Source organism: Sphingomonas pokkalii (assembly GCF_003096275.1).
GTDB lineage: Bacteria > Pseudomonadota > Alphaproteobacteria > Sphingomonadales > Sphingomonadaceae > Sphingomonas > Sphingomonas pokkalii.
Genome location: NZ_QENQ01000001.1, coordinates 1,025,923 through 1,082,650, shown reverse-complemented (window position 1 = coordinate 1,082,650; position 56,728 = coordinate 1,025,923). Strand labels below are relative to the sequence as shown.

Annotated in this window: 52 protein-coding genes (1 of these 52 cut by a window edge); 30 read left to right on the top strand and 22 right to left on the bottom strand. The window is 66.4% G+C overall.

What is annotated here, in order from left to right; all coding sequences use genetic code 11:
* The 3 genes from DD559_RS04945 to DD559_RS04935 form a co-directional block, all read left to right on the top strand.
* Positions 1-155, top strand: the 3' portion of a protein-coding gene (locus tag DD559_RS04945; protein ID WP_116468200.1) for a hypothetical protein. The gene continues 28 nt to the left of window position 1, outside the view; only the last 155 of its 183 coding nucleotides appear in the window; its start codon lies off the left edge, out of view; its stop codon occupies positions 153-155.
* 75 nt (positions 156-230) lie between these two features.
* On the top strand, positions 231-1,616 hold the full coding sequence (locus DD559_RS04940) for a radical SAM/SPASM domain-containing protein (RefSeq protein WP_116468199.1): 1,386 nt from the start codon (positions 231-233) through the stop codon (positions 1,614-1,616).
* A 14-nt stretch (positions 1,617-1,630) separates the two neighbouring features.
* On the top strand, positions 1,631-2,290 hold the full coding sequence (locus tag DD559_RS04935) for a hypothetical protein (RefSeq protein WP_116468198.1): 660 nt from the start codon (positions 1,631-1,633) through the stop codon (positions 2,288-2,290).
* 24 nt (positions 2,291-2,314) lie between these two features.
* Here DD559_RS04935 and DD559_RS04930 read toward each other — a convergent pair whose 3' ends face one another.
* From DD559_RS04930 to DD559_RS04920, 3 genes are read right to left on the bottom strand one after another with little or no spacing between them, the layout of a single operon-like run.
* Positions 2,315-3,925 carry an alpha-L-fucosidase gene (locus DD559_RS04930; protein ID WP_116468197.1) on the bottom strand — a complete coding sequence of 537 codons (1,611 nt, stop codon included), beginning with the start codon at positions 3,923-3,925 and terminating at the stop codon, positions 2,315-2,317.
* Between the two features lie 2 nt (positions 3,926-3,927).
* Positions 3,928-6,798 (bottom strand): TIM-barrel domain-containing protein, encoded by a 2,871-nt coding sequence (locus tag DD559_RS04925; protein ID WP_116468196.1) that lies wholly within the window; start codon positions 6,796-6,798, stop codon positions 3,928-3,930.
* A gap of 33 nt (positions 6,799-6,831) precedes the next feature.
* Positions 6,832-8,463 carry a DUF5597 domain-containing protein gene (locus DD559_RS04920; RefSeq protein ID WP_438270376.1) on the bottom strand — a complete coding sequence of 544 codons (1,632 nt, stop codon included), beginning with the start codon at positions 8,461-8,463 and terminating at the stop codon, positions 6,832-6,834.
* 163 nt (positions 8,464-8,626) lie between these two features.
* Between DD559_RS04920 and DD559_RS04915 the strand changes: the two genes are divergently transcribed.
* Positions 8,627-9,556: an alpha/beta hydrolase gene (locus tag DD559_RS04915; protein WP_438270416.1), complete on the top strand. Its 930-nt coding sequence runs from the start codon at positions 8,627-8,629 to the stop codon at positions 9,554-9,556.
* A 16-nt stretch (positions 9,557-9,572) separates the two neighbouring features.
* On the opposite strand, the gene DD559_RS04910 is transcribed toward DD559_RS04915, so the two are convergent.
* Positions 9,573-10,427: an IclR family transcriptional regulator gene (locus DD559_RS04910; protein ID WP_116468194.1), complete on the bottom strand. Its 855-nt coding sequence runs from the start codon at positions 10,425-10,427 to the stop codon at positions 9,573-9,575.
* A 119-nt stretch (positions 10,428-10,546) separates the two neighbouring features.
* On the opposite strand from DD559_RS04910, the gene DD559_RS04905 reads away from it, so the two are divergent.
* Genes DD559_RS04905 through DD559_RS19580 form a run of 5 tightly spaced genes read left to right on the top strand, consistent with a single transcriptional unit; the run spans position 10,547 to position 15,569 of the window.
* Positions 10,547-11,287, top strand: a complete 741-nt coding sequence (locus DD559_RS04905) for an SDR family oxidoreductase (protein ID WP_116468193.1) — start codon at positions 10,547-10,549, stop codon at positions 11,285-11,287.
* Positions 11,287-12,573: an L-fuconate dehydratase gene (locus tag DD559_RS04900; RefSeq protein WP_116468192.1), complete on the top strand. Its 1,287-nt coding sequence runs from the start codon at positions 11,287-11,289 to the stop codon at positions 12,571-12,573. The genes DD559_RS04905 and DD559_RS04900 overlap by 1 nt, the downstream gene beginning before the upstream one ends.
* Entirely contained in the window at positions 12,570-13,337 is a 768-nt protein-coding gene (locus DD559_RS04895; RefSeq protein ID WP_116468191.1) for an SDR family oxidoreductase, read from the top strand. The genes DD559_RS04900 and DD559_RS04895 overlap by 4 nt, the downstream gene beginning before the upstream one ends.
* A 34-nt stretch (positions 13,338-13,371) precedes the next feature.
* Entirely contained in the window at positions 13,372-14,652 is a 1,281-nt protein-coding gene (gene fucP / locus DD559_RS04890) for an L-fucose:H+ symporter permease (protein ID WP_116468190.1), read from the top strand.
* Between the two features lie 41 nt (positions 14,653-14,693).
* Positions 14,694-15,569, top strand: coding sequence for a hypothetical protein (locus DD559_RS19580; RefSeq protein ID WP_165830976.1), 876 nt, complete (start codon positions 14,694-14,696; stop codon positions 15,567-15,569).
* A gap of 32 nt (positions 15,570-15,601) precedes the next feature.
* Here the strand turns inward: DD559_RS19580 and DD559_RS04885 are convergent, their stop codons facing one another.
* Genes DD559_RS04885 through DD559_RS04870 form a run of 4 tightly spaced genes read right to left on the bottom strand, consistent with a single transcriptional unit; the run spans position 15,602 to position 19,053 of the window.
* A complete protein-coding gene (locus tag DD559_RS04885) occupies positions 15,602-16,219 on the bottom strand; it encodes a LutC/YkgG family protein (protein ID WP_116468189.1) in 618 nt (205 codons plus the stop codon).
* Positions 16,216-17,607, bottom strand: a complete 1,392-nt coding sequence (locus tag DD559_RS04880) for a lactate utilization protein B (RefSeq protein WP_116468188.1) — start codon at positions 17,605-17,607, stop codon at positions 16,216-16,218. Before DD559_RS04880 ends, DD559_RS04885 begins: the two co-directional genes overlap by 4 nt.
* The gene (locus tag DD559_RS04875) at positions 17,604-18,371 is read right to left on the bottom strand and encodes a (Fe-S)-binding protein (protein ID WP_116468187.1); all 768 of its coding nucleotides are present in this window, start codon (positions 18,369-18,371) and stop codon (positions 17,604-17,606) included. The genes DD559_RS04880 and DD559_RS04875 overlap by 4 nt, the downstream gene beginning before the upstream one ends.
* A 49-nt stretch (positions 18,372-18,420) precedes the next feature.
* Positions 18,421-19,053: a TetR/AcrR family transcriptional regulator gene (locus DD559_RS04870; RefSeq protein WP_240610126.1), complete on the bottom strand. Its 633-nt coding sequence runs from the start codon at positions 19,051-19,053 to the stop codon at positions 18,421-18,423.
* A gap of 102 nt (positions 19,054-19,155) precedes the next feature.
* Between DD559_RS04870 and DD559_RS04865 the strand changes: the two genes are divergently transcribed.
* The 7 genes from DD559_RS04865 (at position 19,156) to DD559_RS04835 (ending at position 28,146) form a co-directional block, all read left to right on the top strand.
* Positions 19,156-20,358, top strand: coding sequence for an efflux RND transporter periplasmic adaptor subunit (locus tag DD559_RS04865; RefSeq protein WP_116468186.1), 1,203 nt, complete (start codon positions 19,156-19,158; stop codon positions 20,356-20,358).
* Between the two features lie 6 nt (positions 20,359-20,364).
* A complete protein-coding gene (locus DD559_RS04860; RefSeq protein ID WP_116468185.1) occupies positions 20,365-23,541 on the top strand; it encodes an efflux RND transporter permease subunit in 3,177 nt (1,058 codons plus the stop codon).
* 5 nt (positions 23,542-23,546) lie between these two features.
* Positions 23,547-24,977 (top strand): efflux transporter outer membrane subunit, encoded by a 1,431-nt coding sequence (locus DD559_RS04855; RefSeq protein WP_116468184.1) that lies wholly within the window; start codon positions 23,547-23,549, stop codon positions 24,975-24,977.
* A 60-nt stretch (positions 24,978-25,037) separates the two neighbouring features.
* Positions 25,038-25,325, top strand: a complete 288-nt coding sequence (locus DD559_RS04850; protein ID WP_240610125.1) for a hypothetical protein — start codon at positions 25,038-25,040, stop codon at positions 25,323-25,325.
* Between the two features lie 127 nt (positions 25,326-25,452).
* Entirely contained in the window at positions 25,453-26,304 is an 852-nt protein-coding gene (locus tag DD559_RS04845) for a 2,4-didehydro-3-deoxy-L-rhamnonate hydrolase (protein WP_116468183.1), read from the top strand.
* Positions 26,305-26,539: 235 nt separating this feature from the next.
* The gene (locus DD559_RS04840) at positions 26,540-27,112 is read left to right on the top strand and encodes a pseudouridine synthase (protein ID WP_116468182.1); all 573 of its coding nucleotides are present in this window, start codon (positions 26,540-26,542) and stop codon (positions 27,110-27,112) included.
* A 203-nt stretch (positions 27,113-27,315) separates the two neighbouring features.
* The gene (locus DD559_RS04835) at positions 27,316-28,146 is read left to right on the top strand and encodes a 23S rRNA (adenine(2030)-N(6))-methyltransferase RlmJ (protein ID WP_116468181.1); all 831 of its coding nucleotides are present in this window, start codon (positions 27,316-27,318) and stop codon (positions 28,144-28,146) included.
* A 56-nt stretch (positions 28,147-28,202) separates the two neighbouring features.
* Here DD559_RS04835 and DD559_RS04830 read toward each other — a convergent pair whose 3' ends face one another.
* The 12 genes from DD559_RS04830 to DD559_RS04780 all read right to left on the bottom strand — a co-directional run bounded on the left by DD559_RS04830 (position 28,203) and on the right by DD559_RS04780 (position 37,645).
* Positions 28,203-28,679: a GreA/GreB family elongation factor gene (locus DD559_RS04830; protein ID WP_116468180.1), complete on the bottom strand. Its 477-nt coding sequence runs from the start codon at positions 28,677-28,679 to the stop codon at positions 28,203-28,205.
* Positions 28,676-29,740, bottom strand: a complete 1,065-nt coding sequence (mgrA, locus tag DD559_RS04825; RefSeq protein WP_116468179.1) for an L-glyceraldehyde 3-phosphate reductase — start codon at positions 29,738-29,740, stop codon at positions 28,676-28,678. The genes DD559_RS04830 and mgrA overlap by 4 nt, the downstream gene beginning before the upstream one ends.
* 137 nt (positions 29,741-29,877) lie before the next feature.
* On the bottom strand, positions 29,878-30,237 hold the full coding sequence (locus DD559_RS04820; protein ID WP_116470722.1) for a HesB/IscA family protein: 360 nt from the start codon (positions 30,235-30,237) through the stop codon (positions 29,878-29,880).
* 143 nt (positions 30,238-30,380) lie between these two features.
* On the bottom strand, positions 30,381-30,848 hold the full coding sequence (locus DD559_RS04815; protein ID WP_116468178.1) for an SUF system Fe-S cluster assembly protein: 468 nt from the start codon (positions 30,846-30,848) through the stop codon (positions 30,381-30,383).
* Positions 30,845-32,056, bottom strand: a complete 1,212-nt coding sequence (locus DD559_RS04810) for a cysteine desulfurase (protein ID WP_116468177.1) — start codon at positions 32,054-32,056, stop codon at positions 30,845-30,847. The genes DD559_RS04815 and DD559_RS04810 overlap by 4 nt, the downstream gene beginning before the upstream one ends.
* The gene (locus DD559_RS04805) at positions 32,053-33,135 is read right to left on the bottom strand and encodes a SufD family Fe-S cluster assembly protein (protein ID WP_116468176.1); all 1,083 of its coding nucleotides are present in this window, start codon (positions 33,133-33,135) and stop codon (positions 32,053-32,055) included. The genes DD559_RS04810 and DD559_RS04805 overlap by 4 nt, the downstream gene beginning before the upstream one ends.
* On the bottom strand, positions 33,132-33,368 hold the full coding sequence (locus tag DD559_RS19575) for a hypothetical protein (RefSeq protein WP_133243775.1): 237 nt from the start codon (positions 33,366-33,368) through the stop codon (positions 33,132-33,134). Before DD559_RS19575 ends, DD559_RS04805 begins: the two co-directional genes overlap by 4 nt.
* Positions 33,365-34,108 (bottom strand): Fe-S cluster assembly ATPase SufC, encoded by a 744-nt coding sequence (gene sufC / locus DD559_RS04800; RefSeq protein ID WP_116468175.1) that lies wholly within the window; start codon positions 34,106-34,108, stop codon positions 33,365-33,367. The genes DD559_RS19575 and sufC overlap by 4 nt, the downstream gene beginning before the upstream one ends.
* 5 nt (positions 34,109-34,113) lie before the next feature.
* Positions 34,114-34,533: a hypothetical protein gene (locus tag DD559_RS04795; protein ID WP_116468174.1), complete on the bottom strand. Its 420-nt coding sequence runs from the start codon at positions 34,531-34,533 to the stop codon at positions 34,114-34,116.
* Between the two features lie 214 nt (positions 34,534-34,747).
* Complete coding sequence (gene sufB / locus DD559_RS04790) at positions 34,748-36,211, bottom strand: Fe-S cluster assembly protein SufB (RefSeq protein WP_116468173.1); 1,464 nt, start codon at positions 36,209-36,211, stop codon at positions 34,748-34,750.
* The gene (locus tag DD559_RS04785; RefSeq protein WP_116468172.1) at positions 36,211-36,726 is read right to left on the bottom strand and encodes an SUF system Fe-S cluster assembly regulator; all 516 of its coding nucleotides are present in this window, start codon (positions 36,724-36,726) and stop codon (positions 36,211-36,213) included. Before DD559_RS04785 ends, sufB begins: the two co-directional genes overlap by 1 nt.
* Before the next feature lie 43 nt (positions 36,727-36,769).
* Positions 36,770-37,645: an AraC family transcriptional regulator gene (locus DD559_RS04780; protein ID WP_240610124.1), complete on the bottom strand. Its 876-nt coding sequence runs from the start codon at positions 37,643-37,645 to the stop codon at positions 36,770-36,772.
* Between the two features lie 301 nt (positions 37,646-37,946).
* On the opposite strand from DD559_RS04780, the gene DD559_RS04775 reads away from it, so the two are divergent.
* From DD559_RS04775 to DD559_RS04765, 3 genes are all read left to right on the top strand, one after another.
* The gene (locus DD559_RS04775; protein ID WP_240610123.1) at positions 37,947-38,930 is read left to right on the top strand and encodes a quinone-dependent dihydroorotate dehydrogenase; all 984 of its coding nucleotides are present in this window, start codon (positions 37,947-37,949) and stop codon (positions 38,928-38,930) included.
* A gap of 267 nt (positions 38,931-39,197) precedes the next feature.
* The gene (ggt, locus tag DD559_RS04770; protein WP_206364444.1) at positions 39,198-40,916 is read left to right on the top strand and encodes a gamma-glutamyltransferase; all 1,719 of its coding nucleotides are present in this window, start codon (positions 39,198-39,200) and stop codon (positions 40,914-40,916) included.
* Between the two features lie 47 nt (positions 40,917-40,963).
* Positions 40,964-42,748: an AMP-dependent synthetase/ligase gene (locus DD559_RS04765; protein WP_116468169.1), complete on the top strand. Its 1,785-nt coding sequence runs from the start codon at positions 40,964-40,966 to the stop codon at positions 42,746-42,748.
* Positions 42,749-42,782: 34 nt separating this feature from the next.
* Here DD559_RS04765 and DD559_RS04760 read toward each other — a convergent pair whose 3' ends face one another.
* Positions 42,783-45,650: a M16 family metallopeptidase gene (locus tag DD559_RS04760; protein ID WP_116468168.1), complete on the bottom strand. Its 2,868-nt coding sequence runs from the start codon at positions 45,648-45,650 to the stop codon at positions 42,783-42,785.
* A 184-nt stretch (positions 45,651-45,834) separates the two neighbouring features.
* Between DD559_RS04760 and DD559_RS04755 the strand changes: the two genes are divergently transcribed.
* The 3 genes from DD559_RS04755 to DD559_RS04745 are packed head-to-tail and all read left to right on the top strand — an operon-like array spanning position 45,835 to position 47,398.
* Positions 45,835-46,632, top strand: coding sequence for an aspartyl/asparaginyl beta-hydroxylase domain-containing protein (locus DD559_RS04755; RefSeq protein ID WP_116468167.1), 798 nt, complete (start codon positions 45,835-45,837; stop codon positions 46,630-46,632).
* Positions 46,633-46,679: 47 nt separating this feature from the next.
* Positions 46,680-47,096, top strand: coding sequence for a VOC family protein (locus tag DD559_RS04750; RefSeq protein WP_116468166.1), 417 nt, complete (start codon positions 46,680-46,682; stop codon positions 47,094-47,096).
* On the top strand, positions 47,096-47,398 hold the full coding sequence (locus DD559_RS04745) for a polyhydroxyalkanoic acid system family protein (RefSeq protein WP_116470720.1): 303 nt from the start codon (positions 47,096-47,098) through the stop codon (positions 47,396-47,398). Before DD559_RS04750 ends, DD559_RS04745 begins: the two co-directional genes overlap by 1 nt.
* Before the next feature lie 18 nt (positions 47,399-47,416).
* Here DD559_RS04745 and DD559_RS04740 read toward each other — a convergent pair whose 3' ends face one another.
* Complete coding sequence (locus tag DD559_RS04740) at positions 47,417-48,802, bottom strand: PQQ-dependent sugar dehydrogenase (RefSeq protein ID WP_116468165.1); 1,386 nt, start codon at positions 48,800-48,802, stop codon at positions 47,417-47,419.
* A gap of 114 nt (positions 48,803-48,916) precedes the next feature.
* Between DD559_RS04740 and DD559_RS04735 the strand changes: the two genes are divergently transcribed.
* From DD559_RS04735 to DD559_RS04700, 8 genes are all read left to right on the top strand, one after another.
* Positions 48,917-49,900 (top strand): C13 family peptidase, encoded by a 984-nt coding sequence (locus DD559_RS04735; protein WP_116468164.1) that lies wholly within the window; start codon positions 48,917-48,919, stop codon positions 49,898-49,900.
* A gap of 36 nt (positions 49,901-49,936) precedes the next feature.
* Entirely contained in the window at positions 49,937-50,512 is a 576-nt protein-coding gene (locus tag DD559_RS04730) for an ATP-dependent Clp protease proteolytic subunit (protein WP_116468163.1), read from the top strand.
* A 96-nt stretch (positions 50,513-50,608) separates the two neighbouring features.
* Entirely contained in the window at positions 50,609-51,391 is a 783-nt protein-coding gene (locus tag DD559_RS04725) for a succinate dehydrogenase iron-sulfur subunit (protein WP_064310384.1), read from the top strand.
* A gap of 92 nt (positions 51,392-51,483) precedes the next feature.
* Entirely contained in the window at positions 51,484-52,596 is a 1,113-nt protein-coding gene (gene zapE / locus DD559_RS04720) for a cell division protein ZapE (RefSeq protein ID WP_116468162.1), read from the top strand.
* Between the two features lie 153 nt (positions 52,597-52,749).
* The gene (locus tag DD559_RS04715; RefSeq protein ID WP_240610122.1) at positions 52,750-54,537 is read left to right on the top strand and encodes a glycoside hydrolase family 2 protein; all 1,788 of its coding nucleotides are present in this window, start codon (positions 52,750-52,752) and stop codon (positions 54,535-54,537) included.
* A 244-nt stretch (positions 54,538-54,781) separates the two neighbouring features.
* A complete protein-coding gene (gene mdh, locus DD559_RS04710; RefSeq protein WP_116468160.1) occupies positions 54,782-55,744 on the top strand; it encodes a malate dehydrogenase in 963 nt (320 codons plus the stop codon).
* Complete coding sequence (locus DD559_RS04705; RefSeq protein ID WP_116468159.1) at positions 55,714-56,310, top strand: hypothetical protein; 597 nt, start codon at positions 55,714-55,716, stop codon at positions 56,308-56,310. The genes mdh and DD559_RS04705 overlap by 31 nt, the downstream gene beginning before the upstream one ends.
* Positions 56,311-56,728, top strand: a 418-nt coding sequence (locus DD559_RS04700; RefSeq protein WP_438270373.1) for a succinate--CoA ligase subunit alpha, incomplete at its 3' end; no start/stop codon positions are given.

Below are 56,728 nucleotides of genomic sequence, written 5' to 3'. Positions count from 1 at the left end.
CTGCGTATCTTGAAGGTCTCGCCACCCAGCTTCGCGCCGAAGCCGACCGTGCCGAGGCGCGCGCGAAGCGCCTGAAAACCGGCGAGGAGTTGGCCGGCTGCGAACCGGGCTGCTGGAACATCCTGTCTACCTGCATTCAGATCCAGCCGCTCTGACTACCGCCGCGCGGGCCGCGGCGAAGCCGCGACCCGCTACCGGTGCGAACATTCACCAAGGGAGGAGTTTTCGCCATGGGGGCAGAGCCCAGCGCCATCATGCCTACGCTGAAACCGGCGGTACGGCTCAAGCCGATGCGCGGCTACGCGCTGGCCCACGCGCATCATCCCTCGTTGATCCGGATGATCGATCCGTCGCACGCCTTTTTCCTGTCACTGTGCAGCGGCGGGCTGAACTTGCGGGAAATCGCCTATCTATATGGCGAGACGTTCGGTTTGGCCGAACCCGAGCGCGTGGAGCAGGCAGGGCAGTTGCTGGAACTGTACCGCATGTTCCTGGACTTCCACCAGCAGCGGGGCCAAGCCACGCCGCGCTTCGCACCCGAACGCTTCCTCTATCCCGGCGACGACGCGGTGATCGCCGCCGCGGCGCACGGCAAGTGGCCGGTGCCCGCAGGCATCAACGTCACCCTCACCTTCAAGTGCAACTTCAACTGCTCCTATTGCTATCAGGACCTGCTCCAAGCCGGCGACCAGCGCTGGGATCTCGCCAAATGCACCGATCTGGTGGACGAGGCGGCCGATTGGGGCGTGGTGTTCCTCGGGCTGACCGGCGGCGAGCCGACCATCTTCCGCGGATGGCTGGAACTGATCGAGCGCGGCCTTTCGCGCGGCATGATCCCAACCATGACCAGCAACGGCACCGTGATCGGCACCAGCGCTGAATTCGCCCAGCGGCTGGCGGCCGCCGGCATGGAGGAGATCACGATCAGCTTCGATGCCCCCACCGCAGACCTGCACGACGCCGTGACCCAGTCGCGTGGTCATTTCCCCAAGGTGGTGGCGGCGATCCGCTACCTCGTCGATGCCGGCCTGCGGGTGGTGATCAAGAGCGTGCTGACGCCCGCCACCCAGCATGCGATCGAGCCGATGATCGAGATGCTGGTGGACCTGGGTGTCCATGAAATCGGAATTTCCTACATGGAAAGCGGCGCGATAAAGTCTGGCGCCAATTCGGCCCCGAACGTGACGATCGACGAACTGGGCGCGGTCCGGGCGCGGGTGCAGGCGCTGCGCGAACGCCATGCCGGCCGGTGCGACATCCATCCGCCCAAGGACGCGACCCGCAAATGGAAGGACGACGACTGGTACCCGTGCGGCGGCATCAACATGGGCATGTCGATCTTCCCCAGCGGCGACGTCTCGGTCTGCGACAAGATGCACAAGGTGAGCGACTTCACCTATGGCAACGTGTTCGAGGCGGGGCTGGAGGCGATCTGGAACGGTGACGCCTTTGCCGCACTTCGCGCCCGCACCGTTGATCCCGACCATATCGACCCGGACTGCGCAAAGTGCAGCAAGCTCTATTCCTGCCGCACATCCTGCTTCGTCGATTCGTTCAACGCCACCGGCAAGTATCTGGCGAAGGACCCGCATTGCGGCGGCCCGTTCTTCAATTGAGGGGGGAAGCGCGCATGACACCGCGATTTGCGATCGGCTATCACGCCGAACTCACCGAAGCGGCCAATGATGGCGTGTTCGACCAGCAACAGCTGGGCTATGTCGTCGCGGCGAACATCGCGCAGGACCTGCTGCAAACGCAGAGTGTCGTCCATTTCGACAACTGCGCCTTTGCCGGCGGCATCGAGCATATCGCCGCCGAATGGGCCGTGATCGAACAGTCCGGGCACACGCACGGCGACGTCGCACTCGCGGCCTTCGGGGCATTGCTGCATACCACGCAGGATTTCTATGCCCATTCCAACTGGATCGAACTCCATGTCGATCAGGCACCGATTCCGGTCTGGAACCAGCGGCTGGACAGCCTGCCCGCGGCGATCGTCAGCGGCACCTGGTGGATGGGTTCCCCGAAGCTGTGCGGGCCGGGTGCGCCGAGCCACGACCAGCTCAACAAGGACAGCCCGACGTCGAACGAGGGCAAGAAAGTGGTCGCCACCGGCCCCAATGCGGGGAAATCCCTGTTCGACCTCGCTTATGCCACGGCGCTCGCGGCGACGCGGGAGCAATATGCCCGGATCGCCGGGATCGGCGTTCCGGATGCCCCCGCCGCCGCTGGCATGGATGCCGTGGGCTGGATCATCGCGGCGCATCGCGAGTTGCGCGGCTGCCACTAAGGCGGCCGCGCCCTCCCTCCGGGGTCACCCCCGCCGCAGGCCGTCGATCCGTACCACCGGCACCGTGCCGAGCCCCTTGGGCAGCGTAACCGTCAGCCCGGCCTGTGCCTGGCGGAACGGCACGTCGCCGCCGCCCAGCAGTCGCGCGCGCGCCACCCGGCCGGCCTTTAGCCCGAGCGCCTTGACCGTCACCGGTGCGCTCGGCGCCTTGAGGAAGAACAGGTACAGCGTGTCGCCCTTGGTGGTGAAGCGCACATCCTGTTCGGTGAAGCCCTTGAAGCCGTTCTCGTTCTGCATGCCCGCGGCGAGCTGGGTTGGCCCCTCGCCATAGACGCGCCACGGCCGGGTGCCGAACACCGCCTCGCTGTTCACCGCCATCCAGGCGCCGAGATCATCGAGGATGCGCTCTTCCTCCGAGTCGATCGATCCGTCGCCGCGCTGCGGCACCGAGAGCAGCAGGTTGCCGTTCTTCGAGATCACGTCGGCCAGGCGCTGGAGCACGTCGTTCGCCGACTTGTAGCGCTTCTCGGTGTAGAGGCTTCGCTTGTAGAACCAGTCGCCCAGGCAGGTGTCGGTCTGCCAGGGCTCGTCCCACAGCCGGTCGGCGAAGCCGCGCTCGACATCCTGCACCAGCCCGAAGCGTGCATAGGGCTTCAACTGCTTGGCGTTGAGCACCACGTCGATCTTGCCGCTCTTGGCGATCGAGCGGTTGTAGTAATCGGCTGCCGCCGCCAGCCCGATGGGGCCGAAGGGCAGTTCGTAATCGTCGAAATAGCAGAGATCGGGCTGGTATTTGGTCACCAGATCGACCTGACGCTGCAGCCAGCGCGTCGCATAGCCGGCATCGCCGGCCGGCCCATGCTCCACCCACTGGCCGTCATGGTCGTCGTGCCACTCGCCCATGGCCTTCATGGTATCGAGACCCTCGGGCGCAACGATGTGCTTGCCGGTATAGAGCAGCTGTGGATCGAGCCCTTCCCACCATTTGCCCGCACCATCAGCCTTGGTCAGGCGGAAAGCGTCGTAGCGTTCGCCCTTGCGCGGGCCTTCGGGATCATAGCCATAGGCGGTCTGGAACCAGTGCCAGGCATGCGCGGCATGGTTGGACACGCCGAAACGCAGGCCGTGCGCGCGCGCAGCCTTGGCCCAGGTACCGACAATGTCGCGCCTCGGCCCGACGCGCAGGCTGTTCCACGGATGATGCGCGCTATCGTAGCAATCCAGATTGTCATGATGGCAGGCGAGCGACACGAAGTATTTCGCACCCGCCTTCACATAGCGCTGCATCAACGCCTCCGGGTCCCAGTTCGCCGCGGTCCAGCGGTTCTGGACCTCCATCATGCCGACATCGGCAGGATGGCCATAGGCCTTGCGGTGAAACTCGGCCTGAGGGTGCCCCTGCTGATAGAGGTTGCGACCGTACCAGTCGCCCTGCTCCGGCACCGATTGCGGCCCCCAATGCGACCAGATGCCGAACTTCGCATCACGAAACCAGTCCGGGTAGCGATAGTTGGAGACGAGTGAGGGCCAGTTGGCCTGGACCGGCCCCCGCGCCGTTACTTGCGCCCGCGCCACCGCTGGCAGGGCGGCAAGCCCCGCCAATACCCCGCGACGCCGCCACCCTGATCCGATCATTATTACCTCCGCTGAACCACGACAGTACCACCTTGATACCGAACTTCAGCGTCAAAGCCATTGTCATCGGTCACCGGCTTGCTGGCGCTGACCCATTTTACCCGGAAGCTGCGGGCGGCAGGCATCCCGGCCCAGCCCTTCCCCTCGCGTGCGCCGATCGTCAGCGTGCCCGCCTTCTCGTCATACGTTAGCGGAATGCGGCTATACGCGCCCGCCTTGTACTGCTCGCTGCGGCCATCATCCTCGTAAAGCGAGAACTGACCGTTCGCGCCGGTATAGACGGTGATGGTCAAAGGCGCGTCCCGCTGCTGGTCGACATATTGCGTCACCGGCCCCATCGGCACGATCGCACCGGCGCGGACGAACAGCGGCATCCGTTCGGCAGGCGCGGCGATCCCGGCGATGGTGCCACCGCGATAGGTCTTCGCCGTGGCGAAGTCGTACCAGGTGCCGGTGCCGGGGAAATAGACGGTGCGACTGCGCGCCTTATACTCGGTCACAGGTGCAACGAGGAAGGCGTCGCCGAACAGATACTGGTCGTCGATCTTCCGCGCCTTGGCGTCGGCGGGATAATCCATCACCATGCCCCGCATGATGCTGCCGTCCTTCCAATAGGCGTCGGCGCCCAGCGTGTAGATATAGGGCATCAGCCGATAGCGAAGCTGATCATACCATATCATCGCCGCGCGCATCGGCGAGCCTTCGGGCGAAATCTCGTAAATTTCACGGAACGGCGCCTCGCCGTGGCTGCGGAACAGCGGGCTGAACGCACCGAACTGGAACCAGCGCAGATTGAGCTCGCGCCATTCTGCCAGATCTTCCGGCGTCGGGTTCTTCGCCTCATAGCGCGGCTCCACGGCGAAGCCACCGATGTCGTGCGTCCAATTGGGCAGGCCGGACATCGCCGTGTTCACCCCCGCCGAAATCTGCGCACGCAGATCGTACCAGCGGGTCGCCACGTCGCCCGACCATACCGCCGCGCCGTAACGCTGGAGCCCGCCGAAACCCGAACGGGTGAGCAGGAACGGCCGCACATCGGGCTTGAAGCTCCGCCAGCCTTCGAAAAAGGCCCGCGCGTTCATCAGCGGGTAGCTGTTGAAATACTGCGCCGCCGGGCCGACCGCGGTCGGCCCCATGGTATCCATGCGCTCTTCGATCGAGAGGTTCGAATGCATGTCTGGTTCGCTGGCATCGGCCCACCAGGCATCGGTGCCGAGCACGCCCAGCTTTGCCTCCACCTGTTTCCAGAAAATCCGCCGTCCCTCGGCCGAATAGGGATCGTAGAAGGTATTGGCATAGCCGGGGCCGACCCAATCCTTATTCCCCTGGCGCAGATTGCCCTGATAAGCCGCGCCCGCGGCGTTCAGTTCCTTGTAGTTCTCGGTCGTCGGATAGAATTTCGGCCAGACCGAAATCATGAACTGCGCGTGGTTCGCATGCACCTTGTCGATCATCGCCTTGGGATCGCGGAAACGCGTCGGATCAAAGGCATGGCTGCCCCAATCGTCATCGCGCCAATAGCGCCAGTCGAGCACGATATTGTCGAGCGGGATGTTCAGTTGGCGATAGCGATCGACCACGCCGGTCACTTCGTCGGCGGTATTGTAGCGCTGGCGCGACTGCCAGAAGCCATACACCCATTTCGGCATCATCTCGGCCTTGCCGGTCAACTGGCGATAGCCGGCGATGGCGCCGTCCATATTCTCGGCAGGTATGAACCAATAGTTCTTGGCCTGCCCCACTTCGCTGGTGAACCATAGCGAATGGCGATCCGGCGCGGGCAGCGGATCATTGTGGAGCAGCGCCATATATCCCGCGTTCGGCTCCCATTCGATGCGGATCTTGACCGGCTTGCCCTTCACCATCGGCAGGTCGAAATTGGCGTACCAGGGATTCCAGTTCTGCCGCCAGCGATCCAGCATGAGCTTACCGTCGGCATAAAGTTTGAAATAGCTGGAGGCGTAGAGCTGGAACTTGTGCGTGCCGCTCACCTCGGGTTGAAGCTCGCCGGTCCACACCACCGTCTGCTTCTGCACCGCGTTGCCGGCAGTGTTCTGGCCGCCCGTCGCCGCCACGGTACGAGCCTTGGCTTCCTCCGGCCAGTTCTTCTGATCCTTGATATACTGGTAGTTGATCGTCGTTTCCTGACGCGAGACCGCCAGCTTGCCGTCGAGGAAATAGTCGGCCTTCCAGCCGGGCTTGCCGTCGCTTGAAACCTTCAGCCCCTCGCCGACCATCGTGTAGGGCTTGGGGTTGCCGAAGCGGGTGATGCTCGAATTGTCCCAAAGCAGCCCATAGCTTCGCGTGGAAACGACGAACGGCACACCGATGTCCATGTTATGCTGGGCGAGTTCGACGTCCTCGCCATTGTAATTCATCTGGGCATTCTGGTGCTGGCCGAGCCCGTACAGCCCTTCGTCGCTGCTGCGGTTGAACTGCTGGCTGACGCGGACGAACGGCTTGCCGTCCACCGTCACCGGCTGGAATGCCGCCTGGCCGGACTCGGCAAGCAGTTCGCGGCCCTTGGGATCGGTGAAGCGGACGCGGCCGGTGGCGATCTCGATATCGGCGGTGGCGCGGGGTGCCTTCACCAATACATGCCCGTTCGCGCTCTGCACCTCGAACGCGCCGGCGGCGGGCGGGTTGGGCGCCATCAGGCTGGGCGCCAACGTGGCATTCTCCATTCCCTTGGGCAGGGCCACGACATGGAAGATGCCGTCGCCATGCACCGTCACTTCCACCTTCGCGGCGCTGCCGCCGGTGGGGGTGACGGTCACGCCATGTTCGGTACGCGCATAGCCATCTTCCTGCGCCGCCCGCGCGGCACCGATCGCGCTGCCCGCCAGCAACGCCGCGATCCACACCTTCTTCATGCCCGCATCTCCCTAATTCTCGTTCGGTACCGCTCAGCGCGCGCGGCCCATGGTGATCTTCAGCACTTGCGGCCGATCGACCAGATTGAGACCGTAGTCGGTCTGATCGCCGTTCCAGATCCGCCGCATCCGCCACTGGCCATCGGCGAAGCTGCCCTCCTCCGCACGGAGCATCAGCCCGCCCGGCGCGCTGGCGGGTGCCGGCGTGAAACTCACCCGCACATGATCGCCGACCACCAGAAATTCGTCGTCGGAAAGCTGCGCCACCGCGACGCCGCCGATCTTCTCCGCGCCCCAGGGGGCCGGATCCGCCTTGAGCCAGCTCCAGTCCTTCATGCCGAACTGCCATTGGCCCCAATCGGCGGTGATCGTCCATCCGCCCATGGTCGTAGCGCGGGGTTTGCCATCGTCCGGCTTGGCGACACCCCAAGTTGGACGGGTATAGGCGATCCGCGCCCAATCGCGCGCGATGCCGTGCAGCATCGCATAGGGCAACGCGAAGGCGTCGAGCGTTGCGGCGTCGAGCGCCTGCGCGCCGAGTGGAAAGTTGAAATAGCCGGTGCCGTCCATCCCGAACGGCGCAAAGCCGATCGCGCCACGCCCCAGCGCCGCGTAGAAAAAGCGGGCGAATTCGCGCGCATTGCCGATTTCCGGAACCATCAGCGCGTTATCGGCCCGCGCGAATTTTTCGAGATAGATGGCAACGTTGTCGCCATTGCGATCATAGATATCCGGTGCGGCGAAATCGATCGCGGGCGCGGCCGCCTTCCAGATATCGAGCACGTCCTGCTGGGCCCCGCCGCTCGCCACGCCATTGGGATCGGGCACGTTGGAGGGGCCGGCCAGCGCCGCATTGACGTACATCGGCAACGGCTTCACCGCCTTGCCCGCCGCGGCAATCGCGTTCACGTAGCGGGCGACATACCAGCTGTTGAAGGCTCGATCGGCCTGGGCGCCGAACACTGCCGCCCAATTGCCGTGCCGGCCGATCTTGCGGGCAAGTTCGGCGGGAATGTCTTGCGCGAAGAGCAGGTTCGCCTCGGCAGAATAGTCGCGCGGATTGCGATAGCTGCCAACCTCGTTCTCCGGCTGGACCAGGATCACCGTGTTCTGGGGATCATGATCGCGCAGATATTCCATCAGCTTCACGAACGCGCGCTGATCCGCCCTTAGCGTCTCCGCACCGTGGGCGCTCAGCACGTCATGGTCCTTGCCGTCGCGCGTCTTCATCCGCGGGAAACGCCGCGCGTTCAGCTTGACCCAGTCGGGCGTATAGCTGAATCCGGTGTTCTTCCACGTACCGAACCACAAGAGCACCACGCGCTTTTCGTGCGCCCGCGCCTGATCGAGCAGCGTCTGGAGAAAACGAAAATCGTACTGCCCCTCGCGCGCCTCCACCTGCTGCCACGCGATCGGCACTTCGATTGTGTTGGCATTGATCCGGTCCAGCACGTCCCATGCGCTGGCGAGCGGTTCGGGATAGTTGCTGGAATTGTTGACCTGCGCGCCCAGCATCAGGAAGGGCTTGCCATCGACGATCAGCGCATGGCGTCCATTGCGCGTTTCAATATGCGGCACCGGCGTGGCGGTTTGCGCAGTGGCGGAGACGGGAAACCCCGCCAGCAGCATGGCGACGCACCGCGCCACCGCCTTGTTCGACCCCATTTTTCTCCTCCCCGCGGCGATTGCGCGCCGTTCGCGATTCTGCGACCACAGGGTAGCGCTACCAGTGGCAGAAGCCAATCATCATACGAATCGTATTTTCACGACGCGAAGGAGAGGAACACCGGTGTTCGAAGACGTTACGCGCAGGACGATGCTTGGCGGAATGGCGGCGACGGGCGCACTGGCGGCAATGCCCGCCCGGTCCGCCGACGCCGACGAGATCGTACCAGTCTGGCCCGGTTCACCGCCGGGCGCGCCTGCTGCCCTGCCCACGCCTCGCTATGAGCAACGTTCGAAGGACCCGAACTTCAACGATCGCTGGATGCGCGGCATCGATCGGCCCACGCTGACCGTGCGCCGCGCGGCGCAGCCGAACGGCACCGCGGTGATGCTGGTGCCCGGCGGCGGCTATGGCTTCCTGTCGGTGGATAATGAAGGGGAGGAACAAGCGCGCTGGCTGAACGCGATGGGCGTCAGCGCATTCATCCTGCGCTATCGCCTTCCTACCGAGGGTTGGGCAAGCCGCGCGACGGTACCGCTGGCCGATGCCCAGCGCGGGCTTCGACTGATCCGCGCCAGCGCCGGGCGCTACGGCTTTGATCCGGCGAAGGTGCTCGTGCTCGGCTTCTCGGCGGGGGGCCATCTGGCGGGCAGCCTGGCGATGCGCCATGCCGAACGCGTCTATGCGCCGGTGGACGATGCCGACCAACTCTCCGCCCGCCCCGATATGGCCGGGCTGATCTATCCGGTTGTGAGCCTTGCTGCGCCCTTCACCCATGGCGGTTCGCGCGACCAGTTATTCGGCAGTGGCGCCGATCCGCAGGCGCTCGCCGCCGCCTCGCTGGAAAACCGGGTGACGGCCGATACGCCGCCGATCTTCCTGGCCCATGCCAGCGACGACGGCCTGGTGCCGATCGCCAACAGCCTGGCGCTCTATCAGGCGATGCTTACCGCCAAGCGCCCGGCCGAGCTCCACGCGTTTGACCAGGGCGGCCATGGCTTCGGCGTGCGGCTGCCGAAGCACGTGCCGGCATCGATCTGGCCGACGCTGTTCGCTGCCTATGCACGGCGGCAGGGGCTGCTGACGAGCTGATGCCGCTGGCAGGTGGTCACGCCTCGCCGCCGCGAGTGCTCCGCCGGCGCCGGACCGGCCGGGCGATCGAAAGGCTGGGTACCACCGGCGCCTCGACCCGATCGAACCAGCCGAGTGCGGAGGAGATCGCCATCGCAGTCGCCTTGAGCATATCCAGCGCCTCGTCTTGGGAGACGTGCGGTTCGTCGTCGATCGCGGCGAGGAAGGGGATGGTCAACGCGGCAACGACGTGGCCATCAAAGCCGAAGATCGGGCAGCTCATGTCTGAAACGCCGGCCATCCGCGCACTGGGAATCGACTCATAGCCCTTTGCCCGAACCTCCTCCAACCGCGCGGCGAGCAACCGAGGCACGCCCTTGGGGAACAATGCGTCGCGCCGTTCCTCCTCCATTGCGGCGAGCAGCACATGGCCCGAACAGCTGGTACGCAGATCGATCTCGGTACCGAGCCGCACGGCGAAGCCGGTCGCGCCGGGGCTCTCCTGCCGCGCGACGATCAGCCCGCGGGTGCCATTCACCACCACCAGATGGCAGGACTGCACCGTCGCCGCCGCCAAGCTGTGCATCAGTGGCGTCGCGACATGGGTGAGTTCCTGCGCAGGCGTGGCGCGGTGGGCGATCTCCAGCACGCGATAGGTGACCCGGTAGCGATCGCTACCCCCATCCTTGTGCAGCCAACCCCGGCGATCGAGCACGACGATGATGCGGAAAAGCTCACTGATGGAGCGGCCAAGCCGCTGCGCGATTTCGCTGATCGTCAGCCCCTGTGGTTCGCTGCTCAGCAGCTCGATCACGTCGATCGCCTTCTCCAGCGCTGGCGCGGCATAGCTGGGCGACTTGTCGGCCGGTGTGGGGCGTGCGGTTTCCGTCATATGCCAACGCTAGCCAATACGATCCCCCGTGTCATGCCACTTGCGAACAACTCCGACTCATGCCTAATAAGATAAAAGTAGCTTTGACATATGAAAACGTTGGAGGAAAAGGAGAGGCCATGCGTTTCCGCAACAAGACCGCGCTGGTAACCGCCGCGGCGCACGGCATCGGCCGTGCAGCGGCACTGCGGCTTCGGGACGAAGGTGCGCGAGTCTTTGCCCTGGATCGCGACGGCGCCGCGCTGGCGACCCTGGACGGGGTGGAGCCGATCGTGCTCGACCTGCTCGATCCGAAGGCGATCACCGCCCTGCCTGAGACCCTCGGTGCCATCGACGTGCTCGCCAACATCGCTGGCTTCGTCGCCGCGGGTTCGATTCTGAGCGGCAGCGATGAAGACTGGATGCTGTCCTTCGACCTCAACGTCCACGCGATGCACCGCATGATCCGCGCCTTCCTGCCAGGGATGCTGGAGCGGGGCGGCGGCGCGATCGTCAACATGTCCTCCATCGCCTCCAGCGTGAAGGGCATCCCGAACCGCCACGCCTATGGCGCCTCCAAGGCCGCTGTGATTGGCCTGACCAAGTCCGTCGCGGCGGACTTCGTGGCAAAGGGCATCCGCTGCAACGCGGTGTGCCCCGGCACCGTCGATACCCCCAGCCTCCGCCAGCGCGTCGCCGAACAGGCCGCCGCGCAAGGCATCAGCGTCGAGGAAGCGCATGCCGCCTTCGTCGCGCGCCAGCCGATGGGCCGGCTTGGCCAGGAAGACGAGATCGCCGCCTTGGTCTGCTATCTCGCCAGTGACGAGGCCGCCTTCACTACCGGCGCCGTGCACGTGATCGACGGCGGCTGGGTCAACTGATGACGATGAACGCCAGCATCACCGGCCTGCGCACCGTCGACCTGCGCTTCCCGACCAGCGCCTCGCTCGACGGCTCCGACGCGATGAACCCGGACCCCGATTATTCGGCGGCCTATGTCATCCTCGAAACCGACGTCCCCGGCCTCGAAGGCCATGGCCTCACCTTCACCATCGGCCGCGGCAACGACATCTGCGTCACCGCGATCGAGGCGATGCGCCACCTCGTCATCGGCCTCGACCTCGCCTGGATCGCCGAGGAGCCCGCGCGCATGTGGCGGCACCTGACCGGCGACAGCCAGCTGCGCTGGATCGGCCCGGACAAGGGCGCGATGCACCTCGCCACCGGCGCGGTGGTGAACGCGATCTGGGATCTCTGGGCCAAGGCCGAGGGCAAGCCGGTGTGGCAACTGGTGGCGGACATGACGCCCGAACAGCTCGTCCGCGCGATCGACTTCCGCTACCTCACAGACGCGATCACGCCCGAACAGGCACTCGCCCTGCTCACCGAACGCGCCGCCGGCAAGGCCGAGCGCGTCGCCACGCTGCAGGCCAATGGCTATCCCTGCTACACCACCTCCGCCGGCTGGCTGGGCTATGCCGATGAGAAATTGCGGCGGCTGGCGCAGGAGGCGGTCGACGCCGGCTTCGACCATATCAAGCTCAAGGTCGGCCGCGACCTCGAGGACGATATCCGCCGCGTCACCATCGCCCGCGAAGTGCTCGGCCCGAACCGCAAGCTGATGATCGACGCCAACCAGGTGTGGGAAGTCGGCCAGGCGATCGAATGGGTCAACGCCCTCGCCTTCGCCAAGCCCTGGTTCATCGAGGAGCCGACCAGCCCCGACGACGTGCTCGGCCACAAGGCGATCCGCGACGGCATCGGCGAGGTGCAGGTCGCAACCGGCGAGATGTGCCAGAACCGCATCCTGTTCAAACAGTTCATGGCGGTGGGCGCGGTCGACGTGATCCAGCTCGACGCCTGCCGCATCGGCGGGGTGAACGAGGCGCTGGCGGTGCTCCTGCTCGCCGCCCGCTATAACCTGCCGGTGTGCCCGCACGCGGGCGGCGTCGGGCTGTGCGAATACGTCCAGCACTTGTCGATGATCGACTATCTGTGCTTTGCCGGCACCATGGACGGCAGAGTCATCGAATATGTGGATCATCTCCACGAACATTTCCTCGATCCCTGCGTGATCCGGGATGCGGCCTATATGCCGCCGCAGCGCCCGGGCTATTCGATCGAAATGAAGCCGGAAACGCTCGTCCAATATCGGTTCGGCGCATGAATCTGGGCCTTGCCGGCAAGGTGGTGATCGTCACCGGCGGCGCGTCGGGAATCGGCGCGGCGATCGTGGCGGGATTGGCGCGCGAAGGCGCGATCCCCGCCATCGTCTCGCGCGAGCCGCCGCGGCCGGAACTGGCGGCGCAGCTGGGCGAGGACTGGCTGTTCCACGCCTGCGAACTGGCCGATGACGATGCCGTGGTCGACGCCGTCGCCGCCGTCGTCGCGCGCTGGGGGCGGATCGACGGGCTGGTCAACAATGCCGGGCTCAACGACAATCTCGGCTTCGAGGCGACCCCGGCGCAGTTCCGCGCCTCGCTCGACATCAACCTCGTCCATTATTTCGGCATGGCACGCGCCGCGCTCCCCCATCTGAAGGCGGCACAGGGGGCGATCGTCAATATCGGCTCGAAGACCTCGATCACGGGCCAGGGGCACACCAGCGCCTATGCCGCGGCCAAGGGCGCGGTGCTGGCGCTGACCCGCGAATGGGCGGTGGCGCTGCGCGGCGACGGCATCCGCGTCAACGCGATCGTGCCGGCCGAGGTCGAGACCCCCGCCTATGCCGAATGGCTGAAGAGCTTCGACGACCCCGCCGCCCGGCGCGAGGAGATCGAGCGTCGCGTGCCCTTCGGCCACCGCTTCACCACCCCGGAAGAAATCGCCGACACCGCGCTGTTCCTGCTTTCCGCGCGGGCCAGCCACACCACCGGCCAGTGGCTGTTCGTCGACGGCGGCTACACGCATCTGGACCGCGCCATCGAATGACCCCAACAGGGGCGTCGCACCAAGGAGAGGACATATGGCCAGCAAGGCCGGACGCTATACCCCCGCCATCATCCTGACGGTCTCGCTGTTCTTCCTGTGGGGCATGGCGAACAACCTCAACGACATCCTGATCGCGCATTTCCGCCGCGCCTTCACGCTGAGCGATTTCGAGACCAGCTTCGTCCAGCAGGCCTTCTACATGGGCTATTTCCTGCTCGCGACGCCGGCAGCGATGCTCGCGCGGCGGCGGGGCTACAAGGCGGCGATCGTGACGGGCCTGACGCTCTACGCGATCGGCGCGCTGCTCTTCTATCCGGCGACGCATTTCGGCGAATATCGCTGGTTCCTGGCGGCATTGTTCGTGATCGCCTGCGGCCTCGCCTTCCTCGAAACCTCGGCCAGCCCGCTGATCGCCGAACTCGGCAGCCCCGAAGGCGCCGCGCGCCGGCTCAATTTCGCCCAGGCGGCCAACCCGCTCGGCACGATCTTCGGCGTGCTGGTGGGCAAATATTTCATCCTTTCGAGCTTCGCGCAGGACGACAGGGCGCTCGCCGCGATGTCCGCCGCCGAGCGGACCGCGACGCTGCGCGGCGAGCTTGCCTCGGTGCAGACGCCCTATCTGGTGATCGGCCTGGTGGTCCTCGCCTTCGCGATCGCGGCCGCGCTGATCGCCTTCCCGGACAACCGCAAGGACGGCGACGCGCCTGCGGTGCCGACGGGCAAGGCGCTCGGCACCGTGCTGCGCGACCGGACGCTGGTCTTCGCGGTGGTGGCGCAGTTCTTCTATGTCGGCGCGCAGGTGGGGCTGTGGAGCTACACGATCCGCTACGCCCAGGTGAACCTGCCCGGCCTCACCGAGCAGGGCGCCGCCGACTATCTGTTCGCCAGCCTGGTGCTGTTCGGCGTGGGCCGCTTCGTGGGCGCGGCAATGCTCGGCAAGGTCCCGGCGCCGCAGCTGCTGGTGGTGTTCGCCGGGCTCTCGGCGGCGCTGGCGGCGGTGGCGGTGTTCGTCGGCGGGACGACCGGGCTCTACGCGCTGGTCGCAGCGAGCTTCTTCATGTCGATCCAGTTCCCGACGATCTTCGCGATCGGCATCGGCGGGCTGGGCCCGCTCAAGCAGATCGGCGCCTCGCTGATCGTGATGGCGATCATCGGCGGCGCGGTGCTGACCGCGGCGATGGGGCACCTCTCCGACCTGGCGGGGATCAACCTCGCGCTGCTGGTGCCGGCGCTGGCATTCCTGGTGGTGCTGGGCTTCGGGGTCCGCGCGACGGGAACGGCGGGGAACGTGGAGTTCGCAGCGGCGGGGCATTGAGGCCGGTTTCAACGTTCGAAAAATGAGCTATTTGCTTCCGCTTGAGCGTGGAAGCAAATATGTCGACCGTTTGCACTTGGTTCAATGCATTGCACCCTGAAGTCCAAGCGGCCATTATTGGTGCAATAGCGACAGGCTTAGCTGCTTTAATTGGCATCCTGACAGTCAGCCATCAAATTCGATCTCAAGCGCGCCAGGCTCGCGACGCGGTGGCTGAAGGCGAGCGGAGGAAAATTAAGGCAGCCCTTTACGATGAAATTCTTACATCTTCCCGAGATTTATCCGACGCCGCAATAGAGCTCTCAAACCAATTACGCATGACGAACTTAGATGTTACGCTAGCGGCGCGGGCTGCAACATTGGGAGTTCAATTCAACACACCATCAGCTCGATTCATACGTATTATGCAATTGCATGAGACGTTTTCCAGCTGCGCGCTGCGTTTGATTTTCTTAATAGAAAGTAGACGAATCATCGACCCGAGGATTATCGTTTTTCGTACCGCTCTAAGTAGCGTACTGCATGATGCGCGACAATATATGTTTTCTGATGCTATAGCCTATGTTATGCCAGCGCTTCCCGTCGATGCTCCCAACGGTGGATTATTTCCTTATGACCCACCAAGTGTTGAAGCCGCTGAGATCCTCTGCATTCATAACGACCAAATGATAGAATCGCTTAACGATGCAATTTCCTATACGGAAGATCTGCTTACAGAGATGCAGAATTGCCTCCTCGGAGATCTATTCGGTAACCAGATAAACGCGCGAGAGCCTATCGATCCAGATAAGCAAGTTATCACACTATCCAATTCAGACCTCGTAGAAAAGTGGTTTGAAAATAACACAGCGTGGGGCGTCGACATCGCCAAAGCGGAAGCCGCAGCACGAGCAAGATTTGAGAGAGAGGAGGCTTAACCGAGTAAGTCACGGATAGTTTTTTATTGACGCTACCCCACCAGCACCACGTGCAAAAACCGCGGCCCATGGGCCCCGCGGACATAGGTGCCTTCGATGTCGGTCGTGCCGCTGACGCCCGTTACCCAGTAATGCGCGCGCGGCACCGCGCCGCCGGGCGCCGCATCCTCCAGCCAGCGAACCAGTGCGGCGACGTCCAGCACGACGATGTGGCGCAGCGCCAGGAAGTTGGGCAGCATCGGGGCTTCAGGCGACGTCTCGAACACCAGCGAGCCCGTCTCCGCCACCCCGGTCCGCGCAAACGCCAGCACCGTGCCGTCGTCGATCGGGCAGTCCGCCAGCCGGGTCACCCCGGTCCAGTCGAGCCCCGCCACCCGCGCGTTGGGCGGCAGCCACAGCGCCGGTGCCGCACCCTCGGCCGCGAGATACCCCGCCACCGCCCCCGGCAATTCGGCCAGCGCCCCGATCCGCGCATGCGTCGCCGCCACGCTCGGCAGCGCGAGTTGCGCCAGGAAACGCGCCACCAGATCCTCCGGCCCCGCCGGCCGCTCGCGTTCCTCGCCGGCGAGCAGGCAGGCCGCCTCCGCCGCCAGCACCGCGGGGTCGCGCGCGGGCCCCAGCCGCGCCAGGATCGCGTCGCGTGCGCTCATCGTTCGCCCTTTCGATAGCGGTCCATAAAGCTCTCCGCCGCCGGGGCGGGAAAGTCGCGCCCGCCGGTCCAGCCACCGGCCAGCGGCAGCTTCGCGATCCAGCCGCGCCCGGCCAGCCGCATCGCGCGGATGGCCCAGCGCACCCCTGCACGGTACAGCCAAGGCCGCCGCGCCGCCCAGGCCCAGAGGCCCAGCCCGGAGCGCAGCGTCACCGGCTCCAGCCCCTCGCGCCAGCTCTTCTCGCGCCAGCCGCGCAGCAGCGTCGGCAGCGGGATGGCGACCGGGCAGACCTCCTGGCACTTGCCGTTCATCGTGCACGCATTGGGCAAATCGCGGCTCGCCGCCAGCCCGTCGAGCGCGGGGGTCAGCACCGATCCCATCGGCCCCGGATAGGTGCCGCCATAGGCATGGCCACCGATCTGGCGGAATACCACGCAGTGGTTCATGCACGCGCCGCAGCGGATGCAACGGAGCATCTCGGCCAGCCCGTCGTCGCGCATCGCGCTGCGGCCATTGTCGACCAGCACGATGTGCATCTCCTCGGGCCCGTCGCGGTCCCCTGCCCGCTTCGGCCCGGCATAGAAGGTGGTATATTGCGTCAGCGCCGCGCCGGTCGCCGATCGAGCGAGCAGCCGCAACAGGTGTACGGCATGGTCCATCGACGGAACCAGCTTCTCGATTCCTGCGGTGACGATATGGACGCGCGGCGGCACCAGCGACAGCTCGGCATTGCCCTCGTTGGTGACGGTACACACCTGCCCGCTATCGGCGATCAGGAAATTGGCGCCCGAGATGCCGACATCGGCACCCAGCATCTCGCCGCGCAACTGCCGCCGGGCGCTCGCCGCCATCGCGACGATGCTTTCCTCGACATGCGGCTCGCGATGGCGGGCATGGAAGAGTTCGGAGACCTGCTCGCGCGTCTTGTGCATCGCCGGCCAGATGATGTGCGAAGGCCGCTCGCCGGCGAGCTGGATGATGTGCTCGGCGAGATCGGTCTCGACCCGGCCGATGCCCGCCGCCTCGAGCGCATGCGGCAGGCCGATCTCCTCGCCGAGCATCGACTTGGAGCGCGCCACGCTCTTCGCACCGGCCTTGCGGCAGATCTCGACGACGATCGCACAGGCCTCGTCGGCGGTCGCGGCCCAGTGGACCGTCGCCCCCGAAGCGGTCGCCGCCGCCTCGAACTGGACGAGGTACGCGCCCAGATTGGCGATCACATGGTCCTTGATCGCCGCCGCCCGTTCGCGCGCCGCGCCGAAGCTGGGCCAGGCGCCGATCGCGGCCCCGCGCTTGGCCTCGGCAGTGCCGGCGGTGCGCTCGACCGCGATCTTGAGCTGGCGGTCGGCGAGCGCGGCATCGACCCGCGCGTCGAACGCCCGGCTCATTGCGCTTCGCCGATCGCCGGGCCGTCGGCCATGTCGGCCAGCACCTCGATGGTGTGGAAGGCGCGGACGTCCGCCCCGCGCCGGTGGAGCTTGCCCGCCATGTTCATCAGGCAGCCGAGATCGCCCGCGAGCAGCAGCCCCGCGCCCGTCGCCTCCACCGCCGCCGCCTTCTCGTCGGCGATGGCGTTGGAGATGGCCGGATATTTCACGCAGAAAGTGCCGCCGAAGCCGCAGCACGTCTCCTCTCCCGCCAACGGGACCAGGTCCAGCCCGTCGACCGCGCCGAGCAGCCGCCGCGGCTGCGCCTTGATGCCGAGCTCGCGCAGGCCCGAGCAGCTGTCGTGATAGGTCGCGGTCGCCGGCAGCGTCACGCCCTCCGGACGCCAGCCGCGTGCGTCGAGATAGGCGAGGATCTCCCAGGTCTTCGCCGCCACCGCCTCGGCCCGCGCCGACCATTCGGGATCGTCGGCGAGCAGCTCGGGATAGTGGCAGCGGATCGTGCCGGCGCAGCTGCCCGAGGGGACGACGATCGCGTCATAGTCTTCCAGCATCGCCACGTTGCGGCGGGCGAAGTCAGTCGCTGTCGCGCGGTCGCCCGAGTTCAGCGCGGGCTGGCCGCAGCATGTCTGCGCCTCCGGTACCACGACGTCGCACCCGGCATCGGCCAGCGCCCGCAGCGCGGCAAAGCCCACGCGCGGCCGCATCGCATCCACCAAGCAGGTGACGAACAACGCGATGCGATGCCTTGAGGGATCGAGAGTCATACCGCCCCTCTCGCACATCGTCGAAGGGCTTTCCAGAAAGCGACGGCGTTCAGTCGCATGCCGCTTCGGCCTGCATTTCCGCGATTTCGCGCCGGATCATCTTCAGCACCAAGTCCGTTGCCAGATCGCTATTGCTGCGATTGTGCAGCAAGCGGTGCTGCATCAGCCCCATTGCCGTTGCGGTGATAAGGTCGGCCAGCATCGCACGACGATCAGCCAACCTCTCGCCGGGCACCAGCGCCGCCAACGCGGAGCGCATGATGCCTTCGACATCTTCGCGAATTTCTTCAAAGATGGCAGCCACCCGCGGATTACGTGCCGCCTCCGCCACGATCTCGGCGAATAACGGATCCGATTCGCCGGCTTCGGGACGAACGAAATCCGCCAGCCAAGTCCACACGAATTCGGGATCACCACGCTCAATCCCGCAGCGCAGCGAATCGGCCGACAGGAAAAGGACGCAATCGGCATGGACGATTTCCGCGACGATCGCCTCCTTGGACGAAAAATCACGATAAATCTGACCGACCGCAATGCCGGACTCTTTCGCGATCTGCGCCACCCCGGTCGCATGAAAACCGTTCGCAATGAACAACCTGCGGGCTGCCGAGACGATTTTCTCGCGTCGCAGCAACGCCTTATCGCGAAGAGGAACGCCGCTCTCTTCCATGGTTTCTGCCATCCACTCCCCCTATAAAACTATCTTGACCGAGTCACTCACTTCGCAGTAGCGGCGAATGTGAGCGAACGTTCACTCACATATATCACAACGGCAGGCTTCCGCATGACTTTTTTCCGTCACACCGCGCCGGCTCTCGCGCTCGTCCTCGCCGCCTGTGGCGGTCAGTCCCAGCAGCAGGGTGCTGGAGCCCCCGGCGGCGCGGGTGGCCAGCAGGCCGCACCGCCTCCGGTTTCCTTCATCGTCGTCCAGCAGCAGGCCGTGCCGCTCACCAGCGAACTGCCCGGCCGCCTGAGCCCCTATGAGAGCTCGGACGTGCGCCCGCAGGTCAACGGCATCATCCTCGAAAGGCTGTTCACCGAAGGCGACATGGTCCGCCAGGGCCAGCCGCTCTACCGAATCGACGCCGCGCCCTATCGCGCCGCCGTCGCCAGCGCACGCGCCGCGCTGACCCGCGCCCAGGCAACGATCGCCAACAGCGAGGCGCTCGCCCGTCGTTACGGCGAACTGGTCAAGATCAACGCGATTTCGAAGCAGGATTACGAGAACGCTCTCGCCAGCGCGGCACAGGCCCGCGCCGACGTGGCCGCCCAGCGCGCCGCGCTCGCCACCGCCGAGATCGACCTCGCCCGCACCACGATCCGCGCGCCGATCAGCGGCCGGATCGGCCGCTCGATCTACACCACCGGCGCGCTGGTCTCGGCCTCGCAAGCCAATGCGCTGACGACGATCCAGCGGCTCGACCCGATCTATGTGGACATCCAGCAGTCGAGCGCGGACGTGCTCAAGCTGCGCCAGGCGATCATGGCAGGTCAGGTCGCCAAGGATGGCAACGCCCGGGTCGGGCTGAAGCTGGAAGACGGCAACGACTATGGCGCTCAGGGCACGCTGCGTTTCGCCGACGTGACGGTCGATCCGGCCACCGGCAGCCAGATCATCCGCGCGCTGTTTCCCAACCCCAATGCCCTGTTGCTGCCGGGCATGTTCGTCCGCGCGCACCTCGTCGAAGGCACGCAGCAGAAGGCCATGGTGGTTCCGCAGCGGGCGGTAAGCCGCGACGAGCGCGGCAACCCGGTGGTGCTGGTGGTCGGCGCCGAGAACAAGATCGAGCCGCGCCCGATCCAGACCAGCCGCACCGCCGGCGACAGCTGGATCGTCACCGGCGGGCTGAAGCCGGGCGACAAGGTGATCGTCGAGGGCGCGATGATGCTGCGCCCGGGCATGCCGGTCACCCCGCAGCCCTGGAACCCGAATGCCAAGCCCGCGCAGGGCCAGCCGGGCGCAGCCGCTCCCGCCCAGGGGAAGTAACCGCCCATGTCGCGCTATTTCATCGATCGGCCCATCTTCGCATGGGTCATCGCGATCATCATCATGCTGGCCGGCGTGCTTGCGATCCGCACGCTGCCGATCGCCCAGTTCCCCGCCATCGCGCCGCCCGCCGTCTCGATCACCGCCACCTATCCGGGCGCGGACGCCAAAACGCTGGAAAACACGACGACGCAGATCATCGAGCAGCAGATGAAGGGGATCGACCACCTTCGCTACTTCTCGTCCTCGTCCTCGTCCGCGGGCACGGTGACCATCACGCTCACCTTCGAGCAGGGCACCAATCCGGACATCGCCCAAGTGCAGGTGCAGAACAAGCTGCAGGCGGCCACGCCGCTTCTGCCGCAGGAAGTGCAGCAGCAGGGCATTCAGGTCGCCAAGGCCACCCAGAACTTCCTGGTGGTGATCGGCCTCTATTCGGCAGACGGGTCGCATAGCGGCACCGACCTTGCCGACTATGCCGTGTCCAAGCTGCAGGATCCGCTGTCGCGCGTGAACGGCGTCGGCGATACCCAGATCTTCGGTTCGCAGTACGCGATGCGCGTCTGGGTCGATCCGGTGAAGCTGAACAAGTTCGCCCTGACGATGGACGACGTGACCGCGGGGATCCGGGCGCAGAATGCGCAGGTCTCCGCCGGCCAGCTGGGCGCCCGCCCAGCGCCGAAGGAGCAGATGCTCAACGCCACCGTCTCGGTCCAGTCGCGCCTGACCACGCCGGACCAGTTCGCGCAGATCCGCCTGAAGAGCGGTACCGACGGCTCGGTGGTGCGCCTGGGCGACGTCGCCCGTGTCGAGATCGGTGCGGAAAGCTATGGCTTCGATTCGAAGTGGAACGGCAAGCCCGGCGCCGCCATCGGCATCAAGCTCGCCCCCGGCGCCAACGCGCTGACCACGGTCGACTTGGTCAAGGCCCGCGTCAACGAGATTGCCAAGACCTTCCCGTCCGACATCAAGGTCATCTACCCGTACGATACCACGCCGTTCGTCCGTCTGTCGGTCGAACAGGTGGTGCACACGCTGATCGAAGCGGTGGTGCTCGTCTTCCTGGTGATGTTCCTGTTCCTGCAGAACTTCCGCGCCACGCTGATCCCGACGATCGCGGTGCCGGTGGTGCTGCTCGGCACCTTCGCGGTGATGGCGATCGCCGGATACTCGATCAATACGCTCACCCTGTTCGGCATGGTGCTGGCGATCGGCCTGCTCGTCGACGACGCGATCGTCGTGGTCGAGAATGTCGAGCGCCTGATCACCACCGAACATCTCAGCCCGATCGACGCCGCCCGCAAATCAATGGACGAAATCACCAGCGCGCTGGTCGGCGTCGCCCTCGTCCTGTCGGCGGTGTTCCTGCCGATGGCGTTCTTCGGCGGCTCCACCGGCGTGATCTACCGCCAGTTCTCGATCACGATCGTCTCGGCGATGGTGCTTTCGGTGTTCGTGGCCCTCGTGCTCACGCCGGCGCTGTGCGCCACCATCCTCAAGCCGCACGATCCCAACAAGGCGGAAGGCAACGGGCTGCTGGCGCGCTTCTTCCGCTGGTTCAACGAGAAGTTCGACAACGGCCAGCGCCGCTACGAGCAGGGCGTGCGCAGCACCGCCCGCAGCTGGAAGCGTTCGGGTCTGGTCTATCTGCTGATCATTGGCGGCATGGCCTTCCTGTTCCTGCGCCTTCCCTCGGGCTTCCTGCCGGACGAGGACCAGGGCATCGCAATCGCGCTGGTCCAGGGCCCGGCGGGCGCCACCTCGGCGCGCACCGACAAGGGCCTCGAGCTCGTGCGCGATCACTTCCTCCAGAAGGAGGGGAACAACGTCCAGGGCGTGTTCACGATCAACGGCTTCAGCTTCGCCGGCGCCGGCCAGAACAGCGGCCTCGCGTTCATCCCGCTGAAGGACTGGAAAGATCGTCCAGGCGCCGGCAACTCCGCACAGGCGATGGTTGGTCGGGCAATGGGTGCCTTTCTGCAATATCGCGACGGACTGATCTTCGCGGTCACGCCCCCGGCCGTGCAGGAACTGGGCAACGCGACCGGCTTCGACCTGCAACTCGTCGATACCGGCGGCATCGGCCATGAACGCTTGCTCATGGCGCGCAACATGATGCTGGGCATGGCGATGCAGGACAAGCGCCTGGTGGGCGTGCGACCGAATTCGCTCGAAGACGCGCCGCAACTCAAGGTCGATATCGACCAGGACAAGGCCAAGGCCCTTGGCCTCGATCTGGCTTCGGTCAACAGCACCATCGCCAGCGCCTGGGGTGGCGCGTATGTCAACGATTTCGTCGACCGCGGCCGCGTCAAGCGCGTCTACGTCCAGGCCGATGCCCCCTATCGTCTGGCGCCGGAGGACATCGCCAACCTGTACGTCCGCGGCGCCACCGGCACGATGACGCCGTTCACCGCCTTCTCCACGCTTCGCTGGGAACAGGCGCCGGTGCAGCTCACCCGCTACAACGGCCTGCCGGCGATGGAAATCCTCGGTACGCCCGCGCCCGGCGTATCGACCGGCGATGCGATGGCGGCGATGGAGGCGATCCACGCCAAGCTGCCGCCGGGCACCCAGCTGGAGTGGACCGGCCTGTCGTACGAGGAGCGGCTGTCGGGCGGCCAGGCGCCGGCACTCTATGCGCTGTCGCTGCTGATCGTGTTCCTCTGCCTCGCCGCGCTCTACGAGAGCTGGTCGGTGCCGATCTCGGTCATCCTGGTGGTGCCGCTCGGGGTGGTCGGCGCGCTGCTCGCGGCGAAGCTCACCGGCCTCAACAACGACATCTACCTGCAGGTCGGCCTGATCACCACGATCGGCGTGTCGGCGAAGAACGCGATCCTGATCGTCGAATTCGCCGAGGAACGGATGCGCGAGGGCATGAGCGCCTTCGACGCAGCGGTGGAAGCCGCCAAGCTCCGCCTGCGGCCGATCCTGATGACCAGCCTTGCCTTCATCTTCGGCGTGCTGCCGCTGGCGATCTCCACCGGCGCAGGCGCCGGCGGCCAGAACGCGATCGGCCGCTCGGTGGTGGGCGGCATGCTCTCCGCGACGATCCTCGCCATCTTCCTGGTGCCGATGTTCTTCGTGGTGGTGCGCAACCTGTTCGACCGCCGCCGCACCAAGGGCGGCACGCCCACCGAAACCACCCATGACGGCGGCGCATCCGCGCCCCAGGGAGCCTGACGGCCGTGACCAATCGTTTCCCCCTGCTCCTCACCCTGGCAGCGAGCACTGCGCTCGCCGGCTGCAACCTCGCCCCGAAGTACAGCCGGCCGGAGCCGGCGGTGCCGGCCGCGCTGCCTCAGGGCGGCGTCTATCCGGCGGCGGCAAGCGACGCCCCGGATATCAGCAAGATCGGCTGGCGCGACTTCTTCGTCGACGATCGCCTGCGCCAAGTGATCCAGCTGGGGCTGGACAACAACCAGGACCTGCGCCTCGCCGCTGCGAACGTGCTGCAGGCGCGGGCGCAGTATCGCACCCAGCGGGCGGACATTTTCCCCTCGCTCGGCGTAAGCGGCACCGGCACCTACACCAACACCGCGCAGTTCGCGGCGAGCGCGGGCGGGGCACTGGGCAATGCCGGCGTGCAGGACATTCAGAACTTCAGCGTCGCCGGGGGCATCACGTCGTTCGAGATCGACCTGTTCGGTCGGCTGCGGAACCTGAGCCGCGCGGCACAGGAACAATATTTCGCGAGCGGGGAGGCACAGCGCGCGGCACGGGTATCGCTGATCGGCGAGATTGCCGGTGCCTGGCTGACGCTGGCGTCGGATCGCGAACAGCTCGCGATCGCAGAGCGGACGCTCAAGGCCTTCGAGGAGTCCTTAGAGCTGACCCGCGCCCAGTTCCGCATCGGCACCGCATCGGAACTCGCGTCCCGCCAGGCTGAGACGAGCTACGAATCGGCCCGCAACGACGTCGCCACCGCGAAGACCCGCATCGCGCAGGACATCAACGCGCTGCAGTTGCTCACCGGCGCACCCGTGCCGGAAGCGCTGCTGCCGGAGCAGCTGGGCGACGGCAAGGCGACAATCGACGCCCTGCCGGGCGACCTGCCGTCGGAAGTGCTGCTGCGGCGCCCCGACGTGCTGCAGGCCGAGCATCAGTTGATCGCACAGAATGCCAATATCGGCGCAGCGCGCGCGGCCTTCTTCCCGCGCCTTTCGCTCACGGCGACGGCCGGCGCGGTTAGCTCGGCGGTACGCAAGCTGTTCGGAGCCAGCACCGACACCTACACCGTATCCCCGACCGCTTCGGTCAACATCTTCGATTTCGGCCGCAACCAGGGCAATCTCGAATATGCCCGTGCCTCGCAGCAAGCAGCGGTTGCGACCTATCAGAAGACGATCCAGACCGCGTTTCGCGAAGTCTCCGATGCGCTGGCCCAACGCGGGACGATCGACGAGCAGATGCGCGCCCAGAGCGCCCGCGCCCAGGCGGCCGATGTCGCCGCCCGGCTTTCGGACGCGCGCTATCGGGCAGGCGTCGATTCCTTCCTTACCGCATTGGATTCGCAGCGTAGTGCCTATGCGGCGGAGCAGCAGCTGGTCGCCACCCGCCTGACCCGGGCGAGCAACCTGGTGACTCTGTATAGAACCTTAGGCGGCGGGCTCGAGTAGGCGCTTGCCACCTGCAAAAATCCGCATACTCTCTGGAACCAATAAAGAAGGAGAGATGCGGTGCTGCAGAACGAGTCGCAATCGGGCCAAATGCCTCCCGTGCAGGCCGGGGACGAAACGCTGATCATCCTCGAAAGCCTTCTCTGCGTGATGCGGGAGAAGAACCTGCTGTCTCGGCAGGACATCGAACTGCTGTGCCAGAAGGTCGAGCGTCGGGCCGCTGGCATCAGCAAGAACCCCCTGCCCTGCTGCCCGGAAAAGGCCGAGAGCGCGCGCAACTATCTGCAGCGTCTGTCCGCCTATCTCGGCCAGCGTTATGGCGGCAAGCACCTCCGCCGGGTGAGTTGAGGCCGGGCGGCGGCGCCCCCGGCACCGCCGATCCGATGCCGGGAACGCATGGCAAATCGCGCTTTGGCAAGCGCGCGGAATGCCGCTATCGCGCAATCGTCTTTCATCCCCAATTGAGGACGCTTGCATGAAGTTGCTTCGTTACGGCCCGCGCGGCGCCGAAAAGCCCGGCCTGCTGGATGCCGACGGCCGTATCCGTGATCTGTCCGGCCTGGTGCCGGATCTTACCGTCGACGTGATCGAGCGGCTCCGCGCGGTCGATCCCACCACCCTGCCGCTGGTCGAGGGCGATGTCCGCCTCGGCGTGCCGGTGGCGAACATCGGCAAGTTCCTCGCGATCGGCCTCAACTATGCCGATCACGCCCGCGAAGCCGGTCTCGAGCCGCCGCCCGAGCCGATCTTCTTCACCAAGGCGATCTCGTGCCTCACCGGCCCGAACGATCCTGTGATGATCCCCAAGGGCGCGCAGAAGACCGACTGGGAAGTCGAACTGGGCGTGATCATCGGCAAGACCTGCCGCTATGTCGATCAGGCCGACGCGCTCGACCATGTCGCGGGCTATGTCCTCGCCAACGACGTGTCAGAGCGTGCCTTCCAGAAGGAGCTTGGCAGCCAGTGGGACAAGGGCAAGGGATGCGATACCTTCGGACCGGTGGGCCCTTGGCTGGTCACGCCGGATGAGATCGCGGACTGCCAGGCGCTCGACATGTATCTCGACCTCAACGGCAAGCGCATGCAGACCGGCAACACGTCGACGATGATCTTCCCGGTGGCGGAATGCATCGCATATATGAGCCGCTTCATCACGCTGCACCCCGGCGACCTGCTGATCACCGGCACGCCCCCGGGTGTCGGGGAAGGCCAGAAGCCGGAGAAGATCTTCCTCAAGCCCGGCGACGTGATGGAACTGGGGATTTCGGGCCTCGGCACCCAGCGACAGGACGTGATCGCGTTCGATCTGGCGGCGCTGGAGGGCTGATCCCCATCCCGGCTCTTACGTCCCCTCCCGTTCGCGGAAGGGGGCGTAAGAGGGAAAAGGCGAGGCCGCGCGTTCGCGAACGGCGCACAAGCAGCCGCCCCGTCACCATCCTCCAAATGCTGTGACATGCCCGCCGAGAAAGCAGGCGCGCCGACAGACCGCTTCCGGCTGGGACTGGCGGGGCGGGCTGGATGCGCCTGAAGACATAGCCGCACCCGGACGATATGGGCGCGGGATGGCCCGGCTGCTCCTGTTCAACAAACCCTTCGGGGTCCTGTCGCAATTCACCGACCGCGGATCGCCGACACTTCGGTCGACCCTGTCGGACTTCATCGCGGTGAAGGGCGTCTATCCCGCCGGCAGGCTAGATCGCGACAGCGAGGGCCTGCTGCTGCTGTGCGACGACGGGCGGCTGCAGGCGCGCATTGCCGATCCCCGCTTCAAGATGCCCAAGACCTATCTCGTGCAAGTGGAAGGCGATCCGCAGGACGCGGATCTGGAGCCCTTGCGGCAGGGCGTCCGGCTCAACGACGGCCTGACCCTGCCGGCCGAGGTGGCGCGGATCGACGCGCCGGACCTGTGGCTGCGCGATCCGCCGATCCGTGCACGCAAGTCCATCCCCGACAGCTGGCTGAAGATCACTATCCGCGAAGGGCGCAACCGGCAGGTGCGCCGGATGACGGCGGCAGTGGGATTGCCCACGCTGCGACTGGTCCGCTGGTCGATCGGCGACTGGTCGGTCGCCGGGATCGCACCGGGCCAGTTCGAGGAAGTCTCCAGCCGGAGCGATAGTAGCCGCGGCACGTAGGGGCAATCCTGCAACTTGGCGGGTGCGTGGGAAGCGGCCGGCGGGATTGCGGATCACCGACGCCCCTGCTGCCGGTTGCCGCCGACCGCGAAAGCTGGTTTGAGGCTTCGATCAGCGGGGCGTTGATGCCTTCCACCGTCTCGCGATCGGCCTCCTCGCCCGGTAGCGCGTTCGAGGCCATATCGGCAGGGTTCTGGATCTCAATGAATTATCGCCATTCCTTCCATGCTGGCAACAGCGCCGATGTCGTGAAGCACAGCCTGCTGATCGCCCTGGTCCGGGCCTTGCAGCAAAAGCCGAGCGCGTTGACCCTGATCGACACCCATGCCGGCTGCGGGCTCTACGACCTGGGCGGCGAGCAGGCCCAGCGCACCGGCGAGGCCGCCCAGGGCGTGCTGCGGGCCTTTGCCGATGCGAACCCCTTGCTGGACGAGTATCGCGCGGCCGTCCGGGCGGTGAATGTCGGGGCGGATCCGCATCTCTATCCCGGCTCGCCGCAGTTCCTGGCGCAGCTGCTGCGCCCGCAGGACCTGCTGATCCTCAACGAAAAACATCCCGAGGATGCGGTTGCGCTGCGCAGCGCGATGCGCGGGTCGCCCGCTGCCGTGCATGAACGCGATGCCTATGAGCTTTGGCTGGCGATGCTGCCGACCCGAACGCCGCGCGGCGTGGTGGTGGTCGATCCGCCGTACGAGCAGACGGATGAACGCGCCCGCATCACCGCCACGCTTGCCGCCGCGCACCGCAAATGGGCGCATGGCGTGACGGTGATCTGGTATCCGCTGAAGGATCGCGTGACGCATCAGCAGTGGAAGAACAAGTTGCGCAGGCTCGACATCCCGAAATTCCTTTCGGTGGAGCATTGGTTGTATGACGACGATCAGCCCGGCATCTATAACGGCGCGGGCCTATTCATCGTCAATCCGCCCTATGCCTTCATGCAGGCGCTGCCTCCGCTGCTGGAAGCCCTGCGCGCCGCGCTGGCGCCGGATGGGCATCGGGGCATGATCGCAGCGAATTGGTTGAGCGATTGAGAAGGAGCCCGGTCCTGGATCTCGTCATCCGAGCCCATTGATACCGCTGGCCGGCATCATGTCACCTTGCTCTGAAGCGCCTCCACCGCCAGCACGTCGATCGCCTCGGCCTTGCCGCCGAAATCGATCCGCTCGCCTTCCTCCGCGCCGAGCAGCGCATGGGCGAGCGGCGCCTGGAACGCCAGCCGATCGGCCGCCGGATCGGCCTCGTCATGGCCGACGATCTCGATCACCCGCTCGCGCCCGTTGAGCCGAATCCGCACCCGTGCGCCGATACCCGCCACGCCGTCCTCGAGCGGCGGCGCGACCTGTGCGGTGGCGGCGCGGGTGTTCCAATAGCGCAGCTCACGCTTGAGACTTTCCTTGGCCTCGTCCTCGCCTTCGGCCTCGATCGCGGCCTCCAGCGCGGCGATCTTGCCCGCGATCAGCGCCGGCCCCGCCGCCGTGACCAGATTGGGCCCGGCCGGCAGTGGCAGCTCGAACTTCGGTTCCTTGTGTTCCTCATCGCTCTCGCGACGGAAGGCGACGCTCATCGTTGCGGCAGATCCTCAAGCGTGGACGATACCTTCCAAAGATCGATCGCGCCTTCGGTTGCATGGGTATCGATTTCCGCGAGCTCCTCGGCCGAGAAATCGAGATTCTTCACCGCATCGAGCGAATCGTCGAGCTGCTGCACCGTCCGCGCGCCGACCAGCGCCGAGGTGACGCGGGGATCGCGCAGCACCCAGGCGATCGCCATCTGCGCCAGCGTCTGGCCGCGCTTCTCGGCGATGGCGTTGAGCGCACGGATGCGGGCGATGTTCTCCTCCGAGAGCAGCCGGGTGTCGAGCGACGATCCGCCCTTCGACGCACGCGCATCTTCCGGCACGCCGTTCAGATACTTGCGGGTGAGCATCCCCTGCGCCAGCGGCGAAAAGGCGATGCAGCCGGTGCCCAGGTCTTCCAGCGTATCGAGCAGGCTCTCCTCGATCCAGCGGTTGAGCATCGAATAGCTCGGCTGATGGATCAGCAGCGGCACCTTGTACTCCGCCAGGATCGCGGCGGCCTTGCGGGTCAGCTCGGGCGAATAGCTGGAGATGCCGACATAGAGCGCCTTGCCCTGGCGGTGGATCTGGGCGAGCGCGCCCATCGTCTCCTCCAGCGGCGTCTTGGGGTCGACGCGGTGCGAATAAAAGATGTCGACATAGTCGAGGCCCATCCGCTTGAGGCTCTGGTCGCACGAGGCGATCAGATACTTCTTGCTGCCGCCGACATCGCCATAGGGCCCCGGCCACATGTCCCATCCCGCCTTGGTCGAGATGATCAGTTCGTCGCGATGGCTGGCAAAATCGGTCGCCAGCACCCGGCCGAAATTCTCCTCGGCCGAGCCGTAGGGCGGACCGTAGTTATTGGCGAGATCGAAATGGGTGACGCCGCGGTCGAAGGCGCGGCGCAGCATGGCCCGGCCATTTTCGAACACGTCCGCGCCACCGAAATTCTGCCAGAGGCCCAGGCTGATCGCCGGCAGATCGAGCCCGCTGACGCCGCAACGACGATAGGGCATCCGGCCGTCATAGCGGGCGGCATCGGCGACATAGGGCTGCGGATAGGGCATTGTTTTTCCTCTTGTTCCGGGCGGCCGGCAGCGTTCAGCGCGCCAGCCGAAATTTAGCCTAAGTTCACAAAGTTCACGGTCGCGACAGATTTGCAGCAGCCACGAAGTTCACAAAGCTCACGCATATCGAAGCGCGATCAGACCATGAAACTCTCGCCGCAGCCGCAGGTGCCCTTGGCGTTGGGGTTGGTGAAGACGAAGCCGGCGGTGAAATCATCCTCCACCCAGTCCATCGTCGAGCCGATCAGGTACAGCACCGAGGCGCCATCGATGAAGAAGGTGCCGCCGGGGGTTTCGATCTTCTCGTCCAGCGGCTTGGCCTCGGCGACATAATCGACCGAATAGGCGAGGCCCGAGCAGCCGCGGCGCGGGGTGGAGAGCTTGACGCCGACCGTGCCTTCCGGCGCCTTCGCCATCAGCGCGGCGATGCGCGCCTCGGCGGCGGGGGTCAGGAGCAGCGCGGCAGGGCGCTGGCGGGGGGTGGTCGCGGTGGTCATCGTCTCTTCTACCTTCTTCCCCTCCCGCATGTGGGAGGGACCGAGGGGTGGGCGCCCGATTTCCGCGAGCGCTTCGGATATTGGGTGCCGGGGCCCCACCCCCAACCCCCAACCCCCTCCCGCACGCGGGAGGGGGTTGGAAATCACAACATCCCCAGTTCCAGCTTCGCCTCGTCGCTCATCTTCTGCGGATCCCAGGGCGGGTCCCAGACGAGGTTGACGTCGGCGGTGGCGATGCCCGGTACCGCGCTTACCCGCAGTTCGACTTCGCCGGGCATCGATTCCGCGACCGGGCAATGCGGCGTGGTCAGCGTCATGGTGACCGCGGCATGGCCGTTGGCGGTGATATCGACGCCATAGATCAACCCCAGATCATAGATATTGACCGGGATTTCGGGGTCATAGATTTCCTTGAGCGCTTCGATCACCGCTTCGTACAGCGGCCCGCCCGGCTCGCCGGCCGAGGGTTCCTCGGGCTTTTGCGAGAGGAAACCCGAAAGATAGTCGCGCTTGCGCTCGGGCGCTGCCTCCGGCGCATCGTCGACACGCGCCTTGGGCGGCGCTTCCACGGCGTCGACCTCTTCCACCATGATCCTGCGTTCTTCGTTCATCCGAAGATCCTCGTCACTCGTTCGATTCCTCGCACGAGCGCGGCGACGTCCGCCGGCCCGTTATACACGCCGAAGCTCGCCCGCGCGGTGGCGGGGACCTCCAGCAATTCCATCAGCGGCTGGGCGCAATGATGCCCGGCGCGGATCGCGACATTGCCCTCGTCGAGGATCGTCGCGACGTCGTGCGGGTGCACGCCCTCCACCGCGAAGCTGACGATGCCGGCGCTGTCCGCCGGCCCGTACAGCCGGACGCTGTTGATCCCCGCGAGCGCGGCACGCGTCTCGGTCACCAGCGCGGTTTCATGGGCATGGATGCGATCGAGCCCGATGCTGTCGACATAATCGATCGCCGCGTGCAGCCCGACCACGCCGACGATATGCGGCGTACCCGCCTCGAAGCGGCCCGGCGGCGGGGCGTAGGTCGTCTTGGCAAAGGTCACCCGGTCGATCATCGATCCGCCGCCCTGATAGGGCGGCATCGCGTCGAGCAGCTCGTAGCGACCCCACAGCACGCCGATGCCGGTCGGGCCGTAGAGCTTGTGGCCGGAAAAGACGTAGAAGTCGCAGCCGAGTTCGGCGACGTTCACCGGCAGGCGTGCGACCGCCTGGCAACCGTCGATCAGGATCTTGGCGCCGACGCCGTGCGCCAGCTCGGTAGCCCGCTTCACGTCGAGCACCGAGCCGAGCACGTTCGAGACATGGGCGAGCGCCACCAGCTTGTGCCGGTCGGTCAGCATCGCCGCCATCGCGTCGAGGTCGATGCGCTGGTCGGCGGTGAGCGGCACGACGTCGATCTGTGCGCCGATCTTCTCGGCGGCCATCTGCCAGGGCACGATGTTCGAATGGTGCTCGAGTGCCGAGAGCAGGATGCGGTCGCCTGCCTGGAGCTGGGTGGCCGCGTAGCACTGGGCGACGAGGTTGAGCCCCTCGGTCGCGCCGCGGACGAACACCACTTCCTCCGGCTTGCCGCCGATGAACCTGGCCACCCGCGCCCGCGCCGCCTCGAAGGCGAGCGTCATGTCGGCCGAGCGCTGGTACACGCCGCGATGGACGGTGGCATAGGTTTCGCCATAGCCGCGTGCGATCGCTTCAAGCACCGGGCGGGGCTTTTGCGAGGTGGCGGCGGTATCGAGATAGGCCCAGCCGGCCGGGATCGCGGGGAAGTCCGCCAGCACGTCCAGCGGGGCTGCGGTGGTCAGTACGCTCACAGCGCCGCCTCCAGCCAAGCCGCCGCATCGGCCGCGAACGCTTCGCGGACCGGCTCTTCGCCGATCCGCGCGAGCGCGTCCGTCACGAAGGCGTGCGTCAGCAGCGCCTTGGCCTGCGCCTCGCCGATGCCGCGGCTCTGGAGGTAGAACAGCGCGTTGCGATCGAGCTCGCCGACCGTCGCGCCGTGCGCGCACTTCACGTCGTCGGCGAAGATTTCGAGTTCGGGCTTGAGGTTCACCGTCGCCGTGCGCTGGAGCAGCAGCCCGCGCAGCGACTGTTCGCCGTCGGTCTGCTGCGCGCCGCGCGCGACTTCGACGCGGGCCGCGAGGCTGGCCACCGACTGGTCGGCCGCGACCGCGCGCCATATCTGGCGCGACGTGCCCTCGATCTGCTCGTGCCGCACCGCGACCGCCGCTTCCTGCCGCTGCGTGCCGCTGGTGAGCAGCGCGCCGCCCATCTCGGCGAAAGCGCCCTTGCCGGTGAGCGTCAGCGCGCCGTCGATCCGGCTGCCCATGCCGCCGGCGCCGAGGAAGATCGACACCAGGCTCGCCGCCTCGCCGATTTCCGCCTCGTCACGGATCGAGACGAAGCCGCCGGTCTGCACCAGCCGCACCGAGCGCATCAGTCGCGCGCCCTTGCCCAGCGCGATCGCGGTCAGCCGGTTGGCCCAGCCGGTACCGGCAAAGGTTTCGACCAGCGTCGCGACGGCATCGTCCGCGAGCAGGATGCGCGCCGGCACATGGTTCTCGCCGCCGGTGCCGAGATGCACGATCTGGATGCAGGTCGCGGCATGTTCCGCCCCCAGGTGCAGCGCCCAGCCCTCGCCGATCGCCAGGCTGCCGAGCGGGTGGTCGGTCGCGGCGATCTGGCGCGTCACTTCCACCGGGCCCGGGCGGCTATGCGCAGGCTCGAACACGCCGTCGACGAAGCACAGGCGCGGGCCGTCGATGTCGAGGAACAGGTCCGCCGGATTGATGCCGGCGGGTGCCTGCGGGCTCGCAGCAGCGGCGCGCAGCGCCTCCATGTCGCTCCAGCGCCACGCTTCCTGACGCGCCGAGGGAAGATCGAGCACCGTCATGCGCCCAACTCCTTCGCGTCTTCGCGCCTTTGCGTGCCAAAAATTTTTTCACGCGAAGGCGCGAAGACGCGAAGATTTTGTTCGCGCAGAGGCGCAGAGAGCGCAGAGGTGATGTGCTGCGCTGCGGCCTCAGCCATATTCACAGCCGAATAGCGTTTGAAGATCGGTGCGAAGAGAGGGCCGCGTTCGCGGCGGGCGGGACGCCTCTGCGCCTCTGCGCGAAACATCGTCATGCCGCGAGTGCCCCGTATCCCTCACGCTCGAGCTCGAGCGCCAGTTCCGGCCCGCCCGAGCGGACGATGCGGCCGCCTGCCAGCACATGGACGAAGTCCGGCTGCACATAATCGAGCAGGCGCTGGTAATGGGTGATCAGCAGCACCGCCTTGTCGGGCGCGCGCATGATGCGGTTGATGCCCTCGCCCACCGCCTTCAGCGCGTCGATGTCGAGCCCGCTGTCCGTCTCGTCGAGAATGGCGAGCTTGGGGTTCAGGATCCCCATCTGCACCATCTCGTTACGCTTCTTCTCGCCACCCGAGAAGCCCACGTTCACGGGGCGCTTGAGCATCTCGGCATCCATGCCGAGCGCCGCCGCCTGGGCGCGCGCCAGCTTGAGGAACTCGGCGCCCGAAAGCTGTGCCTCGCCGCGGTTGCGGCGCTGGGCATTGGCTGCCTCGCGCAGGAACTGCACGTTCGACACGCCGGGGATCTCGACCGGATATTGGAAGCCGAGGAACAGCCCGGCGGCGGCGCGCTCGTGCGGTTCGAGTTCCAGCAGATCCTGCCCGTCGAAGGTCACGCTGCCGCTGGTGGCTGCATAGCCATTACGGCCACCAAGGACATAGCCCAGCGTCGATTTGCCGGCGCCGTTCGGCCCCATGATCGCGTGCACTTCGCCCGCGTTCAGCGACAGGCTCAGGCCCTTGAGGATTTCCTTGCCGTCGACTTCGGCGTGCAGGTTCTGGATGTTCAGCATGGGGTTCAGATCGCCACGGTCACGAGAGAAAGGGTCTTGGGCGGGGTGCCCGCATCATAGGCATCGACCAGGGAGCCGTCGGGCAGCTTCCACATGATCTTGTACTGTTTGGGCGCGGTGACGCTGGCCTTGATATCGGCCTGCACCGCATCGAGCACCGGGGTCAGCTTGCGCCAGGCGCTCGGCTGGTACGGCCGGTCGTTGAGCAGCAGCCGGCCGGCCTGGAAATCGGAATCGAGGAAGTCGCGGCACTGCTTGATCGCGGCATCGACCTTGGCCGCGCGGGCACCGGCATCCGCCGGCGCCACGCCGATCGCGCGGACGATGCAGCGGGCATGGTTGGTCGCCGCGCCGAACTGCGACGCGCTGTCGATCGCGACGCCCGACTGAAGGGCGAAGGCTGCGACGAGGAGGGCGTTCAACATGCGTGATACTCCTGCGGGCCCGGAACGCGGCCCTGCGTCGTCACTACGTCAGCGGACATGAGCCCAGGCTGAGCGGGGGCCCTTCTGTCATTCCCGCGACGGCGGGAATCCATTTGCCAGGACGTTCTTGGAAAGAACCGCGTTGGCGACCCCAATGGATCCCCGCCTCCGCGGGGATGACTCTGGAGGCGTGGATAGGACTGGTCCACCCCCATCACCCGACCGAACCTTCGAGCGAGATGCCGAGCAGCTTCTGCGCCTCGACCGCGAACTCCATCGGCAGCTGCTGCAGCACTTCGCGCGCGAAGCCGTTGACGATCAGCGCCACCGCGGCTTCCTGGTCCAGCCCGCGCTGGAGCGCGTAGAACAGCTGGTCGTCGCTGATCTTGCTGGTGGTCGCCTCATGCTCGATCTGGGCGCTGGGGTTCTTCACCTCGATGTACGGCACGGTGTGCGCCCCGCACTGGTCGCCGAGCAGCAGCGAGTCGCACTGGGTGAAGTTGCGGACATTCTCCGCGCTCGCCGCCACGCGGACCAGCCCGCGATAGGTATTGTCGCTATGTCCGGCCGAAATGCCCTTCGACACGATGGTCGAACGGCTGCCCTTGCCCAGATGGATCATCTTGGTGCCGGTATCGGCCTGCTGGCGGTTGTTGGTCACCGCGACCGAATAGAATTCGCCGACCGAGTTCTCGCCCGCCAGCACGCAGCTGGGGTACTTCCAGGTGATCGCCGAGCCGGTCTCGACCTGGGTCCAGCTCACCTTCGAGTTGCGGCCCTGGCACAGCGCGCGCTTGGTGACGAAATTATAGATGCCGCCCTTGCCGTTCTCGTCGCCCGGATACCAGTTCTGGACGGTCGAGTATTTGATCTCGGCATCGTCGAGCGCGACCAGCTCCACGACGGCCGCGTGCAGCTGGTTCTCGTCGCGCATCGGCGCGGTGCAGCCTTCGAGATAGGAGACGTATGCGCCCTTGTCGGCGACGATCAGCGTGCGCTCGAACTGGCCGGTATTCTCGGCATTGATGCGGAAATAGGTGGACAGCTCCATCGGGCAGCGCACGCCCTCCGGCACATAGACGAAGGTGCCGTCGGAAAACACCGCGCTGTTGAGCGTCGCGAAGTAGTTGTCGCGCTGCGGCACCACACGCCCAAGCCACTTCTGGACCAGCTCGGGATACTCCCGGATCGCCTCGCTGATCGACAGGAAGATGACGCCCGCCGCCTTCAGCTCGGCGCGGAAGGTCGTCGCCACCGATACGCTGTCGAACACCGCGTCGACCGCGATCTTGCGCGATCCCTCGACGCCGGCGAGCACCTTCTGCTCCTCGATCGGAATGCCGAGCTTCTCATAGGTACGGCGGATTTCCGGATCGAGCTCGTCGAGGCTGGCGATCGTCTTCTTCTGCTTCGGCTCGGCGTAATAATAGGCGTCCTGATAGTCGATCGGCGGGACGTTCAGCTTGGCCCAGTCCGGCGCCTCCAGCGTCTGCCACAGGCGGAACGCCTTCAGCCGCCAGTCGAGCATCCATGCGGGCTCGTTCTTCTTCGCCGAGATGTAGCGGACGGTATCTTCGCTCAGCCCCTTGGGCGCCAACTCCTGTTCGACGTCCGAGGCGAAGCCCCATTCATACTTCTTGTTCGCGGCGGCGAGCGCCTCGGCATTCTTGGTGGCCATCAGAAAGATACCTGGCTTTCCCCGGCGAGCACCGGAGAAGGAGAAGAAGAAAGGTCGGGAAGCGAAGGCGCGTGCCCATGCACCGGTGCGGCCACGCCCGCAAGCGCGGGGGGACCGGAAAGGCTGGCTAGGCTGACCTGGGCGAGCGCCGAGCGGACCGCGTCGCTCACCACGCCCCAATGCGGCTTCACCCGGCAATTGCCCTCGACCGCGCAGTCGTGCCTGCCTGAATCGACGCAGACGGTGAGCGCGATCGGGCCTTCGATCGCCTCGACGATCTCGGCAAGGCTGATGGCTGCGGGCGGGCGGGCGAGCCGGAAGCCGCCACCGGTGCCCCGTGCGCTTTCGATCAGGCCGGCAGCGGAAAGCTTGCTGACCAGCTTCTGCACCGTCGGCAGCGGCAACCCGGTCTCATTGGCCAGCAGCGTCGCATTGAGCCGGCACGACGCGCCGCAGTGGCGCGCGGCAGCCGCCAGCATCACCACGGCATAGTCGGCAAGGCTCGAAAGACGCATCGACTCCCAATCGGACAAAGTTGATCCGATTGGACATGTGGGCTCAGCGACCGCTCAGGTCAACTGTCTCGGGGATCACATCGGGGAGAAAGTGGAACTTTTCGGTCGCCAGCGTCACCGCCAGCACCGGATCGATGCCGTCCCGCAGCGCCCCCGGCGTGTGACCGGTGAAGTGCTTGATCTCGTTGATCATATGCGACTGATCGGCGAACGGCACCATCACCTCGTCGAGCGACGCGCCCTGGTGGATCCGCATCGCCGCGCCGATCGCGCGGAACTTGCGGCGCAGATGGTTGGGCGGCCCGGCGAAATATTCCTTGCACAGCCGCTGCACCTGGCGCTGGCCCATGCCGGTTTCCGTTTCCATCGCCATATAGAGCGAATCGATCGTCGGATCGCCCGAAGCGGCCCATTCGCGCACGATGCGCAGAAACGCCACATGGGCGCGCGGCACCCGACGCGCGACATCGAGCCGACGCAGCAGCAGCGGTTCGATCGCCGCGACCATCTCGTCCAGCGTCTCCATCCGGCAGAACTGACCATGCAGCTCGCGAATCTCCGCCCCGAAGATCGTCTCGCCATCGACCAGCCGGTCCGCAACCTTGTCCGCCTGCAGCCCGATCAGCGTGCGCCAGCCGATCCCGCGCAGCGAAATGCCGAAGCAACGAAACGGCCCGTCGATCCGATAGGTCCAGTGCGCCGTCCCCGGCCCGTTGACCATCACCGGCATGGTGCGTTCTTCATGGCCGTCGGGGAACGTGACGACACCCTCGCCGCCGAGCAGGAAGCGCCACTGCCCGAGATCGACTCGCTCGATCCCGGCCATCACCGGCGCCGAATTTTCGTACAGATAGAAGCTGTCGATATGCGGCAGCAGCCGTCCGCTGGATGGTCTAAAACGGATGTCGGATGGCCGCATCAACAACGAAGGCGCGCGCTCCGCTACCGACGTTCGACCTTCCTCCGCCGCGCCGCGCATATGATGCTTGCGTCCCCTGTGCTTCGGTTCGTCGCACTGAAGGAGCATGATGGCGCGGAAAGCGCAACGGAAAAGTGGCCCAGCCGGCAAGCCGGCCGGGCCTAAAGGAAAGGGTTCCCCCCGTTAAGCGGAACCCCTCGGGTCGCAAGCACGGATGTAACGGGTTCCGTCCGGGTGGTATTGTACGGAATCGACATTCTCACTTTTGACGACGTTTGCATTGCGATGCATGGGGGCGAAGATGCGAAATTTTCTTCATTCTGCCGTCCTCACGCTCGATGCGGAGCGGGCCCATCGCGTTGCGATTCGCGCGCTGGCCGCCTGGGGGGCGGCCGGCACGCCGTTCGGCAAGGCGCCGCAGGCCGCCGATTCGGTTACGCTGGCCGGCATCGCCTTTCCCAACCGCGTCGGGCTTGCGGCCGGCCTCGACAAGGATGCCGAAGCCATCCCGGGCCTGTTCGCGCTGGGTTTTGGCGCGGTCGAGGTGGGCACGCTCACCCCCCGCCCCCAGCCAGGCAATCCCCGCCCCCGCCTGTTCCGGCTGACCGAGGACGAGGCGGTGATCAACCGCATGGGCTTCAACAATGGCGGGATCGACGCCGCCCTGGCACGAATCGCCCGGCTGAAGCGCCGGGCCGGCGTGCTGGGCATCAATGTCGGCGCGAACAAGGATTCGGCCGATCGCGTCGCCGATTACGCGCTGGGCGTCACCAAGGCGGCGCCCCATGCCGATTACATCACGATCAACGTCAGTTCGCCGAACACGCCGGGCCTGCGCGACCTGCAATCGCGCCCGGCGCTCGATGAACTGCTGGCCGCCGCCCACGCCGCCCGTGGCGCCACGCCGCTGTTTCTGAAGATCGCTCCCGATCTGGATCGCGCCGGGCTGGAAGGCGCGGTGCGCGCGGCGATCGACCATCACATCGACGCGCTGATCGTTTCCAACACCACCATTTCCCGCCCGCCGCTCGCTTCGCCCCACGCCGGCGAGGCAGGCGGGCTCTCGGGCAAGCCGCTCCAGGCGCTGGCCCGCGCCAAGCTGGTGGAAGCGCGCGAAGCATCGGGCGGACAATTGCCGCTGATCTCCGCCGGCGGCATCGACGGGCCGGACGAAGCGAAGCGCCGCATCGATGCGGGGGCGGTGCTGGTGCAGGTCTATTCGGCGCTGGTGTATCGCGGGCCCCGCCTGCCGCGGGACATCGCCCAAGGTCTTGCCGGCCGCTAGCGTAGCGCTTGATACGCCAGCTCGGGGCCGCAGGAACGACCGCTTTCATTGGGGTGGCTGAACGGACGAAGGTGGGTGGGGAGCGGACGTTGCGCGGGTTCGCGGATGATGCTTTCTTTGATCCTCCTCCCCCGGAGGGGGAGGAATGAGCACAGCTTCCCGCGTCCGCTACTGGGGCGGCGGCCTGGCGCAAGCCGTCAATCCGCCTCCTGCCGCCTATGGCATAGCACCTTGCCACGCGGGGAAAGCGCGTTACCCCTTGGCACCATGAAATCGATCGTCGCGCTGCTGCTCGCCCTGTTCGCCCCTGTCCTCGCCCATGCCCAGGGCATGGTGAGCGCGGCCGATCCGCGCGCCGCGGCAGCGGGCGTGGAAATCCTTCGCCAGGGCGGCACCGCCACCGACGCCGCCATCGCGACGATGCTGGCGCTCGGCGTGGTCGAACCGCAAAGTTCCGGCATCGGCGGCGGCAGCTTCCTGGTGCTGTACGATGCGAAGACGCGCGCGACGACCACCGTGGACGGCCGCGAGACCGCGCCGATGGCCGCCGACGATCACTGGTTCTACGATGCCGCCGGCAAGCCGCTCAGCCGGTTCGCAGCGGTGCCGGGTGGGCGCAGCGTCGGCGTGCCGGGTGCGCTGCGGGCGATGGCACTGGCGCACCGCAGGTCCGGCAAGCTTGCCTGGGCGGCCTTGTTCGCACCGGCGATCCGCCTTGCCCGCGACGGGTTCGACGTGACCCCGCGGTTCAACAATTCGCTGGCGCAGTTTTCCGGCCATGTCGATCCGGCCTATCGCGCGCTGTTCTTCGGTGCCGACGGCAAGCCGCTGCCGACGGGCACCCGCGTCCGCAACCCGGAACAGGCGGCACTGCTGGAACGCATCGCCCGGCTGGGGCCGGACAGCTTCTATGTCGGCCCGCAGGCAGCCAAGATCGTCGCGGCCGTGAACGGTGCGGCGCGCAATCCTTCGAAAATGACCCTGGGCGACCTTGCCGCCTATGACGCCAAGCCGCGGCCGGTGCTGTGCGGGCGCTATCGCGGCTACAAGGTCTGTTCGATGGGCCCGCCCTCGTCCGGCGGCATCACCGTGCTGATGATCCTCGCGCAGCTCGAACGCTTCGACATGGCCAAGCTCGGCAAGGATTCGGCCACGGCCTGGCATCTGTTCGCCGAAAGCGCGCGGCTGGCCTATGCCGATCGCGACCTCTATCTCGGCGACCCCGATTTCGTGTCGGTGCCGCTGAAGGGACTGCTCGATCGCGGCTATATCGCCAAGCGCTCGGCGCTGATCGATCCCGCTGCGACGATGGACACCATCGCCGCCGGTACGCCGCCCGGCGCGCCCAAGCGGGTGCTGGCCAAGGTGCAGGAAGTCGCGGGCACCACCGATCTGGCGGTCAGCGATGCGGCCGGCAATGTCGTACAGGTGACCACGACGGTGGAAGGGCCGTTCGGATCGGGCCTGGCGGTGGACGGCACGATTCTGAACAACCAGCTGACCGATTTCGACTTCGTGCCGGTGAAGGACGGCGCGCTCGTCGCCAACCGCGTCGAAGGCGGCAAGCGGCCGCGCAGCTCGATGGCGCCGACGATCGTGTTCGGGCCGGACGGCAAGGTCCGGCTGGCGGTGGGCGCCGCGGGCGGGTCGACGATCATCGCGCAGGTGGCCAAGGCGATCATCGGGGTGATCGACTGGAAGCTTTCCGCGCAGGATGCGATCGGGCTGGGCCTGCTCTATGCGCCGGGCAAGACCGCGATCGCCGAGCAGGGCACCCAGCTCGACGCGATGCTGCCGGCGCTGCGGGCGCTGGGCGAGGATGTCCGTTCGATGCCGCTCGGCCTGAAGGCCAATGCGATCGAACGGGTCGGCGGGCGCTGGGTGGGCGCCGCCGATCCACGCAGCGAAGGCGTGGCGATGGATCAGGACGGCGCGGTAACGGTTATCCAGCGTGTGGGCGCCAGGCCCAACCGCCCGTCGGAATGAAGCGGGACGCTCTATCGGGAAATGGGGCGCCTGCAGGGGGAGATGGTATGCGCAAGCTCGAACACTTCGACAATCTGGTGGCGATGTTCTTCGCCCGCGCCCGCGAACGGGGTGATGCGCCCTTCCTGTGGCACAAGGCCGGCGGGCAATGGCATCCGACCAGCTGGGCCGAGGCAGCGCGGCAGGTGGCGAGCCTGGCCAGCGCGCTGACCGCGCTGGGGCTGAAGCGCGGCGACCGGGTGATGCTGGTGTCCGAAAATCGCCCGGAATTCTGCATCAGCGATCTGGCGATCATGGCGGCGGGCTGCGTCACCGTGCCCACCTACACCACCAATACCGAGCGTGATCACCAGCATATCCTGGAGAATTCGGGCGCCTGCGCGGTGATCGTCGCCAACACCAAGCTGGCCAAGACGCTGCTGCCGGCGGTATTGCGCTCCTCCACCGGACGGATCGTGATCGGCATCGACGAGGTGCGCCTTGCCCAGCAGGGCAGCCTGGAACTGCACGATTTCCGCACGCTGATCGCCGAGCACGCCACCGATCCTGCGATCACGGCCAGGCAGGCGGCGTTCCGGCGGGACGAATTGGCCTGCATCATCTACACCAGCGGCACCGGCGGTTCGCCGCGCGGCGTGATGCAGCATCACGGCGCGATCCTGCACAATTGCGAAGGCTGCGTGTCGCTCATCTCGGAGGATTTCGGCTGGGACGACGAAATCTTCCTGTCCTTCCTGCCGCTCTCCCACGCCTATGAACATACCGGCGGCCAGTTCTTCCCGATCGCGCTGGGCGGGCAGATCTATTATTCGGAGGGGCTGGAGAAGCTCGCCTCGAACATCGAGGAAGTGCGGCCGACGATCATGGTCGTCGTCCCCCGCCTGTTCGAAGTGCTGCGCACCCGCATCACCAAGCAGGTGGAGAAACAGGGCAGCATCGCGCGGTTCCTGCTCGACAAGGCGGTGGCGATCGGCGCGCGCAAGGCCGCGGGCAAGGCCGGCCTTACCGATGCGCCGATGAACCTGCTGCTCAACGCCACGCTGCGGCCAAAGCTGGCCAAGCGGTTCGGCGGGCGGATCAAGGCGCTGGTTTCGGGCGGGGCGCCGCTCAATCCGGAAGTGGGCATCTTCTTCGAATCGCTCGGCCTTACCTTCCTGCAAGGCTATGGCCAGACCGAATCGGCGCCGGTGATCTCGTGCAATCGCCCGAAGGTGGGGCTGAAGATGGACACGGTCGGCCCGCCGCTCGACGGCGTCGAGGTGCGGATCGCCGAGGACGGCGAGATCCTGGTGCGCGGCGAGCTGGTGATGCACGGCTATTGGCGCAACGAGGCCGAGACCGAACGGGTGCTGAAGGACGGCTGGCTCCACACCGGCGATATCGGCGTGATCGATGACAAGGGCCGCATCAAGATCACCGATCGCAAGAAGGACATCATCGTCAACGACAAGGGCGACAATGTCTCGCCGCAGAAGGTGGAGGGGATGCTGACGCTGCAGCCGGAGATCCTGCAGGCGATGATCTATGGCGACAAGCGCCCCTATATGACGGCGGTGATCGTTCCCGATCCCGAATGGGTGCAGGAATTCTGCGCGAAGACGGCGACGCCGTGCAAGTTCCGCAATCTTTCGCGCGATGCCGACTTCAAGGCGACGATCGGCGCGGCGGTGGAACGGGTGAACCGCGACCTCTCGGTGATCGAGCGGGTACGCAAGTTCATCCTCGCCGACGAGGCGTTCACCATCGAGAACGAACAGCTGACGCCAAGCATGAAGATCCGCCGCCATGTGCTGAAGGCAGTGTACGCGGAGCGGCTGGACGCATTGTACTGAAAAGATCCTCCCCGGCACGGGGAGGATCTTGATCTCACTTCGCCGCTTTCTCCGGCAGCACCACCATGGTCCAGTCCTTGTCGGGCCGCAGATACTTGGCGGCCAGCGCCTGCAGTTCGGCCGGCGTGGTCGCCGCATAGTCCTTGGCGAGGCTGCGCATGCCGGCGATCCGCGCGGGATCCTGCGTCCCGCCTTCGACCAGGTTCATCCAGAACATGTTGCCGCTCGACATGCGCAGCAGCTGCTGCTTGAGCGGGGTCAGCGCGCGGTTGAGTTCGTCGGCGTCGATCGGCTTCGCCACCAGGTCCGCCGCGATGTCGCGGGCGAGCTTGAAGAAGAAGCCGGTCTTGTCCGGCGGCACCATGCCCAGCGCCGCGATCTTGCCGCCGCCCGGCAGACCCACCGGCCAGTCGTTCATCACATTGGGCGAATAGCTGACGCCCGCCTGGATGCGCAGCTGATCGATCAGCCGATCGCGGAACACCGCGGTCAGAATCTCCAGCTTGCGGCTCTCGGCGAGGCCGGCGCTGCCGCCGCCGGTCGGCCAGGCGATAACCGCCGCGGCCTGATCCACCGCGCCCGTATGGGTACGCACCACCGGGGTGGCGACATGGTCCGGGAAGCGCACCGGGGCGCCGCTCTCCTTGCCGTCGGCGCGCGGCTTCAGTGCGCCGAAGCTTTCCGCGACGGCCTTCACCGTCGCATCCGAATTGAGATCGCCGAAGATATCGACTTCGATCGGACCGGTCCGGAGCAGCGGCTCCCACAAAGCGCGGAACGCCTGCGGGGTGAGCGCCGCCACTTCCTCGCGGCTTGGCACGCCCCAGCGCGGATCGCCGTCATGGAGCAGCACGTCGAGGTCGCGGCCCAGCACCGCATCGGGCGACGCCGAGAGGCCGGCATAGGAGGCCAGCGTCGCCGCCTTGGCGCGAGTGATCGGATTGGGATCCCAGCCGGGCGCGGCCAGCTTGGTCGCGAACAGGCGGAGCTGGTCGGCCAGATCCTCCTTGTTGGTCTGCGCCCGGAAGACGAAGGCGTCCTCCTCGATATCGAAGCCGAGGCCGATCTGGCGATTGCCGGTCAGCGCGTCGAGTTCCTCCTGGCCGAACTTGCCGATGCCGCTGGCCATCAGCGCGGTCTTGCCCGCCCAGGCCGGCACGCGCTTGTCGCCGGGCAACGCCCGCAGGCCGCGACCGAAGCGGATGTTGACCCATACCTTGCCGGTTTCCGACGCGTCTTCGCGCATCAGCAGCTTCACGCCATTGGCATAGCGGACCTGCTCGATGGCAAGATCGGCGTCGATCTGCTTACGCTCCACCACCTTGCCTGGCGCGCCGATGCGCGGCAGCTGCGCGAACGTCACGTTGAGCGCGCGGCGCTTCATCGCCGCCGCCTTCACATCCGCCTGGAGCGCGGCGGTGACCTTGCTCACCACGTCCGGATCCGGCGCATGGGTGTTGACCAGCGCCCGCGTCGCCGTGCCTTCGAACACCTTCTTGGCCGAGGCCTGCACGGCCGCCGGCGTGAACATGCCCTTGGCGATCGCACCCTTGAAGATCGCATAGGAGCCCTCGGGCGTCGTCACGGTTTCGTTGATGTCGACCGCCTGGACGAGATCATCGGCGATCGAGACGCCCGATTCCACCGGCGCGGTGGAGATCCGGTTGCGCATCACCGCATCGATTTCGCCGATCTCGCGATCGATTTCCGCCTGGGTGGGCGGCGTTGCCATCAGTTGCGCCGCGGTGGCGCGCACGTCGCGCAGCGCGCTCTGCCAATCGTCGCCGGTCGGCAGGACGGTGAGCGTGGTGACATTTGCCGAGCGGGCGATATCATCGAGATCGGCACCGGCGGCGATGAACGACGCACCCGACCGCGCCCGCGACTCGAGGCGGCGATTCAGGATTCGGATCGCCACCATGTCGATCATGCGCTTCTGGTTGAAGATCACCGTATCGGCGAACACCGTCCAGGGGCGCACGATCGCCATCATCGCCACCGGCTGCAGGGCCGGCTCGACGATGCTGGCGGCGATCGGATGATCGGCTTCGGGCTTGCCGAAATCGGGGGTCTTCGGCGCCTCGCCCTTCCCCTGCCAGCTGGAGAAATATTTGGCGATCATCGCTTCCAGTACCGCAGGATCGACATCGCCGATCGCGATCACCGTGGCACGTTCGGGGCGATACCAGCGATCATGGAACGCCTGCACGCTGGCAGGGGTAGCGGCGTTGAGCGCCTCGACCGTGCCGATCGGCTCCCGGTCCGCCAGCGGCTGGCCGGCGAAGATAAGCTGGTAGAGCGCATCCTGCATCCGCTTCTGCGGCGCGGGCTGCTCGCGGCCTTCGGCCAGCACCACCGGCCGTTCGGCGCTGAGCGAGGCCTGGGTGATCGCCGGCGCGGCCATCATGCCGGAAAGGATCTTGAAGCTTTCGTCCAGCCCCTGCGGCGTCGCATTGGGCAGATCCAGCTTGTAGGTGGTGCTGATGAACGTCGTGGCGGCGTTGCTATCCGAGCCGAAGGTGACGCCGAGGCGCTGCCAGATCCGCTTCGAATCGCCATCGGGCACATAGGTCGAGCCCCGGAAACTGAGATGTTCGAGCAGATGCGCGAAGCCGCGTTCCGAATCGCGCTCCATCAGCGAGCCGGCATCGATCCGCACCCTTATCGAAATCTGCCCCGGCGGCACCCCATTCTTCCGCACCGCATAGCGCACGCCATTGGAAAGCCGCCCGAACTTCCATTGATCGTCATGGACGAGATCGCTGCCCTTGTAGAGCCAGGGATCCTCGGCGGTCTGGACGCCTTCGGGGCGGCCTTGCGCCAGCACCGGGGCCGGCAGCGTGGGAGCAGCAAGTGCAAGGAGAAGCAGGGCGAAGCGCGGGGTGCGCAGGAAAGACAGCATGGAGGCCTTTCTAGAGGCGAGTGGTGCCACATGCCACCGGCAACCTTTCTGCCGAATGTACGCCACAAGAATCCATGGCGGCGCCATGTTTTGGACCCAAGTGACGGCCTAGACCGGAATCAGGAATTGTTGCGTTGCAGCACCGAAGTTCGGGCGAAACGCGAAAGTTGCGGGGAAGTTGCGCGTGGACGTTGCCACCAGCGATGCGCCGATCGGGCTGCCGGGCGAAGCCGCCGCCGCTTCCGATTCGCTGCCGTGCCGGCGGCCCTTGCTGCTGCGCTGGGGCAAGCACCTGCGCGGTACCTTCGACCGGCTGATCGCCGCTTCCTCGCTGGTGCCGAATGCGCCCGTGCTCGACATGCGCGCCTTTCCCTGGACGGCGGTGTTGCGCGCCGATTGGGAAGCGATCCGCAACGAAGCGCTGGCGGCGATCGCCGCCCAGCCGGGCGCGCCGTCGCTCGCCGCCATCTCCCCCGATCACCGCGCGATCGCGGTACCGGGCAAATGGCGCAGCCTGTTCCTGTGGGGCTATGGCTACCGGATCGACGAGAACCTTGCCCGTTGTCCGCATACCTCGCGGCTGATCGAGCAGGTGCCCGGCCTCAACAGCGCGATCTTCTCGATCCTGGCGCCCGGCACCCATATCCCACCCCATCGCGGCGTGACCAAGGGGCTGATAACCTGCCATCTGGGGCTGGTGGTGCCGCGCGACGGCGACGTGCGGATGCGAATCGGCAGCAGGGTCGTCCGCTGGGCCGAGGGCGAAACCCTGGTGTTCGACGATACCTATGACCACGAGGTGTGGAACGACAGCGCCCATACCCGCATCGTCCTGCTGATCCAGTTCCGCCGGCCGCTGCGCAATCCGGGCCGCTGGATCGCGGACACGCTGATCGGCGTGCTGCGCCGTTCCGCCTTCGTGCAGGAGGCGCGGGCCAATCTACGGCGGTGGCATCGCGGCGAAACCCTGGCCGACGCTTGATATTTGCCGCGTTGTCGCGGCGGTGGGCGGAGGCTAGACCGAACGCCATGCCACGCCCCTTTCATCTCGCTTTCCCGGTCCACGACCTCGCCGCTGCCCGCGCCTTCTATGGCGAACTGCTGGGCTGCCCGGAGGGCCGCTCCTGCGCGCAGTGGATCGACTTCGACCTTTTCGGCCACCAGATCGTCGCGCATCTCGATCCCGCCGCGAAACCGGTCGCGGTGGAGAACCGGGTGGACGGGCACGACGTGCCGGTGCCGCATTTCGGCGTGGTGCTGACGATGGCGGATTGGCACGCGCTGGCGGCCCGACTGGAAGCGACCGGCATCGCCTTCGGCATCGCGCCGCATATCCGCTTCCAGGGGCAGGTGGGCGAACAGGCGACGATGTTCTTCCGCGATCCCAGCGGGAACGCCCTGGAATTCAAGGCCTTCGCCGATGACGCGATGGTGTTCGCAAAATGATGTCGCAAACGATCCGGGTCGATATTCCGCACCAGTTGCACCGCGCGCAGGCACGGGCACGGATCGATTCCAAGATCGGCCGGCTGGCGGACAAGATCCCCGGCGGCGCCACCGTGGAGCATCGCTGGGACGGCGACAGCATGCATTTCACCGTCGGCGCGATGGGCCAGACGGTGGCGTGCCGGCTCGACGTGGAAGACACCCATATCCATGCCGAGGTCGGGTTGCCGGCAATGCTCGCGCTGTTCGCCGGCAAGGTCCGCGAAATGCTGGAGAAGGACGGCCCCCGACTGCTGGCCTGAGGGCCTTCGCTGCCGGGATCAGCGCGCCGCGCTCACCCGCCATACGGTGTTGCCGACATCGTCCGCGACCAGCAGCGCACCGCCGGCACCGGTGATCACCGCCACTGGCCGGCCCTGCGCCTCACCCTTGGCGTTGAGGAAACCGGTCAGCACGTCCTGCGGCTTGCTGCCCTTGGCGGGGAAACCGTTGTCGCCGAACGCCACGAACACCACCTTGTAGCCCGAGGGCGGCTGACGGTTCCACGAGCCATGCAGGCCGACAAAGGCGCCGTTCGCATAGCTATCGCCCAGTCGTGCGCCATCGGCGAAGGTCAGGCCCAGCGGCGCGGTGTGCGCGCCCAGCGCGAAGTCGGGGCGGCGGACATATTCGCGCAGGTCCGGCCGGCCCGGCGTGACGCGCTTGTCTTCATACCCGCCCCAATATTGCCAGGGCCAGCCGAAAAAGGCGCCGAGATCGACGCGGCTCATATAATCGGGCGGCATGTCCGAACCCAGCATGTCGCGCTCATTCACCACCGCCCACAGTGCCCCGGTCTTGGGTTCGAACGCCATGCCGTTGGCGTTGCGGATGCCCCAGGCGAAGATGCGGCTGGTCTTGTGCTCGGGATCGACCTCCAGGATCACCGCCCGATTGGTCGGCTGGGATGCGGCCGCCGCCATCTGGGCGGGGCTTTCGGCGGTGTAGATCGGGCCTTCTTCCTCCAGCCCGTCCTCGGCGATGTTCGAGGCCGAGCCGATGCTGACATAGAGGCTCTTGCCGTCGATCGACGCCACCACGTTGCGCGCCCAGTGATTGCCGCCGCCCGGCAGCGCCAGGATCTTCTGCGGCTTGGCGGTGATCTGCGTCTGCCCTTCCCGATAGGGATAGCGGACCAGGGCATCGGTGTTGGCGACATAGAGCCAGCCATTCGCCAGTGCCATGCCGCTGGGCGAGTTCAGCCCGCTGAGGAACACGGTCCGCGTTTCCGCCACGCCGTCGCCATCGCCGTCGCGCAGCAGCGTGATGCGATTGGCCGAAGCGACGCCCGCGCCCGCCCTGTTCATCAGGAGGCCCATGACCCAACCGGTAATTCCGCCCTTGTCACGCGGGGGCGAGTTGGTCTCGGCCACCAGGATATCGCCGTTGGGCAGCTGATAGAGCCAGCGCGGGTGATCCAGCTTGGCGGCAAAGGCCTGCACCTTCAGCCCCGGCGCCGCCTTCGGCATGGCGCCTGCCGGCCAGCCGACCGCCTTGGCGACGCCCACGGTCGGCACCGTCTGGTAGCGGGGTTCGGTGATTTCGGGCTCGCGGCCGGTGACCGCAACGTCGTTCAGCGTGGCAACGTCCGGCCGGCTGAGCCAGTACCAGGCGCCGGCACCGGCGACGACGAGCAGGGCGAGGGCGATCAGGAGACGCTTGAGCATGGCGCCTGCGATAAGCGGCGGCGCGGGGGAAGCCAATCCGTTTCTGCCAAATGCTTGACTTCGCGAGCAGGCGGGCAAGGATGCGGGTTCCCTGTTCCGGGAGGATCGGCCCGAATGCAGTTCCGGTTATATGCGTCCGCCGTTGCCGTGATGCTCGCGCTTTCGGGCGCCCTGCCCGCCGTCGCGCAGCAGCAGCAGCCACCGGAGCATCGCACCGAATGGCCCGGCCTCGTCTCCGGTGATTCGGGGATCGACGGACTGGAAAGCGGACCGGAGCTGCAACGGGGCCGCAGCCCCCAGGCGATGCTGGCCGATCAGCGCCGGCTGACGGCGGCCCTCGCCGGGCTGCAGCCGGGGCGCAAGGGCGTCGTCGATGCCTATGTGGTGAGCGTGGCGCTGGACAGCGACCCGGTGTTCGCGCGCGAAGCCCGCGAAAGCGCGCGCGTGCTGACCCGCCGCTACGATGCCGAGGGGCGATCGCTGGTGCTCGCCGGCGGAGACGGCCGGGGCGCGCCGCCGCTGCCGTCCGGCAGCATCACCGCGCTCACCCTCGCCCTCGCCCGCGTCGCCGAGCTGATGGACCGGAACGAGGATGCCCTGATCCTGTTCGTCACCGCGCACGGCGCCCCCGATGCCGGCATCGCCTATCATGACGGCGACCAGGGCTTCGGCGTTCTTTCGCCCGCCCGACTCGCGGCCCTGCTCGACGGCCTGGGCATCCGCAATCGACTGTTGCTGCTTTCCGCCTGCTATTCGGGTGCGTTCGTGCCGCGACTGATGAGCGATACCACCGCCATCCTTACCGCCGCATCCGCGACGCGTTCGTCGTTCGGGTGCCGCGCCGAGAATGACTGGACGTTTTTCGGCGACGCGCTGCTCAACCACGCGCTGCGCAAGGCCCAGCCGCTCGCCGATGCGGCGACCGAGGCGCGCCAAAGGATCATCGGCTGGGAACGCGAGGGCCGGCTCGATCCATCGCATCCGCAGGTAACGATCGGCGACGGCGTCGCACGCTGGCTTGCGCCGCTGGAAGCGCGGATGCCGAAGGTCGATACGCCCCCCGTGGGCGCGCCGGCGACGGATGCGCTCCAGCCCTGAGGCGGAACCACGTCCCGGCTCGCCGGTTGGCGGCGGATGACCGACTCCACCAGCCCGCTCCAGCGCTATCCGCTGCTCGCCGCGCCACATGTGCGGCTGCAAGGCAATGTCGACGACGCGATGTACCAGCGCTTTCGCGAGCAGATGCTCGCAGCCCCGGAGGAGGGGCCGCTTGTCTTCGCGCTCTCCACGCTCGGCGGCGATCCCGAGGTGGCCCGCCTCATGGCCGACGAGCTGCGGCTGCTCCACGACCAGAGCGGGCGCGAGCTGCTCTTCCTGGGCAAGGTGGCGGTCTATTCGGCGGGCGCGACCTTCATGTCCGGCTTCCCGGTAGACAAACGCTTTCTCACGCGCACCACCCGATTGATGCTGCACGAACGGCAGATGCATTCCGCACTGGAGCTATCGGGCCCGCTGCGCATGCTGCCGGCGATTCTCAAGGCCAAGCTCAACGAGATCGAGCATTCGATCCGCATCGAGGAAGAGGGCTTCCGGGCGCTGGTTGCCGGATCGCGCGTCGATTTCGAGGAACTGCGCCGCCGCGCACCCGACAATTGGTATATCGAGGCGCAGGAAGCCCGCGATCTCGGCCTTGTGCTGGACGTGATCTAGACCCGCGATCCAAAGGACACTTGCGCTGCGGATGCGAAAGGCATAGCTCGCCCCGCAAAGACGCGTCGCGCCGAAGCGAAAGAGGAAGTGACAGGAATGGCCGAATTCCGCCTGCCCAAGAACAGCCGCATCACCAAGGGCCAGGAGCACAAGGCGAGCCCCGAGGCCACGCGGGTCAAGAAGTTCAAGATCTACCGCTACGACCCCGATTCGGGCGAGAACCCGCGCTACGACACGTTCGAAGTGGACCTCGACGATTGCGGCCCGATGGTTCTCGACGCGCTGATCAAGATCAAGGGCGAGCAGGATTCGTCGCTGACGTTCCGCCGCTCGTGCCGCGAGGGCATTTGCGGTTCCTGCTCGATGAACATCGGCGGCAAGAACGGCCTCGCCTGCACCACGGCGATCGAGGACGTGAAGGGAGAGGTGCAGATCACCCCGCTGCCGCACATGGACGTGATCAAGGACCTGGTCCCCGATTTCACGCACTTCTATGCGCAATACGCCTCGATCAAGCCGTGGCTGCAGACCGTGACCACCACGCCTTCGGGCAAGGAGCGCCTGCAGAGCCCCAAGGATCGCGAGAAGCTGGATGGCCTCTACGAGTGCATCCTGTGCGCCTGCTGCTCGACCTCGTGCCCGAGCTACTGGTGGAACAGCGACAAGTTCCTCGGCCCGGCGATCCTGCTCCAGGCCTATCGCTGGCTTGCCGATTCGCGCGACGAGATGACCGGCGAGCGGCTCGACCAGCTCGAGGATCCGTTCCGCCTGTATCGCTGCCACACGATCATGAACTGCGCGAACGCATGTCCGAAGGGCCTGAGCCCGGCCAAGGCGATCGCCGAGGTAAAGAAGCTGGCCGCCGAGCGCGTGCTTTGAACGCCACGGATCAACCTTCGCTCTGATACGATGATCACGAGCCGCCTGGCCCAACGGCCCGGCGGCTCGTTCCTTTTGGTGACCTGCCTTCCATGACCCGCGTTCTCGATCGCTACCGCGCCCTCGTCTCCGCCGGCGAGCTTCGCCCCGATCGCGAGCAGGAAGCCGCCGCCGCGCAGCTCGATGCGCTGGCCCAGGCGTTGCAGGCCGCCCCGCGCAAGGGCAGCGTGCTGTGGAAGCTCACCGGCCGCAAGCCGGCGGTGCCGCGCGGGCTGTATCTGTGGGGCGGGGTCGGCCGCGGTAAATCGATGCTGATGGACCTGTTCTTCGACAGCCTCGACATCCGCAGGAAACGCCGCGTCCATTTCCACGAATTCATGCTGGAAGTGCACGAACGGCTGAACGTCGAGCGGCAGAAGGATACGGCCGACCCGGTGACCGCCGTCGCCGACGCGCTGGCCGACGACGTCCGCCTGCTCGCCTTCGACGAGCTGGTGGTGAACAACCCGCCCGACGCGATGATTCTCTCGCGGCTGTTCACCGCGATGATGGCGCATGGGCTTACGGTCGTCGCGACCTCCAACCGGCCGCCCCAGGATCTCTACAAGGACGGGCTCAACCGCCAGCTGTTCCTGCCGTTCATCGACCTGATCGGCGAGAAGATGGACGTGCTGGCGCTCAACGGCCCGGTCGACTACCGGCGCGACCGGCTGGGCAGCGTCGACACCTGGCTGGTGCCCAACGGCCCCGAGGCCACCGCCGCCCTCTCCGCCGCCTTCTTCCGCCTTACCGACTATCCGGTGGAGGACCGCGCCCGCGTCCCCACCTGCGAGGTGCCGATCCCCGGCGGACGCGAGATTCTGGTGCCGAAATGCGTGAAGGGCGTCGCGGTCTTTTCGTTCAAGCGGCTCTGCGGCGAGGCGCGCGGGGCGCCAGACTATCTCGCCATCGCCCGACGCTTCCACACCGTCATCCTGGTCGGCATCCCCAAGCTGGGGCCGGAGAACCGCAACGAAGCCGCACGCTTCGTCACGCTGGTCGACGCGCTGTACGAGCATAAGGTGAAACTGCTCGCCGCCGCCGATGCCGCGCCGGAGCATCTCTACGAAACCGGAGACGGCCGGTTCGAGTTCGACCGCACCGTTTCCCGCCTGCTCGAAATGCAGTCCGATGCGTATCTGGCCAAGGGCCATGGAGCGGATTGATCAGACCACGTTGTACGTCCACGCTCCCGTTCTACAATGACAATGGGCTCCGGGATGTCCCGGAGGAACAGGGAGAAGATGATGCGGCGGTTACGCCTCCTCGCGGCCATGGGTCTTGCGTGTCTTGGAATATCGTCGGCATGGGCGCAGCCCGTGCTGGTCGCGGCAGACCTGCGCCAGCAGCAGAGCCTGGACGGACCCTGGCACTGGTCGATCGACCCGTATCGCGACGGCCTCGCGGGCTTCCATGGCGAACCCCCGAACGCGCGCACCAACCGCGCCGCCGACGTGATCGCTGCCGACGTGATGCAGGCCAAGCCGCGCACCTTCTTCGAACAAGACATGCAGCTATCGCCGGTGGTGAGCCTGCCCGGCTCGTGGATCGGCCATGCGCCCGAGATGCGGCTGTATCAGGGTCTGGTGTGGTATCAGCGCGACTTCCCCGCGACCGCACCCAAGCCGGGGACCCGCGTGTTCCTGCGCATCGGCGCGGCCGAATACCGTTCCTATGTCTATCTCAACGGCAAGCCGCTGGGCGAGCATCGCGGCGGCTACACCCCCTTCGCGTTCGAAGTGACCAAGCTGCTGCGGCCGGGCCGCAACCAGATCACCATCGGCGTCGATTCGGTGCGCACCGCCAATGACGTGCCGCCGCCCGTGACCGACTGGGAGACCTATGGCGGCATCACCCGCAGCATCACGCTGGTGACGGTGCCGGACACCTATGTCGACGACGCCTTCGTGCGCCTGACGCCCGACGGCAGCCACATCGCCGTTTCGGTGAAGCTCGAAGGGCCGAAGGCAGCGAACACTGCGGTGAAATTCCGCATCCCCACGCTGGGCGCGACGCTCGACGGCAAGACCGATGGCGAAGGCAAGTGGGAAGCGACGCTGCCGGTGCCACGCAATCTCGTCCGCTGGTCGCCCGAGAATCCCAAGCTCTACGACATCGCGATCGATGCCGGCGCGGATCACTTCGCCGACCGGATGGGCTTCCGCACCATCGCAGTGAAGGGCACCGACATCCTGCTCAACGGCAAGCCGATCTTCCTGCGCGGCATTTCGATGCACGAGGAAGAGCTTGGCGCGAACCCGGTGCGCGCGATGACGCCCGCCGCCGCCCGCGCGCTGCTGAGCGAGATCAAATACGGCCTGCACGGCAATTTCGTGCGGCTGGCGCACTATCCGCACAGCGAGCTGACCACCCGGCTCGCCGACGAAATGGGCCTGCTGGTGTGGAGCGAGGTGCCCCTCTACTGGCTGGTCAACTGGAACAATCCGGACACGCTGGCCGATGCCCGCCGCATCCAAGCCGAAAACATCCGCCGTGATCGCAACCGTGCCTCGATCATATTGTGGAGCGTGGCCAACGAAACGCCGACCAACGACGCGCGCAACGCCTTCCTCCGCACGATGATCGCCGATGTGCGCACCCTGGACTCCAGCCGCCTCGTCACCGCGGCGCTGCTGAGCGGGCGCGAGGGCAACAAGATCATGAAGATCGACGATCCGCTCGCCGCCGATCTCGATGTCATGGCGATCAACACCTATAACGGCTGGTATACCGACGATGCGCTGGAGGACCTTGCCAGCCAGGAATGGCGCGGACCGGCCAACAAGCCGCTGATCTTCTCGGAGTTCGGCGCCGACGCGCGCGCCGGCTATCACGATCCGGTGGCCAGCCCACACAAGTTCAGCGAGGAATATCAGGCGGACTATTACCGCGCGACGCTGGCGATGGCCGCCAAGGTGCCGTTCCTGCGCGGCATGAGCCCCTGGATCCTCAAGGACTTCCGCTCGCCGCGCCGCCAGCACCCGATCTACCAGCAGGGCTGGAACCGCAAGGGGCTGATCTCCGAGACCGGCCAGCACAAGCTCGCCTTCGACGTGCTCGCCGGCGACTATGCCAAGCGCGCGGCGACCGACGCAGCCAGGCGCTGATCCCTCCTGTCCGCTTCCCCTTCCCCAGGCGGGGGTTGGGGGGAGCCCGGCGGGGGGGCATCGCAGACCCGCGGTAGATCGGCGCGAAACGCGCTTATTGCTCCTGCGAATGATTTGCAAAGATAATCCTGCGCCTATACCCAAACACGGGTTGCAGCCTCGCTATTATAGGCCTATCCCGCCTCCGCTTCCGCGGCGTGCCGTTGCGCGACCGCTTTTGCTTGGAACCAACCAAGGAGATTCCATGGCTCGCAAGAAGATCGCGCTGATCGGCTCCGGCATGATTGGCGGTACGCTCGCGCACCTCGCCGCCATCAAGGAACTGGGCGACATCGTCCTGTTCGACATTGCCGAGGGCACCCCGCAGGGCAAGGCGCTCGACCTCGCCCAGTCCGGTCCGGTCGAAGGCTTCGACGTCGCCCTGAAGGGCGCGAACAGCTATGAGGACATTGCGGGCGCCGACGTCTGCATCGTCACCGCCGGCATCCCGCGCAAGCCGGGCATGAGCCGCGACGACCTGCTCAAGACCAATCTGGGCGTGATGAAGGCCGTGGGCGAAGGCATCGCCGCGCACGCGCCCGACGCCTTCGTGATCTGCATCACCAACCCGCTCGACGCGATGGTGTGGGCGCTGCGCGAGTTTTCGGGCCTGCCGCACCAGAAGGTCGTCGGCATGGCCGGCGTGCTCGATTCGGCACGCTTCCGCCACTTCCTCGCCGAAGAATTCAACGTCTCGGTCGAGGACGTCACCGCCTTCGTGCTCGGCGGCCACGGCGACACCATGGTCCCGGTGATCGAATATTCGACCGTTGCCGGCATTCCGGTGCCCGACCTGATCAAGATGGGCTGGTCCACCCAGGAGCGCATCGACGCCATCGTCGCGCGCACCCGTTCGGGCGGCGGCGAGATCGTCGCGCTGCTCAAGACCGGCTCGGCCTTCTATGCCCCCGCCACCAGCGCGATCGCGATGGCCGAGAGCTATCTGAAGGACAAGAAGCGCCTGCTGCCCTGCGCCGCGCACCTGACCGGCCAGTACGGCGTTGACGACCTGTACGTCGGCGTGCCGATCGTGATCGGCAAGGACGGCGTCGAGCGCATCGTCGAGATCGAGCTGAACCCCACGGCGAAGCAGAATTTCGACGTCTCGGTCGACGCGGTCAAGGAACTGGTCGCGGCATGCAAGTCGATCGACTCCTCGCTCGCCTGATCCTTCCCCCGCTTCTGGCGGTGCCGGGCGTCGCTTCCGCACAGGAAGCGATCGCCACGGCGCCAACGGAGCCGGTGGAGTTGTTCCGTGCCGTGTGCATGGGCGGCGCCGCCCGGTTGACGCGGGGCATGGCCGAACCGGCAAGCTATGCCACCCTGCCCCTCCCGGCGCAGCGCGCGCTGGGGGAATCGGCGGAGGCAGACGCTGCGGCGGCGTTGAAGGCGACCGCCCCGGCCGAAGCCCGCGTTCCTAACACGATCTATCGGATCGCCGGCGGCAACACCTATCTGTTCGTACCCAAGGCCGGCACTAACGCCGGTATCCTCGCCGATTCCTGCCTGGTCCTGTGGCTGAGCAGCGGCGAAGACTATCTTTCGGCACGCAAGATCGTGCTGCCGGGCGAAGGGAAGGTGCCGCTCTATGCGCGCCCCGCTTCCAAGCCCGATGGCGCCACCTTCGTGGCCGCACCGTCTGGCACGACGCAGTACACGCTCGCCACGTTCGGCGGCTGGATTGCGCTTCGTTCCTATACCCCTCCTCCCAGCGACCCGGAAAAGGCGAACTGAATGAGCATCCTCGTCGACAAGAACACCAAGGTCATCGTCCAGGGGATGACCGGTGCCACCGGCACGTTCCACACCGAGCAGGCGCTTGCCTATGGTACGCAGATGGTCGGCGGCGTTACCCCCGGCAAGGGCGGTAGCACGCATATCGGCCTGCCCGTGTTCAACACGGTCGCCGAAGCCAAGTCCAAGACCGGCGCCGATGCCAGCGTGATCTACGTGCCGCCCCCCTTTGCGGCGGATTCGATCCTCGAGGCGATCGATGCCGAGATCCCGCTGATCGTCGCGATCACCGAAGGCATTCCGGTGCTGGACATGGTGAAGGTGAAGCGCGCGCTTTCGGGCTCCAAGTCGCGCCTGATCGGCCCGAACTGCCCGGGCGTGCTGACGCCGGGCGAGTGCAAGATCGGCATCATGCCGG

Coding starts and splice junctions, on each gene's coding strand:
- mgrA (WP_116468179.1), bottom strand. CDS start 29,740: ATGCCCTATCCGCAGCCCTATGTCGCCGATGCCGCCCGCTATGACGGC.
- DD559_RS04885 (WP_116468189.1), bottom strand. CDS start 16,219: ATGAGCGCACGCGACGCGATCCTGGCGCGGCTGGGGCCCGCGCGCGAC.
- fucP (WP_116468190.1), top strand. CDS start 13,372: ATGGCCAGCAAGGCCGGACGCTATACCCCCGCCATCATCCTGACGGTC.
- DD559_RS04750 (WP_116468166.1), top strand. CDS start 46,680: ATGCCACGCCCCTTTCATCTCGCTTTCCCGGTCCACGACCTCGCCGCT.
- DD559_RS04735 (WP_116468164.1), top strand. CDS start 48,917: ATGCAGTTCCGGTTATATGCGTCCGCCGTTGCCGTGATGCTCGCGCTT.
- DD559_RS04725 (WP_064310384.1), top strand. CDS start 50,609: ATGGCCGAATTCCGCCTGCCCAAGAACAGCCGCATCACCAAGGGCCAG.
- DD559_RS04940 (WP_116468199.1), top strand. CDS start 231: ATGGGGGCAGAGCCCAGCGCCATCATGCCTACGCTGAAACCGGCGGTA.
- DD559_RS04740 (WP_116468165.1), bottom strand. CDS start 48,802: ATGCTCAAGCGTCTCCTGATCGCCCTCGCCCTGCTCGTCGTCGCCGGT.
- DD559_RS04830 (WP_116468180.1), bottom strand. CDS start 28,679: ATGAGCGTCGCCTTCCGTCGCGAGAGCGATGAGGAACACAAGGAACCG.
- DD559_RS04840 (WP_116468182.1), top strand. CDS start 26,540: ATGGCCCGGCTGCTCCTGTTCAACAAACCCTTCGGGGTCCTGTCGCAA.
- sufB (WP_116468173.1), bottom strand. CDS start 36,211: ATGGCCACCAAGAATGCCGAGGCGCTCGCCGCCGCGAACAAGAAGTAT.
- DD559_RS04875 (WP_116468187.1), bottom strand. CDS start 18,371: ATGACTCTCGATCCCTCAAGGCATCGCATCGCGTTGTTCGTCACCTGC.
- DD559_RS04910 (WP_116468194.1), bottom strand. CDS start 10,427: ATGACGGAAACCGCACGCCCCACACCGGCCGACAAGTCGCCCAGCTAT.
- DD559_RS04935 (WP_116468198.1), top strand. CDS start 1,631: ATGACACCGCGATTTGCGATCGGCTATCACGCCGAACTCACCGAAGCG.
- DD559_RS04835 (WP_116468181.1), top strand. CDS start 27,316: ATGAATTATCGCCATTCCTTCCATGCTGGCAACAGCGCCGATGTCGTG.
- DD559_RS04920 (WP_438270376.1), bottom strand. CDS start 8,463: ATGGGGTCGAACAAGGCGGTGGCGCGGTGCGTCGCCATGCTGCTGGCG.
- DD559_RS04820 (WP_116470722.1), bottom strand. CDS start 30,237: ATGACCACCGCGACCACCCCCCGCCAGCGCCCTGCCGCGCTGCTCCTG.
- zapE (WP_116468162.1), top strand. CDS start 51,484: ATGACCCGCGTTCTCGATCGCTACCGCGCCCTCGTCTCCGCCGGCGAG.
- sufC (WP_116468175.1), bottom strand. CDS start 34,108: ATGCTGAACATCCAGAACCTGCACGCCGAAGTCGACGGCAAGGAAATC.
- DD559_RS04865 (WP_116468186.1), top strand. CDS start 19,156: ATGACTTTTTTCCGTCACACCGCGCCGGCTCTCGCGCTCGTCCTCGCC.
- DD559_RS19575 (WP_133243775.1), bottom strand. CDS start 33,368: ATGACGATGTTTCGCGCAGAGGCGCAGAGGCGTCCCGCCCGCCGCGAA.
- DD559_RS04895 (WP_116468191.1), top strand. CDS start 12,570: ATGAATCTGGGCCTTGCCGGCAAGGTGGTGATCGTCACCGGCGGCGCG.
- DD559_RS04745 (WP_116470720.1), top strand. CDS start 47,096: ATGTCGCAAACGATCCGGGTCGATATTCCGCACCAGTTGCACCGCGCG.
- DD559_RS04930 (WP_116468197.1), bottom strand. CDS start 3,925: ATGATCGGATCAGGGTGGCGGCGTCGCGGGGTATTGGCGGGGCTTGCC.
- DD559_RS04915 (WP_438270416.1), top strand. CDS start 8,627: ATGGCGGCGACGGGCGCACTGGCGGCAATGCCCGCCCGGTCCGCCGAC.
- DD559_RS04860 (WP_116468185.1), top strand. CDS start 20,365: ATGTCGCGCTATTTCATCGATCGGCCCATCTTCGCATGGGTCATCGCG.
- DD559_RS04780 (WP_240610124.1), bottom strand. CDS start 37,645: ATGCGGCCATCCGACATCCGTTTTAGACCATCCAGCGGACGGCTGCTG.
- DD559_RS04705 (WP_116468159.1), top strand. CDS start 55,714: ATGCAAGTCGATCGACTCCTCGCTCGCCTGATCCTTCCCCCGCTTCTG.
- DD559_RS04730 (WP_116468163.1), top strand. CDS start 49,937: ATGACCGACTCCACCAGCCCGCTCCAGCGCTATCCGCTGCTCGCCGCG.
- DD559_RS04785 (WP_116468172.1), bottom strand. CDS start 36,726: ATGCGTCTTTCGAGCCTTGCCGACTATGCCGTGGTGATGCTGGCGGCT.
- DD559_RS04880 (WP_116468188.1), bottom strand. CDS start 17,607: ATGAGCCGGGCGTTCGACGCGCGGGTCGATGCCGCGCTCGCCGACCGC.
- DD559_RS04795 (WP_116468174.1), bottom strand. CDS start 34,533: ATGTTGAACGCCCTCCTCGTCGCAGCCTTCGCCCTTCAGTCGGGCGTC.
- DD559_RS04870 (WP_240610126.1), bottom strand. CDS start 19,053: ATGGCAGAAACCATGGAAGAGAGCGGCGTTCCTCTTCGCGATAAGGCG.
- DD559_RS04775 (WP_240610123.1), top strand. CDS start 37,947: ATGCGAAATTTTCTTCATTCTGCCGTCCTCACGCTCGATGCGGAGCGG.
- DD559_RS04845 (WP_116468183.1), top strand. CDS start 25,453: ATGAAGTTGCTTCGTTACGGCCCGCGCGGCGCCGAAAAGCCCGGCCTG.
- DD559_RS04815 (WP_116468178.1), bottom strand. CDS start 30,848: ATGAACGAAGAACGCAGGATCATGGTGGAAGAGGTCGACGCCGTGGAA.
- ggt (WP_206364444.1), top strand. CDS start 39,198: ATGAAATCGATCGTCGCGCTGCTGCTCGCCCTGTTCGCCCCTGTCCTC.
- DD559_RS04760 (WP_116468168.1), bottom strand. CDS start 45,650: ATGCTGTCTTTCCTGCGCACCCCGCGCTTCGCCCTGCTTCTCCTTGCA.
- mdh (WP_116468160.1), top strand. CDS start 54,782: ATGGCTCGCAAGAAGATCGCGCTGATCGGCTCCGGCATGATTGGCGGT.
- DD559_RS04925 (WP_116468196.1), bottom strand. CDS start 6,798: ATGAAGAAGGTGTGGATCGCGGCGTTGCTGGCGGGCAGCGCGATCGGT.
- DD559_RS04765 (WP_116468169.1), top strand. CDS start 40,964: ATGCGCAAGCTCGAACACTTCGACAATCTGGTGGCGATGTTCTTCGCC.
- DD559_RS04805 (WP_116468176.1), bottom strand. CDS start 33,135: ATGACGGTGCTCGATCTTCCCTCGGCGCGTCAGGAAGCGTGGCGCTGG.
- DD559_RS04905 (WP_116468193.1), top strand. CDS start 10,547: ATGCGTTTCCGCAACAAGACCGCGCTGGTAACCGCCGCGGCGCACGGC.
- DD559_RS04900 (WP_116468192.1), top strand. CDS start 11,287: ATGACGATGAACGCCAGCATCACCGGCCTGCGCACCGTCGACCTGCGC.